The 52,870-nt window shown below is 66.9% G+C and carries 70 protein-coding genes (1 of these 70 running past the window's edge); 59 read left to right on the forward strand and 11 right to left on the reverse strand.

The window, feature by feature from the left end; translation table 11 throughout:
- On the reverse strand, positions 1-907 hold a 907-nt coding region (locus R2601_RS14730), incomplete at its 3' end, for a BCCT family transporter (protein ID WP_007799715.1).
- A 167-nt stretch (positions 908-1,074) separates the two neighbouring features.
- On the opposite strand from R2601_RS14730, the gene R2601_RS14735 reads away from it, so the two are divergent.
- Positions 1,075-1,752, forward strand: coding sequence for a GntR family transcriptional regulator (locus R2601_RS14735; RefSeq protein WP_007799717.1), 678 nt, complete (start codon positions 1,075-1,077; stop codon positions 1,750-1,752).
- A 92-nt stretch (positions 1,753-1,844) separates the two neighbouring features.
- Positions 1,845-3,536 (forward strand): thiamine pyrophosphate-binding protein, encoded by a 1,692-nt coding sequence (locus tag R2601_RS14740; protein WP_007799719.1) that lies wholly within the window; start codon positions 1,845-1,847, stop codon positions 3,534-3,536.
- A 23-nt stretch (positions 3,537-3,559) separates the two neighbouring features.
- On the opposite strand, the gene R2601_RS14745 is transcribed toward R2601_RS14740, so the two are convergent.
- Entirely contained in the window at positions 3,560-4,312 is a 753-nt protein-coding gene (locus R2601_RS14745; RefSeq protein WP_007799721.1) for an aspartate/glutamate racemase family protein, read from the reverse strand.
- A gap of 512 nt (positions 4,313-4,824) precedes the next feature.
- On the opposite strand from R2601_RS14745, the gene R2601_RS14750 reads away from it, so the two are divergent.
- The 17 genes from R2601_RS14750 to R2601_RS14825 all read left to right on the forward strand — a co-directional run bounded on the left by R2601_RS14750 (position 4,825) and on the right by R2601_RS14825 (position 10,295).
- Entirely contained in the window at positions 4,825-5,118 is a 294-nt protein-coding gene (locus R2601_RS14750) for a hypothetical protein (protein ID WP_007799723.1), read from the forward strand.
- The gene (locus tag R2601_RS14755; RefSeq protein WP_007799725.1) at positions 5,115-5,399 is read left to right on the forward strand and encodes a hypothetical protein; all 285 of its coding nucleotides are present in this window, start codon (positions 5,115-5,117) and stop codon (positions 5,397-5,399) included. The genes R2601_RS14750 and R2601_RS14755 overlap by 4 nt, the downstream gene beginning before the upstream one ends.
- A 2-nt stretch (positions 5,400-5,401) precedes the next feature.
- Entirely contained in the window at positions 5,402-5,635 is a 234-nt protein-coding gene (locus tag R2601_RS14760; RefSeq protein ID WP_007799726.1) for a hypothetical protein, read from the forward strand.
- Positions 5,632-5,856, forward strand: coding sequence for a hypothetical protein (locus R2601_RS14765; RefSeq protein WP_007799728.1), 225 nt, complete (start codon positions 5,632-5,634; stop codon positions 5,854-5,856). The genes R2601_RS14760 and R2601_RS14765 overlap by 4 nt, the downstream gene beginning before the upstream one ends.
- Positions 5,857-5,873: 17 nt before the next feature.
- On the forward strand, positions 5,874-6,002 hold the full coding sequence (locus tag R2601_RS27560; RefSeq protein WP_302621471.1) for a hypothetical protein: 129 nt from the start codon (positions 5,874-5,876) through the stop codon (positions 6,000-6,002).
- 147 nt (positions 6,003-6,149) lie between these two features.
- Positions 6,150-6,326 carry a hypothetical protein gene (locus R2601_RS26800; RefSeq protein ID WP_154657517.1) on the forward strand — a complete coding sequence of 59 codons (177 nt, stop codon included), beginning with the start codon at positions 6,150-6,152 and terminating at the stop codon, positions 6,324-6,326.
- A 13-nt stretch (positions 6,327-6,339) separates the two neighbouring features.
- Entirely contained in the window at positions 6,340-6,588 is a 249-nt protein-coding gene (locus R2601_RS26660) for a hypothetical protein (RefSeq protein WP_144266913.1), read from the forward strand.
- A 38-nt stretch (positions 6,589-6,626) separates the two neighbouring features.
- Positions 6,627-7,028 carry a hypothetical protein gene (locus R2601_RS14775; protein WP_007799734.1) on the forward strand — a complete coding sequence of 134 codons (402 nt, stop codon included), beginning with the start codon at positions 6,627-6,629 and terminating at the stop codon, positions 7,026-7,028.
- A 14-nt stretch (positions 7,029-7,042) separates the two neighbouring features.
- Complete coding sequence (locus R2601_RS14780; RefSeq protein WP_007799736.1) at positions 7,043-7,345, forward strand: BrxR family helix-turn-helix transcriptional regulator; 303 nt, start codon at positions 7,043-7,045, stop codon at positions 7,343-7,345.
- A 23-nt stretch (positions 7,346-7,368) separates the two neighbouring features.
- On the forward strand, positions 7,369-7,713 hold the full coding sequence (locus R2601_RS14785) for a MazG-like family protein (RefSeq protein ID WP_007799738.1): 345 nt from the start codon (positions 7,369-7,371) through the stop codon (positions 7,711-7,713).
- Between the two features lie 13 nt (positions 7,714-7,726).
- Entirely contained in the window at positions 7,727-8,017 is a 291-nt protein-coding gene (locus R2601_RS14790; protein ID WP_007799740.1) for a hypothetical protein, read from the forward strand.
- Positions 8,018-8,033: 16 nt separating this feature from the next.
- Positions 8,034-8,228: a hypothetical protein gene (locus R2601_RS14795; RefSeq protein WP_007799741.1), complete on the forward strand. Its 195-nt coding sequence runs from the start codon at positions 8,034-8,036 to the stop codon at positions 8,226-8,228.
- A 297-nt stretch (positions 8,229-8,525) separates the two neighbouring features.
- Complete coding sequence (locus tag R2601_RS14805; RefSeq protein ID WP_007799744.1) at positions 8,526-8,759, forward strand: hypothetical protein; 234 nt, start codon at positions 8,526-8,528, stop codon at positions 8,757-8,759.
- A 23-nt stretch (positions 8,760-8,782) separates the two neighbouring features.
- Entirely contained in the window at positions 8,783-9,190 is a 408-nt protein-coding gene (locus R2601_RS26665; RefSeq protein ID WP_144266914.1) for a hypothetical protein, read from the forward strand.
- A gap of 13 nt (positions 9,191-9,203) precedes the next feature.
- A complete protein-coding gene (locus R2601_RS14815; RefSeq protein ID WP_007799748.1) occupies positions 9,204-9,506 on the forward strand; it encodes a BrxR family helix-turn-helix transcriptional regulator in 303 nt (100 codons plus the stop codon).
- 14 nt (positions 9,507-9,520) lie between these two features.
- Positions 9,521-9,718: a hypothetical protein gene (locus tag R2601_RS14820; protein ID WP_007799750.1), complete on the forward strand. Its 198-nt coding sequence runs from the start codon at positions 9,521-9,523 to the stop codon at positions 9,716-9,718.
- Positions 9,719-9,965: 247 nt separating this feature from the next.
- Positions 9,966-10,295, forward strand: coding sequence for a hypothetical protein (locus tag R2601_RS14825; RefSeq protein ID WP_007799752.1), 330 nt, complete (start codon positions 9,966-9,968; stop codon positions 10,293-10,295).
- Between the two features lie 102 nt (positions 10,296-10,397).
- Here the strand turns inward: R2601_RS14825 and R2601_RS25535 are convergent, their stop codons facing one another.
- The 5 genes from R2601_RS25535 to R2601_RS14850 form a co-directional block, all read right to left on the reverse strand.
- The gene (locus R2601_RS25535) at positions 10,398-10,829 is read right to left on the reverse strand and encodes a helix-turn-helix domain-containing protein (protein WP_007799753.1); all 432 of its coding nucleotides are present in this window, start codon (positions 10,827-10,829) and stop codon (positions 10,398-10,400) included.
- Positions 10,830-10,884: 55 nt separating this feature from the next.
- Positions 10,885-11,154: a hypothetical protein gene (locus R2601_RS14835; protein ID WP_007799755.1), complete on the reverse strand. Its 270-nt coding sequence runs from the start codon at positions 11,152-11,154 to the stop codon at positions 10,885-10,887.
- A 54-nt stretch (positions 11,155-11,208) separates the two neighbouring features.
- Complete coding sequence (locus R2601_RS14840) at positions 11,209-11,574, reverse strand: hypothetical protein (protein WP_007799757.1); 366 nt, start codon at positions 11,572-11,574, stop codon at positions 11,209-11,211.
- 108 nt (positions 11,575-11,682) lie between these two features.
- Positions 11,683-12,408, reverse strand: coding sequence for a hypothetical protein (locus R2601_RS14845; protein ID WP_007799758.1), 726 nt, complete (start codon positions 12,406-12,408; stop codon positions 11,683-11,685).
- A gap of 48 nt (positions 12,409-12,456) precedes the next feature.
- Positions 12,457-12,699, reverse strand: coding sequence for a hypothetical protein (locus tag R2601_RS14850; protein WP_007799760.1), 243 nt, complete (start codon positions 12,697-12,699; stop codon positions 12,457-12,459).
- Between the two features lie 170 nt (positions 12,700-12,869).
- Here R2601_RS14850 and R2601_RS14855 point away from each other — a divergent pair, with 170 nt between their 5' ends.
- From R2601_RS14855 to R2601_RS14865, 3 genes are all read left to right on the forward strand, one after another.
- Positions 12,870-13,220, forward strand: coding sequence for a hypothetical protein (locus R2601_RS14855; protein ID WP_144266915.1), 351 nt, complete (start codon positions 12,870-12,872; stop codon positions 13,218-13,220).
- Complete coding sequence (locus R2601_RS14860) at positions 13,217-13,417, forward strand: hypothetical protein (protein WP_007799764.1); 201 nt, start codon at positions 13,217-13,219, stop codon at positions 13,415-13,417. The genes R2601_RS14855 and R2601_RS14860 overlap by 4 nt, the downstream gene beginning before the upstream one ends.
- Positions 13,418-13,484: 67 nt before the next feature.
- Complete coding sequence (locus tag R2601_RS14865) at positions 13,485-14,099, forward strand: MT-A70 family methyltransferase (protein WP_040545408.1); 615 nt, start codon at positions 13,485-13,487, stop codon at positions 14,097-14,099.
- Here the strand turns inward: R2601_RS14865 and R2601_RS14870 are convergent.
- The 4 genes from R2601_RS14870 to R2601_RS26000 all read right to left on the reverse strand — a co-directional run bounded on the left by R2601_RS14870 (position 14,092) and on the right by R2601_RS26000 (position 16,431).
- Positions 14,092-15,177, reverse strand: coding sequence for a tyrosine-type recombinase/integrase (locus R2601_RS14870; protein WP_007799767.1), 1,086 nt, complete (start codon positions 15,175-15,177; stop codon positions 14,092-14,094). The two genes, R2601_RS14865 and R2601_RS14870, sit on opposite strands and share 8 nt — an antisense overlap.
- Before the next feature lie 202 nt (positions 15,178-15,379).
- On the reverse strand, positions 15,380-15,655 hold the full coding sequence (locus R2601_RS14875; protein WP_007799769.1) for a hypothetical protein: 276 nt from the start codon (positions 15,653-15,655) through the stop codon (positions 15,380-15,382).
- Entirely contained in the window at positions 15,652-15,780 is a 129-nt protein-coding gene (locus R2601_RS27565; RefSeq protein WP_007799771.1) for a hypothetical protein, read from the reverse strand. Before R2601_RS27565 ends, R2601_RS14875 begins: the two co-directional genes overlap by 4 nt.
- Positions 15,781-16,059: 279 nt before the next feature.
- A complete protein-coding gene (locus R2601_RS26000; RefSeq protein WP_083793937.1) occupies positions 16,060-16,431 on the reverse strand; it encodes a helix-turn-helix domain-containing protein in 372 nt (123 codons plus the stop codon).
- A gap of 194 nt (positions 16,432-16,625) precedes the next feature.
- Between R2601_RS26000 and R2601_RS14885 the strand changes: the two genes are divergently transcribed.
- The 37 genes from R2601_RS14885 to R2601_RS26010 form a co-directional block, all read left to right on the forward strand.
- On the forward strand, positions 16,626-16,919 hold the full coding sequence (locus R2601_RS14885; protein WP_007799773.1) for a hypothetical protein: 294 nt from the start codon (positions 16,626-16,628) through the stop codon (positions 16,917-16,919).
- Positions 16,912-17,124 carry a hypothetical protein gene (locus R2601_RS26670; RefSeq protein ID WP_007799774.1) on the forward strand — a complete coding sequence of 71 codons (213 nt, stop codon included), beginning with the start codon at positions 16,912-16,914 and terminating at the stop codon, positions 17,122-17,124. Before R2601_RS14885 ends, R2601_RS26670 begins: the two co-directional genes overlap by 8 nt.
- Positions 17,125-17,332: 208 nt before the next feature.
- Complete coding sequence (locus R2601_RS27020; RefSeq protein WP_007799775.1) at positions 17,333-17,737, forward strand: helix-turn-helix domain-containing protein; 405 nt, start codon at positions 17,333-17,335, stop codon at positions 17,735-17,737.
- The gene (locus tag R2601_RS14900; RefSeq protein ID WP_007799776.1) at positions 17,730-18,848 is read left to right on the forward strand and encodes a DUF7146 domain-containing protein; all 1,119 of its coding nucleotides are present in this window, start codon (positions 17,730-17,732) and stop codon (positions 18,846-18,848) included. Before R2601_RS27020 ends, R2601_RS14900 begins: the two co-directional genes overlap by 8 nt.
- Complete coding sequence (locus R2601_RS26805) at positions 18,832-19,008, forward strand: hypothetical protein (RefSeq protein ID WP_007799777.1); 177 nt, start codon at positions 18,832-18,834, stop codon at positions 19,006-19,008. The genes R2601_RS14900 and R2601_RS26805 overlap by 17 nt, the downstream gene beginning before the upstream one ends.
- 56 nt (positions 19,009-19,064) lie before the next feature.
- Complete coding sequence (locus tag R2601_RS25540) at positions 19,065-20,882, forward strand: DNA primase family protein (RefSeq protein WP_007799778.1); 1,818 nt, start codon at positions 19,065-19,067, stop codon at positions 20,880-20,882.
- 818 nt (positions 20,883-21,700) lie between these two features.
- The gene (locus R2601_RS14910) at positions 21,701-22,357 is read left to right on the forward strand and encodes a hypothetical protein (RefSeq protein WP_217626371.1); all 657 of its coding nucleotides are present in this window, start codon (positions 21,701-21,703) and stop codon (positions 22,355-22,357) included.
- Positions 22,358-22,654: 297 nt separating this feature from the next.
- The gene (locus R2601_RS14915) at positions 22,655-23,308 is read left to right on the forward strand and encodes a hypothetical protein (protein WP_007799780.1); all 654 of its coding nucleotides are present in this window, start codon (positions 22,655-22,657) and stop codon (positions 23,306-23,308) included.
- A gap of 4 nt (positions 23,309-23,312) precedes the next feature.
- The gene (locus R2601_RS14920) at positions 23,313-25,325 is read left to right on the forward strand and encodes a phage terminase large subunit family protein (protein ID WP_007799781.1); all 2,013 of its coding nucleotides are present in this window, start codon (positions 23,313-23,315) and stop codon (positions 25,323-25,325) included.
- Positions 25,315-25,536, forward strand: a complete 222-nt coding sequence (gpW, locus tag R2601_RS14925) for a gpW family head-tail joining protein (protein ID WP_007799782.1) — start codon at positions 25,315-25,317, stop codon at positions 25,534-25,536. Before R2601_RS14920 ends, gpW begins: the two co-directional genes overlap by 11 nt.
- Positions 25,536-27,137 carry a phage portal protein gene (locus R2601_RS14930; RefSeq protein ID WP_007799783.1) on the forward strand — a complete coding sequence of 534 codons (1,602 nt, stop codon included), beginning with the start codon at positions 25,536-25,538 and terminating at the stop codon, positions 27,135-27,137. Before gpW ends, R2601_RS14930 begins: the two co-directional genes overlap by 1 nt.
- 4 nt (positions 27,138-27,141) lie before the next feature.
- Entirely contained in the window at positions 27,142-28,515 is a 1,374-nt protein-coding gene (locus R2601_RS27570) for a S49 family peptidase (protein ID WP_007799784.1), read from the forward strand.
- 56 nt (positions 28,516-28,571) lie between these two features.
- A complete protein-coding gene (locus tag R2601_RS14940) occupies positions 28,572-28,940 on the forward strand; it encodes a head decoration protein (RefSeq protein WP_040545414.1) in 369 nt (122 codons plus the stop codon).
- A gap of 81 nt (positions 28,941-29,021) precedes the next feature.
- A complete protein-coding gene (locus R2601_RS14945) occupies positions 29,022-30,059 on the forward strand; it encodes a major capsid protein (RefSeq protein ID WP_007799786.1) in 1,038 nt (345 codons plus the stop codon).
- A gap of 65 nt (positions 30,060-30,124) precedes the next feature.
- Positions 30,125-30,448: a hypothetical protein gene (locus R2601_RS14950; RefSeq protein WP_007799787.1), complete on the forward strand. Its 324-nt coding sequence runs from the start codon at positions 30,125-30,127 to the stop codon at positions 30,446-30,448.
- Positions 30,449-30,453: 5 nt separating this feature from the next.
- Entirely contained in the window at positions 30,454-30,756 is a 303-nt protein-coding gene (locus R2601_RS14955) for a head-tail joining protein (RefSeq protein WP_007799788.1), read from the forward strand.
- Positions 30,753-31,418, forward strand: a complete 666-nt coding sequence (locus tag R2601_RS14960) for a DUF6441 family protein (RefSeq protein ID WP_007799792.1) — start codon at positions 30,753-30,755, stop codon at positions 31,416-31,418. Before R2601_RS14955 ends, R2601_RS14960 begins: the two co-directional genes overlap by 4 nt.
- Entirely contained in the window at positions 31,418-31,855 is a 438-nt protein-coding gene (locus R2601_RS14965) for a hypothetical protein (RefSeq protein ID WP_007799793.1), read from the forward strand. Before R2601_RS14960 ends, R2601_RS14965 begins: the two co-directional genes overlap by 1 nt.
- A 3-nt stretch (positions 31,856-31,858) precedes the next feature.
- Positions 31,859-32,830 (forward strand): phage tail tube protein, encoded by a 972-nt coding sequence (locus R2601_RS14970; RefSeq protein WP_007799794.1) that lies wholly within the window; start codon positions 31,859-31,861, stop codon positions 32,828-32,830.
- Positions 32,830-33,291, forward strand: a complete 462-nt coding sequence (locus R2601_RS14975) for a hypothetical protein (RefSeq protein ID WP_007799796.1) — start codon at positions 32,830-32,832, stop codon at positions 33,289-33,291. The genes R2601_RS14970 and R2601_RS14975 overlap by 1 nt, the downstream gene beginning before the upstream one ends.
- Positions 33,292-33,314: 23 nt before the next feature.
- A complete protein-coding gene (locus tag R2601_RS14980) occupies positions 33,315-33,602 on the forward strand; it encodes a DUF7697 family protein (protein ID WP_144266916.1) in 288 nt (95 codons plus the stop codon).
- Positions 33,599-37,501, forward strand: coding sequence for a phage tail tape measure protein (locus tag R2601_RS14985; RefSeq protein ID WP_007799801.1), 3,903 nt, complete (start codon positions 33,599-33,601; stop codon positions 37,499-37,501). The genes R2601_RS14980 and R2601_RS14985 overlap by 4 nt, the downstream gene beginning before the upstream one ends.
- A gap of 1 nt (position 37,502) precedes the next feature.
- Positions 37,503-37,862 carry a hypothetical protein gene (locus R2601_RS14990; RefSeq protein WP_007799803.1) on the forward strand — a complete coding sequence of 120 codons (360 nt, stop codon included), beginning with the start codon at positions 37,503-37,505 and terminating at the stop codon, positions 37,860-37,862.
- On the forward strand, positions 37,859-38,329 hold the full coding sequence (locus tag R2601_RS14995; protein ID WP_007799805.1) for a DUF1833 family protein: 471 nt from the start codon (positions 37,859-37,861) through the stop codon (positions 38,327-38,329). Before R2601_RS14990 ends, R2601_RS14995 begins: the two co-directional genes overlap by 4 nt.
- The gene (locus R2601_RS15000; protein WP_007799806.1) at positions 38,329-38,703 is read left to right on the forward strand and encodes an NlpC/P60 family protein; all 375 of its coding nucleotides are present in this window, start codon (positions 38,329-38,331) and stop codon (positions 38,701-38,703) included. Before R2601_RS14995 ends, R2601_RS15000 begins: the two co-directional genes overlap by 1 nt.
- Complete coding sequence (locus R2601_RS15005; RefSeq protein ID WP_007799808.1) at positions 38,696-47,437, forward strand: host specificity factor TipJ family phage tail protein; 8,742 nt, start codon at positions 38,696-38,698, stop codon at positions 47,435-47,437. Before R2601_RS15000 ends, R2601_RS15005 begins: the two co-directional genes overlap by 8 nt.
- Before the next feature lie 2 nt (positions 47,438-47,439).
- Positions 47,440-47,925: a tail fiber assembly protein gene (locus tag R2601_RS25545; protein WP_007799811.1), complete on the forward strand. Its 486-nt coding sequence runs from the start codon at positions 47,440-47,442 to the stop codon at positions 47,923-47,925.
- Between the two features lie 16 nt (positions 47,926-47,941).
- Complete coding sequence (locus R2601_RS15015; protein WP_040544765.1) at positions 47,942-48,649, forward strand: hypothetical protein; 708 nt, start codon at positions 47,942-47,944, stop codon at positions 48,647-48,649.
- A 65-nt stretch (positions 48,650-48,714) separates the two neighbouring features.
- The gene (locus tag R2601_RS15020) at positions 48,715-49,017 is read left to right on the forward strand and encodes a hypothetical protein (protein WP_007799813.1); all 303 of its coding nucleotides are present in this window, start codon (positions 48,715-48,717) and stop codon (positions 49,015-49,017) included.
- The gene (locus tag R2601_RS15025) at positions 49,014-49,442 is read left to right on the forward strand and encodes a hypothetical protein (RefSeq protein WP_007799814.1); all 429 of its coding nucleotides are present in this window, start codon (positions 49,014-49,016) and stop codon (positions 49,440-49,442) included. Before R2601_RS15020 ends, R2601_RS15025 begins: the two co-directional genes overlap by 4 nt.
- Positions 49,443-49,508: 66 nt before the next feature.
- A complete protein-coding gene (locus R2601_RS15030; RefSeq protein WP_007799815.1) occupies positions 49,509-50,300 on the forward strand; it encodes a glycoside hydrolase family protein in 792 nt (263 codons plus the stop codon).
- The gene (locus R2601_RS15035) at positions 50,297-50,560 is read left to right on the forward strand and encodes a DUF5658 family protein (RefSeq protein ID WP_007799816.1); all 264 of its coding nucleotides are present in this window, start codon (positions 50,297-50,299) and stop codon (positions 50,558-50,560) included. Before R2601_RS15030 ends, R2601_RS15035 begins: the two co-directional genes overlap by 4 nt.
- Positions 50,561-50,562: 2 nt before the next feature.
- The gene (locus R2601_RS26675; protein WP_007799817.1) at positions 50,563-50,751 is read left to right on the forward strand and encodes a hypothetical protein; all 189 of its coding nucleotides are present in this window, start codon (positions 50,563-50,565) and stop codon (positions 50,749-50,751) included.
- Entirely contained in the window at positions 50,708-50,908 is a 201-nt protein-coding gene (locus tag R2601_RS15045) for a hypothetical protein (protein ID WP_050768418.1), read from the forward strand. The genes R2601_RS26675 and R2601_RS15045 overlap by 44 nt, the downstream gene beginning before the upstream one ends.
- A gap of 180 nt (positions 50,909-51,088) precedes the next feature.
- Positions 51,089-51,379 (forward strand): hypothetical protein, encoded by a 291-nt coding sequence (locus R2601_RS15050; RefSeq protein WP_007799820.1) that lies wholly within the window; start codon positions 51,089-51,091, stop codon positions 51,377-51,379.
- Positions 51,380-51,437: 58 nt separating this feature from the next.
- Positions 51,438-52,691, forward strand: coding sequence for a hypothetical protein (locus R2601_RS15055; RefSeq protein ID WP_007799822.1), 1,254 nt, complete (start codon positions 51,438-51,440; stop codon positions 52,689-52,691).
- Positions 52,692-52,741: 50 nt separating this feature from the next.
- A protein-coding gene (locus tag R2601_RS26010; protein ID WP_254656054.1) for a helix-turn-helix domain-containing protein crosses the window boundary here: on the forward strand, positions 52,742-52,870 show its start. It continues 186 nt past the right edge of the window; the window shows 129 of its 315 coding nt (coding positions 1-129); the start codon lies at positions 52,742-52,744; its stop codon lies off the right edge, out of view.

Consider the following 52,870-nt stretch of genomic DNA (forward strand, 5'->3'; position numbering starts at 1 on the left):
GCCGCGGCAGGTTGCCGAAATAGAGCCCGAAGGTCTCGACCACCCCGCGCAGCAGGAACAGCGTCGAGCCGCAGACCAGCACGAAGATCATCAACGCGACCGCCATGCCGATATTCAGATTCGACAAGAGCTTCACGCCCTTGTCCAGGCCCGCGACGATGGAGCCCACGGCCACCGCCGTCAGCACCGCAAGGATGGCAACCTGAACCCAGGCACCGGAGCCGGTGCCGAAGAGCGCGTCGAGCCCGGCGGCGATCTGGCTCGAGCCGAGGCCCAGCGAAACAGCCACGCCGAACAGCGTGCCGAGGATCGAGGCGATGTCGATGGCCTTGCCGACGGGGCCGTGGATGCCCTCGCCCAGCAGCGGGTAGAACACCGAGCTCACCCGCACCGGCAGGTCGTAGCGGTTGATGAAATAGGCGAAGGCGAGGCCCGGCAAGGTGAAGATCGTCCAGGTGTGCAGGCCGAGGTGATAGATCGCGACCGAGATCGCATCCTTGGCCGCATCCTCGGTGAACGGATCGACGCCGGGCAGCGGCGGGTTCGAGAAATGGCTGATCGGCTCGGCCACGCCCCAGAACATCAGCACCGTGCCGATGCCGCCGGCAAACAGCATGGTGAACCACGACAGGTTGGAATAGACCGGGCGCTCGCCCTTGCGGCCCAGCCGGATATGGCCGTGGCGCGACATGGCAGCCCAGATCAGGAAGCCCAGCCAGACATTGACCCCGAGCACGAAGAACCAGCCAAGGTTGGTGACGATCCAACTTCGCCCGACGGCAAAGGCATCTCCGATCGGTTCGGGAAACAGGATCAGGGCGAGGACGAAGACGACCGTGAACCCTGCGGAGACGAAAAATATCGTCGGATCGGTTCTCAGGCCGAGGCGGCGGGCAAGCTGTTCCAAGGATCAAGCCTCTGTGTATTTTGCACTGTCACTTTACTCCAACAGGCGTGCTTTGAATTGGTTCCGCACAATCTTTACGGGAATTTTATCCTCACTGGCGAGCCGTTGACCTGGCCGCGATGCGCTGGATACCTTCCTGCATACAGATAAGCAGTCAGGACCCCCCCATGCATCCGCAACCCGCCCCCGCCAGTTCTTCGCAGCGTGCTTATACCGAGCTTCGCGAGCGGCTGTTGCGCGCCACCTTCCTGCCGGGGGAAAAGCTCAACGAGGTGGCGCTGGCGGCCGAACTCGCGCTCAGCAGAACGCCCCTGCGCGAGGCGCTGAACCGGCTGACCGCCGAAGGGCTTCTGCTCCATCTCGACCGGGGCTTCGCCGCGCCGCCGCTTGATCCCGAGCGGGTCTTCGACCTGTTCGAGGCCCGGCTCGAAATCGAATGCGCCACCATCCGCCTCGCCTGTGCGCGGGTCGACGATGCCGGGGTCGACGAACTGGCCGCCTTCCTTGACGAGAGCAGCGCGGAATCTCCAGACGCCTCGGTCGACCGGCTGATCGAACTCGATATCGGCTTCCACGACCGCATCGCCACGCTGTCCGGCAATGCAGTGCTGCGCCAGATGCTCGCCAATCTCAACGACCGGCTGCACCTGATCCGCTGGATCGCCATGGAGGGCCGCCGCGACCAGACCCAGGCCCAGCACCGCGACATGCTCGCCCACCTGCGCGATCGCGATGCCGAGGCCGCGATGGCCGCCATGCGGGTGCATATTCTCCATCGCAAGGAGGACATCCTCGCCGCGGTCAAGGCCGCCTACGGGCACGTCTATACCAGCGCCCGCAGCTGACCCCACCACGCGTTGCCGGTGGGCAGGCAGACCTGTATACAGAGCGGAATACATAGCGACAACCGCGCCACAGCCCACCAAGGAGACAGATCATGGACAACAGACTGAACGGTGCCGAGGCGATGGTGCGGATGCTCGAGGCGCAGGGCGTGCGGCACATCTTCGGGCTTTGCGGCGACACCACCCTGCCCTTCTACGATGCCATGCATCTGCTCGATCACAAGATCGAGCACGTGCTCACCCGCGACGAGCGCAGCGCCACCTACATGGCCGACGGCTATTCCCGCGTCACCGGTCGGCCCGGTGTCTGCGAAGGCCCCTCGGGCGGCGGCGCCACCTACATTCTGCCGGGCCTGATCGAGGCCTCGGAAAGCTCCTACGCGGTGCTCGGCATCACCACCGATATCTCGGTGGCGAGCTACGGGAAATACCCGCTCACCGAGGTCGACCAGGAGGCGCTGATGCGCCCGCTGACCAAGTGGAACACCGTGATCAAGCGCGCCGATCACATCCCGCGCATGGTCCGCGCCGCCTTCCGCGCCATGACCACCGGGCGCTCGGGTGCCGCCCATCTGGGCCTGCCCTATGACATCCAGTACGATCAGGTCGACCCGACCGAGATCTGGGCCGATCCCGCGCTCGCCACCTACCCCGCCTACCGCACCGGCCCCGACCCGGCGGCGGTCGAGGCGGCGGTCGACGCGATCCTCTCGGCGAAAACCCCGCTCATCGTCTGCGGCGGCGGCGTCGTGGTCTCGGGCGCCATGGCCGCGCTCGACCGCCTCGCCACGCGTCTCGACGTGGCCGTCGCCACCTCGATCTCGGGGCAAGGGTCGCTCGCCGACAGCCACCCCAACGCGCTTGGAGTGGTGGGCTCGAACGGCGGCACCGACCAGACCTGGGAGATGATGGAAGCCGCCGATCTGGTGGTGTTCATGGGCTGCCGCGCCGGCTCCACCACGACCTCGCGCTGGGAGGCCCCGAGCCCCGGCACCCGCATCGTGCATTTCGACGTCGACCCGATGGTGATCGGGGCCAACCTGCCCACCGAGGTCGGCGTGGTGGGCGACCTGCGGCTCGCGCTCGAGATGGTCAATGCCGAGCTCGACCGCCGCGACCACGGAGCCTCCACCTTCGGGGGCGCCGCGGCGGTGGCCGACATCAAGCGCCGCAAGTTCGAGATCTTCGACCACATCGCCGCCGAGACCGACCACCCGATCCGCCCCGAGCGTGTCATCGCCGCGCTGATGAAGGTCCTGCCGCCCGACGCCACCGTGGTGTCCGATCCCGGCACCTCCTGCCCCTACGCCTCGGCCTATTATCGGCAGGCGCTGGCGGGGCGCTATTTCATCACCAACCGCGCCCACGGAGCGCTTGGCTATTCGCTCTCGGCCTCGCTGGGCGCGTGGTATGGGCGGCCCCAGAGCAAAACCGTGGCATTGATGGGCGACGGCTCCTTCGGCTTCACCGTTGGCGAACTGGAGACCGTCTGCCGGGCCCGCGCGCCGATCACCTTCGTGGTGTTCTCGAACGCGAATTTCGGCTGGATCAAGGCCAGCCAGATGGCCGACAAGGGCAGCCGCTACTACAATGTTGACTTCAATCGCGTCGATCAGGCCGCCGTGGCCTCGGCCTATGGGTTGAAATCCTGGCGCGTCGAGGACCCGGCCGAGCTCGACCGGGTGCTGGCCGAGGCGGTCGCGCATGACGGCCCGACGCTGGTCGATGTCGTGACGCAGCCGCTCGAGGAGGCAAACGCGCCGGTGCGCCGCTGGATGGGCTGAGCCCGGATCACAAGCTCACAGGCTCAGAAGCGGCGCGGCTGCAGCCCGGCCTGGAACCAGGTGGTCATCGAGTAGATGTCGTAGACCGGCAACCCGGTGGCGGCGCGCACCGCAGCACTGTAGGGCGCCATGTTGGTGCATTCCAGCACGATCGCGCCAAGCTCCGGGTGCCGTGCGACGAGGGCCTGCGCCGCCGCCACCACATCGGCACAGGCCTTCGCGAGATCGAGCTGCGGCCGCGCGGCGTTGATGATGACCGGGAACAGCTCGTCGCCGCCCTCGCAGCCCGCAATCGGCGTGTCGAGCGGCACATTGATGCCCTCGAGATGCGCCGGCGTGATACCGGCCGCGTTGATCGTGACGATCCCCACCCGCTGGCCCGGCGGCAGCGTTGCCTGCACCCAGGGCACCTGCATCATCGACGAGGTCGCCACCGGCACCTGCACGGCGTCGGCGAGCTGGCGCTGGTAGATCGACAGGAAGCCGCAATTGGTGGTGATGCCCTCGGCGCCAAGATCGACGAGATCCCGCGCGGCCGCGATGAAGGGCTCAAGCAGCCCCTCGGCCCGGTCGCAGACCACCTTGGCCGGGCTGGCCCCGCGCACCACGTGGTAGAGCACCGGGAACGGCCAGGTCGTGGCGTTGCCCATGTCTCCATGCACGCGCGGGAAACGCGCCTCGAGCATCAGGATGCCAAGCGGCGCGCCGTAGATCGCCTTGCCGCCTTGCGCGACATGGCTGCCGGGGGCTCCGAAGGGACGGACGGGATCGAACATCGGGCGGGTCTCCGTGCAAGGGCACCGCTGCGGGCCGAGGGAGGCCGGCGCGGGCGGGCTGTGCTCCGGATATGGCCCGGCGCGCGGCGCCAAACAACGGTGCGGTCTGCTGCAGCCCGTGCTTCTCGCCGACTGCTGCGCAAGCGCCGCACCGCCACACCATGCAGGCCCCCTCGCCCAGATCCGGGCAGCCGCGCCTCCTTGCCCCGAGGCCCCTCCGCCCCGGCAGACGCGCCTTCAGGAAAAGATTTCGTATCCTCCAACATTTCGCCTTGTACTCCCCGCTTTCGCTTGGCTATACGCGTCGACGGAGACGTGGCCGAGTGGTCGAAGGCGCTCCCCTGCTAAGGGACGCGCAAAACTCCCTAAACCCCCTGAAATCATTATATAAATCCGCACCCCGACAAAGGGCCTGCACGGATTTTGCACGGGTCCTCTCGGGCCCGGTTTTTTGTTGACCGGAGACCATGCATTGCACAATAAAACGTGCAGCATGGACAGGAGGTCACCCCATGATGTTGCACACCGACGAAATCACCCTCAGAGCGGCCGAGGATCCCGGCGCCGAGGAAAGCCCCCAGGTCACGCAATCGGGCTGGCATGCCTATGATGTCGAGGGCGATCCGGTGCTGTTCATCCCCGCCCGCATCGCCGAGACCAAGGAACAGGCCCGCCGCCTCCTGGTCTGGCTGGTGCCGATCCTCAACCGCCGCGCCATCCTCGGCGAGCAGGTCGGCGTCGCCGGCGCCCAGGCCAAGCTGCGCGACGCGCTCGGCCTCGAGAAGACGATCGGCGGTGCCGCATGACCTATGTGACCGTCCGACGACTGGGCCGGCCGGCTCGCCAGATCCCCGCGCATGACGCCCTGCCGGGCAACCTGCGAAAAGCCTCCGATGCGCTGCTCAAGGATGCCTGGCAGTCGGCCGTCACCTGGGGCGATGCCGCCGCCTTCGACCGGATCCGCGCCGAGATCTCGCGCCGCGCCGCGGCCGACCCCGAGCCCAGCCTGGACCGGCGCGCGGCGCAAGATTTTCCCACCGCCCGCGCCGCCTTCGGCTTCGGCCCCTCGATCGGGGGTGTCGCATGAGGATGTCGCATCTGCATTTCGCCGGCATGATGGGCAGCCTCGCCGCCCAGGCCGGGCGTGCCGTCGCTCTGCTCGCCGGTGCGCCGGAGCGGGCCGACCAGATCCGGCCGACCCGCAGCGCCGCCCGGCAGCGCCGCGCGGCCCAGATGCCCGCCCAGGATCCCCAGCCCCTCACCCGCCAGCTGCGCCGGCAATATGCCCGCCTCGCGGCCAAAGGCCGGGGGCCCAGATCATGAGCGCGGTGAAGCCGGAGACGCCGGTTCTCGATGCCGCCCGCGCCGCGATCGCCGAGGGTCGGCCGGTGGTGGTCCACGGCCCGCCCTGCTGCGGAAAATCCCACAACCGTGAGGCCGTGCGTGAAGCGATCGGGGCTCACGGGGTTCTCGACGGTTGGGATCCCTATGTGGATGATCTCCAACGCGGGTTCCTACACCTCAGCGGGCCGATCGCGCCCTAGCGGTGCTCGACTCCGGCGTGTTGCCGCAAGAGGTGATCCTGGTCGACGCCGAGACGGTGGCGATCGTGACCGAGATCGAGGGCGCCGACTACGTGCTCACCCTCGGCCGGATCCCGCGGCCGAGGCCACGGCCGGCGCGCAACTGAGCGCTGAGCGCGACCGACCACGGAGGAACTATGGCGCAAGGTGGAATATACCGGCCCTACCGGCCCAGCAACGGCACAGAGGGCGACATCTTCATGGCCCAATGGTGCGACAAGTGTGCACTTGCTGACCACGAGGGCGATGGGTGCATGATCCAACTTCGCGCCCTGGCGCACCGGGTTGATGAGCCGGAGTACCCGGCGGAATGGAGCTTCACCAATGGCGGTGCTCCGCAGTGCACTGCTTTCACGACCGAACCCCAAACCGAACCAAGATGCCGCGATACGATCGACATGTTTGAGTGGATCGCGGATCAGTCCAACTGACCCCGGAGGCCCTATGACCGCTCGACCCCTCGAAAGCTGGCACGAAGATATGGGAAACAAGACGTGGTGGGCGCTTGGCCCAGATGGCGAATGGCTGGGCGAACCCGCATGGATCGGCACACCCAATGACAGCCACTGGCCGGGGTATCACACCCACTTCACCGATCACCCTCCGATGCCAGAAACACCGGATGAATCTGGCCGCCGTATCCATGGCGAGGCGCGGGCCGAAGCCCGTGATCTCGGCCTTCTAAGCTACTGATCCTACAATCTCACGAAGGCCGAAGGAGGGCCGGAGAGATGAGCGAACAAGAGAACTGGAAATGGTGGGTCGGCCACGACGACGAACGATTCCACACCGAATGCGAAACGCGCGAAGAAGCGGTCTACATCGCAACTGAGGAGCAGGAAGGCGGGCACATCGTTGAGGCGATGAAGCCCGCCAACATCGAGATTAGCCGCTTTTTCGATGCCCACTTGTTCGTGGAGAGCGCCGAAGATGACGCCGCAGAATGCCACGGCGATCCCGAAGGCGACATTCTGGTCTTTGATTTGAAGCCAGAGGTGCGCGCCGATCTTGAGAAGATGGTTCGCGCAGCCATGGACGCTTGGCAGGAGAAGCACAGCCTGACCTTCACCGGCTTCCAATTCGCCGCCAGCCGGAACCACGAATACGTTCCGGCAAAAGCAGAGTCCGAATAACCCCCGAGGGCAGCATGACCGACCCCTTCGCCACTGTAGTCCGCCTCATGTGGATTGATGATCTGATCGATGAGGAAGGGCAGATCCAGCGCAGCGACATCGCGCAGGCGTTTCGCATGTCGATCCAGCGGGCCAGCCACGACCTGCGCAGATACATGCAACTGAACCCACGCCGGATCGCCTACGATCCATCGCCGCGCTGTTACATACAGGTCGAAGGCTCGAAGCCTCTGTTTACACGCGGCCACCGATGCGCGGCGGCCGACATAGTTTCGGCCGTGGCGGAACATTACCCCACCGAAGACAAGTCCAACTGACCCCGAGCCCAAGAGGAAACCGCATGAGCACTCTGACCTTTGGCGCGCTGCGCCAGGCGAACAACACCCGCCAGACGGAATGGCCCGGAAACGACAAGGCCGACGTGGCCTTCCGAGCGATCGAGGTCGCCGGAGAATTCGGCGAGGTAGCCGAGGCGGTGAAGAAATACCTGCGGCATGAGCGCGGCATCAAGGGCAGCATCTGCGCACCCGAGGATGTTGCGGATGAGATGGCCGACGCGGTGATCGCCCTCGACTTGCTGGCGGCCAAGATGGGCATCGACCTCAGCGAAGCGGTCGCCCGGAAATTCAACCGGACCTCGGTGAAGTACGGGATGCAGACCCGCCTCCCCGAACAGTCCAACTGACCCCGAGGCCCCAATGAGCACCATTCGCGAGAAAGAGGAAGCGGCGCTGGTCGCCAAGCGCGGCGGCGATAACCGCCCGCTCGAGCACATGAAGGCTGCATGGGACGGGCATAGGAGCGTGCGCGTTTCGGCGGGCGGGCGAGATCGCGGACTGGCCACGACCGCCTACAGCTACGCGCTGACCGATGCCGAGAAGGTCGCAGCGGCGGCGCGGATCAGCGCGCTCTGGAACCTCGCCGCAGCGCGCGGGTGGAGCACCCACCAGATCAACCAGATGGTCGCTGCTGCGACCGAGTCCAACTGACCCCGGAGGCCCGTCGATGACCGTCAGCGCCGAAACCGTCGAAGCCCTACACGCCGTCAAGGCGGCATGGGATCACTGCCAATCGGTGTGCGAGCACCGCAACCCAGATCGCGATGATGAAGGCCAAGGCCGCATCTGTGAGCACGAAGAAAACACCAGCGGCATGGAATGGTGCGACCCCTCGCACTGCCCGCTGCTGGCCCTGTCCTAAAAACCCCGGAGGCACCGATGCGAGTAAACGAAATCATCCCTGAGACGCGGAACGCCGCCGGTCAGCTTTTGGCGGGCACCGCAAAATTCGCGGACGGCAAAGAGTGGCGTTGGATTAGGGTCCACGGTGACGGCTCGTATTGCTTTGTAATCGACAGCGGCATCCCGAGCCAATGGGGCCTCACAAACTACGGACGGACGGTGGCCTACCCGAAGCGAATAGAGGCGCTCAAAACGAAACTAGCGGAACTCGGGGAATTGGTCCCCGAGCCGCAATCCAACTAACCCCGGAGGCACTATGACCGACGAACCCACCATCATAAAGCGGCGTATCGAGGCTTGCGCGATGCAGGCGCAGATGAACGCAAGAAACCACGGCGGCGATAACGCGACCGCAGCCGCAGACCTGATGTGCGCCTTCGTCCTGATGGCCGTGAAGTCAGGTGGAGACCCAGAACGGGCGCGCGCCGCGATGTGGGATCACGCGAAGGCTTGTGTGGCCGACTTCTGGCCTGACGCCAAGATCAACTGAATCCAACAATCCCCGGAGGCACCATGCCAGCACCGAAACAACCGTGCGATCATCAGAAGCAAGGCGACATGATCCTTGGTGTGTGGGTCTGCGGGCACTGCTGGGCAAAGGTCGGCGAACGCCCCCGGCGATACGTCATGGTTCCGTGCCACGAAGCGGGCGAAGGAAGGTCGGGCTACCGGCAAGAGCTGGTCTGGACAGCAGCGGCTGCCAAGGATGGCGACCTGCGAATGAACCGCTTCGTGCGCAGGATGGCCGACCGCTACATAGCGAGATGCCGCGACCTGACGCTGCACGACGCCCACGACTGCGCACTGGATTATCTGCGCAGCCTACAACTGCCGTTCGGCCATGAAGACCTTTCCGACCCCGAAGAACTGGCAGACGAAGACATGGAATACTGGGACGCCGACGAAGCAGCGTCCAACTGACCCCGAGGGCAGCATGACCGACCCCTTCGCCACTGTAGTCCGCCTCATGTGGATTGATGACCTGATCGATGAGGAAGGTCAGATCCAGCGCAGCGACATCGCGCGAGCGTTTCGCATGTCGATCCAGCAGGCCAGCCACGACCTGCGCAGATACATGCAACTGAACCCACGCCGGATCGCCTACGATCCATCGCCGCGCTGTTACATACAGGGCGAAGGCTCGAAGCCTCTGTTCACACGCGGCCACCGCTGCGCCGCGGCCGACATAGTTTCTGCCGTGGCGGAACATTACCCAACCCAAGACAAGTCCAACTGACCCCCGGAGGCACCATGGGCCTTGAAGAGTTTACGCGCCGGTTCACGGCAGAGGCCAAACGCCTGGCAGGTTTCGACACCTTCGATGACGGACAGTCCGTCGAGGATTACTGCAAGGGAGTCGCGGCAAGCTATCACGCAGACCCACTCTACCGCGAAGAAGGCCCCGAGGCGTGCGCCGAGAGCGACGTCTCATATTGGGGCGAGGAATAGTCCAACTGACCCCCCGGAGGCCATATGATCCCCAGAAGCGTGAGAAAGAAGCTGCCAAAGGCAAAGCTGATCTCGATTGAGATGGGCGGTTACAACCGGCAGCCATATTGGGCCAAATTCCGAGGCGCCAACTTCATACGTTGGCAACTTTGGAATGTATGCGTAACGCACCGCGCCCCATGGGTCGAACGATCAGCGCGCCAGATCCACCCCCACCTTTTCAAGTCCAACTGAACCGGAGGCCCAGATGCAACTACGCGAGACGATGAGAGCGCGCCACGCGCCCGACGTTTACTCCGGCCCGAACTGCGACCAGCACGAACCGCGCTGGATCGGTTCGGACGAGGGAGACATGGACGGTGAGGGCCCCGTCGGCACCGAAGGGACATTGATGCTGGCGGCGCGGACCTTCCCGCCTGGGACGGTGGTCACCGTCTTGCTTCCCGAATGCCCACACTGCCATGAGACGCCGCACGATATGGGCGACCTACCAGACGGCAAAGGCGGCTGGTTCACAAAGTGGTCTTGCGGGTGCGACTTCAACTGGCACGACTGGGCGACCAACGAATTCTCCTAAGTCCAACAATCCCGGCGGATCCCCGGAAACCAGAAAGCCGCGCCTGACTATCGCCAGGCGCGGCTTTGTCATGTCTGGCGATCGCCGCCGGGCGACGGCCGCTCACTTGACATGATAGATGATCCGCTCGGCCACTGGCGCGCCGGTCACCGGGTGGCGGCCGATCGTGTGGATCTCGCGGGTCGGGCCGTTCGAGAGATCCTCGAAATCCTGCCAGACGCTCGGCAACGCGCGCTCGCTGGTTTCGACATATCCCGGCAAGGTGCCCGCCTCCTGGGTGAAGTTGCGCTCGATCACGTCGAGCGGGTCCTCGGGATCCCCGGGCCAGTCGGCCGGGTGGTAGCCCTGCAGGTAGGCCTCGATCAGCCGCACCATGCGCGGCGCGGGCTTGCGGAACGTGCTGGCGCCGGGGTCCATTTCCATCCGGCGCACGGTCTGCCCGTCCGTTTCTAGCAGCCTCCCAAGCTCGGCCTGGGTGAGCCCGAGCAGCTCGCGCGCCTCGCGGATCTCGGCGGGGGTCATCGTCTTGGACATGGGTCAATTCCTTCTGTGTGGGGGTGATGCCCGGCCCTCGAGCCGGGCGCACTGGTCAGGCGGCCGGCGCCGCCGCGTGATCGATGGGGATCCTGGTCAGGCGGTGGCCGAGGAAGGCGCGGGCCATGTCGCCCAAGGTGCGCGACGTGGCAAAGGTCCCGGCCTCTGCAGCGGCGTTCCATTCGTTCGCGAGCCCTGCAGGCCAGGCTGCGAAATCAGATCCGAGGCTGCCGCCGATGGCGAGTTCGATCGCAATCGCCTGTTGAATGTTGGTTGCGTCGCCGGCGCTGCGGGTGAGGTCGAGTTGATAGGTGGTCGCGGTCATGGTCTGAGATCCTGTGTTTGAGGGGTGACGCCCGGCCTAGGCCGGGCGCGCTGGTCAGGCGACGCGGCGGGCGCGGTAGGCGGCGAAGTCGATCACGTTGCTGGCCTCGGGCGCCTGGGCCGTCGCGGTGGCGTCCTGGACCTCCTGGCGGGCCGCCTGGGCGGCGTTTGCCTCGGCCCAGGTGTCGCGCGGGGCTTCCTCCTCGAGGAAGCGATCGGCGCCGATGATCGCGCACATGCTGTAACGGCCGTGCGGGGCGACCTGCTCTACGCCCTGGTAGAGGCTGATCCGCAGGCGCTTGCCCTCGGTGGTGACGATGGTCTTGGCGGTGCGGCGCTCGACGGTGATCTGAAAGATCGTGTCATGGTCGCAGATGCTGCGGGTCCAGTAGGTCTTGCCGGCTTCGAATGCGGTGGTCATCGTGCTGTCTCCTGATGTTGAGCGGGGCGCCGTGCCCCTGCACAAATAGATATAGGGGCTATCGCCCCCACTGTAAAGGGGCGCAGCACATTTTTTTGTGCATCTTGGTCAAGCCGCGCGGTGCGCATAGGCCGCGGCCGCGTGGTCGCCCCATTGCTGCGCCATGGCCTCCGCGATGCCGGGGAAAAACTTCGATCGAATTTTCCACCGGTCTTTTCCCGGCGATGCGAGGTGGATCTCGGCGCGCGCGGTGCTGCCGTCGAGTGTGCCGGTGCGGGTCAGCGCCGGCAGGCCGCGCTTCCAGAAACAGATCCGCTTGCGCACGTTGTCGGGCCCGGCCTCCTCGGTGCCGAATTGCCAGGGCTGATAGCTCGAGCGGCGCTTGGCCTCGTCCTCGAAGTTCGAGATCAGCGCCTTCGCGTGCCGATGCATCACCGGGTTTTCGATCGCGATATTCGGGATGTCGGCATTCCAGCACGCATCGAACAGTGCCGCGCCGTCCTCGAGCTTGCGCCATGTGAGGGCGAGCTTTTCCTTTTCGGACATATGGGGCCAGTCTGCCGCCTCCTGCGGGGTGAGATCCGCAATCGGGTTCTTGGCCGGCTTGTCGAGCCAGCGCACGCCGGAATTGCAAAGGCGGGTGCAGGGCGGGTGCATCACCGCCATGAGGTCCCAATTGTCCATCTTCATGACGCTGCGCACGTCATCCTGAATATGCCGGTTCGACCCGTCATCGCTCGGCAGGATGTCGCAGGACCAGGTGTCGTGCCCTGCAGCGAGGAAGGCGTTGCGGACAACGCCGGAGGTTTCGCATCCGATCAAGATCTTTGCCATGGTGTTCGGGTCCTGTGTTTGGGGCCCGGCTTGCGCCGGGCCGATTGGTCAGATTGCGAGGGCTTGGGCGAGGTGATCGAGGAAAGGCTCGATCGGTGCGGCGGCGAAATCGAGCCGCACGATCGTCGCGCGGAGCTGGCGCTGTTCGCTCGCGGGTGCGGATTTCATCGCCTCGATCACGATCTCGGCCGGCATGAAGTTGGTGCCAGAGGGGCCCTCGACTTCGATCAGGCGCTCGAGGTCGAGGCCTTTTTCTGCGGCAAACGTGTCGATCCAGGTCGAAAAGGTCATCGTGGTCTCTCCTGATGTTGAGCGGGGCGCCGTGCCCCTGTGCAAATAGATATAGGGGCAGTCGCCCCCACTGTAAACACCTAATGCACGTTTTTCTGTGCTTTGCCGTTTACGGCTCGCGTTCGGCTCGCCTACTGTCTGTCTCGCGCAGATCCTCAGGAGGCCGAGACATGAACAGATCCCCGAAACGACCGACCCCGAGCCCTGCCGCGATCGCGGCCCGGGCGGAGGCTCACTGGCTCTTGCCGCCGCTCGTCGACACGGTGAAAAAGCCCGATCTCGAGGCCATGCTCGCGCGGATCCCGGCGAAGTATTCCGACCCGGCTGCCGCGCCGGCCACCAAGGCCCAGCTGCGCGCCGAGATCCTCGCCGCCCGTGAGCGCTACTGGCAGGACAAGGCTGACGCAAAGCCCGTGCGCCCTGCTCGCCAGGGGCGCCGGGCGCCGGTCGAGAGCCTTTGCGAGATCCCGGCGCACGAGGTCAACGCCTGGCTGCGCGAGAGCCTCGGAGGCAAGCTGTGATCGCGCGGCGCGACGGGGGCGAGATCCTCCTCGAGGGCGAGGCCTATCGCAGCCGCTTCCCGATCGGCGACCTGGGCGCCTGGATTGATTTCTATCGCGAGATGTCGGGCCGGATGCGCGGCCGGTATGCGCATCACTATGCGCCAACCCTCGAGGCGCTCGAAGCGGTCGAGGCCGAGATCTCCGCCGATGGCTGACCTGTTCGACGGTATGGCCGCCCCGAGCCCTCTCCCGATCGCGCAGGATTTCTCGGATCTGCGGGCGATGCGTCCTGCCGGCGGGTTCGGTTTGATCATGGTAGACCCGCCCTGGCGTTTCATCACCCGCTCGAGCGCCGGCGAGGCAAAGGCGCCCCAGGCGCATTACTCCTGCATGGATCTCGACGCGATCGCGCGCATGCCGGTGGGCGAGATCGCCGCGCGCGATTGCCTGCTCTGGCTCTGGGCGATCAACCCCATGCTTCCCCAGGCGCTCGAGGTGCTGGGCGCCTGGGGCTTCACCTTCAAGACCGCCGGGACCTGGGTCAAACGCACCAAACACGGGCGCGACGCTTTCGGCACCGGCTATCTGCTGCGCAGCTCGAACGAGCCGTTCCTGCTCGGCACTCGAGGGGCGCCAAAGGTCACGCGGTCGACGCGGTCAACGGTCGCCAGCTATGCCGGCGCGGCTCAGACGGTCGAGGAGGTGGGGAAAACCGCGATCACGATCGAGGCGGAGCTGCGAGAGCACTCAAGGAAGCCGGAGGAGGCCTATTCGGCGGCCGAGGCCCTGATGCCCCAGGCGCGGCGGATCGAGGTTTTCTCGCGCAGCTCGCGGCCGGGCTGGTCAACCTGGGGCGACGAGGCGGGAAAGTTTGACGCGGGCGGTGCCGTCACTTGACGACGCGCAGCGTCGGACGGCCCCCGCTCGCCTGTCGGATCGGTGCGGCCTTGGGCTGCTCCTCACGGATCGTCGCGCCAAAGCCCCAGCCATGCGCCTGCAGGCGATCGGGGAGATCGGCCGGGGCGATCTTGCGATAGCGTTGCGCCATGTCCGATTTTTTCCACCCGCCAATATCGAGCAGACCGCCGAAATCATGGGTCTGGGCGTAGTACCAGGTCGCCCAGGTATGGCGCAGCACATGCGGGGTGACCTCGTTTCGATCGAGCCCGGCGCGGGTCACGGCATTGGCGAAGGCGGTGGAGATCTGGCCGCCACCATTTTCGCGCTGCACATAGGCGCGGCCCTTGGGGGAGCGACAGATCGCGCCGGCATCGGGCAAGGGGCGCGAGCGGATCAGGTCAAGGGCGCGCGATGGCAGGCGCACCATGCGCGGCTCGCCGTTCTTCGTCTTGGGGATCCAGGCCTCGCCGGTGGCGGGATAGAAATGCGCCATGTCGACGCCGAGGGCCTCGCTCGAGCGAAGCCCGGCCCCGAGCATCAGCCCGATCGCCGGCAAGATATGCGGCGCGCCCTCGGCGGCCGCCTCGATCAGCTGCTCAGCCTCCTCCGGGGTGAGCCAGCGCGTGCGGACCCGGTCGCCCTTGCGGCGCTTGAATCGGCGCGGCTCGGTCAGGCCTTCGTCGGCGGCCATGGTGACCACCGCCGAGATCGGCACGATGAGCTGGCGATTGACCGTCGAGGCGGCGGCCTCCGGGTAGAGCGCCGCCTCGGCCTCGACGATTGCGGCGTTGTCGATGTCGCTAAGAAGCGTATCGGGTCCAAAGTGCTCGAGGATCTTCGCCAGGAACCGGGTCTCGCCGCCGGCCTTCATGTAGGCAAGCGCGGCCTCGGCGAAGGTCAGCGTCGCCGCTTTGCCATAGGCGTGACGGTCGAGGAGTTCCGCCTCGCGGCGGATGCGGATGGCGTCTGCCCGCGCCGCGTCGCGTGTTCCAGTGCTTTCGTAAATGCTGCATCCCGCGACGGTGCCGCGGATGTAGTAGACGCCCGAACCCCGGCGGAATTTCTTGAGCGGCATCGGCTTCCCTCCTCGGTGACAGCGGCCATGAGATCGGCCGGGCGATACAGGATCCGCACGCGCCCGCGCGCCTGGATCCAGGGCAGCGCCTCCTCGGCGCGCAGCTGGTCGAGCAGACGGCGCGAAATCTGCACCCCGCGCTCGGCGAGATAGTCGACCGCCTCCTGCGTCGAGAGCAGCCGATCGGGCTCGGCCGGGGCGCTCATGGCCGCAGGCTGGCCGCGGCCTTGCGCCGCCAGTCCCTTGCTGCGCCGAGAAGGCCCGGCCCCTCGCCTTCGATGCCGGCAAACGCGATCCGGGCGATCTGGATCCGGGCGGCCTGGTCGATCGACGGCGTGATGCGGCCGCCCCGGTCCCGGATCAGCGCCAGGATCGTGCCGGCCTCGGCGTTGCCGGCGCGTTCGCAGATGTCGTGCCGCGCCATGCGGTCGCTGAACCCGCGTGCGTGGTCGAGGATCTCGATCGGAGGCCGTCTCATAGCAGCACCTTGACCACGAGGGAGACGACAAACACGGCGCCGCTGACAACACTGACAGTGCGGCAGAGCAGGTCAATCTGGCACGCGATGCGCTCGACGGTCGGATCGTCTGAAAATTTGGGCATGCGATTCCCTTTCGCTTTTCACACGAAAGGCATTGCACACTAAAATGTGCTGCGTCAACTACAGCGAACACTTGCACGGAACAAAGAGAAAAGGTTAACGATTATTGATCTGCAACCGGCGCGATTCCGCGCCACGCTGCTCTGCACTTCTGGGGGATCTGCTATGCATCGAACCGACATCGAAAAAATCCATCTTGAAACGCGCGATTGGCCGGAGGCGGATCTCGACCGCCTCGCGGCCAGGATCGAAGCGATCGCGGCGCGCGAGGCGAAAGCGCCTCAGTCGTCGGGATCGCTCTCGCGTCGTCTCGGGCGCGCCTCTGCCACGGCGGCAAAGGCCTCAGAGGCCAAGTGCTCGGGCAGGCTCGTCAAGGCTTTGTGAAGGCGGATCCTTGCCTCGGTGATGCTATCGGCCTGGTGCATGAGGCCGATCGGCACACCCAGCACGTCGCAAACGCGCAGCATGTTCTGATAGGACAGCGATGTGCGTCCTGCGACAAATTGAGAAACTGCGTTGCGGCTTAATCCGGCCGCGCGCGCGATCTCTGCAAAGTTCATGTTTCTGAGGGCGGCTGCCATTCGTATATTATTTCGGGCAATGTCGAGCCGCTGGTCTAGGGGTGACGTTGTTGTCATGGGCGCATCAAGCATCCTGTGAGTCTCCGAAAATCATTGCCTTAAAATGCCCCCTGCACATTAAAATGTGAACTGTTGTTAAAAAATGCAACGGCACCCGCTTGCATCACGGCGTTTTTTCTTTTGCCTTGCACGTTATTGTGTGCGAAGCCTTGCCAGAGAGTCACCGCACGAGTGGCAAACCGATGAAAAGAGGCAGGCAAGGCGGCATGACGCGGAAAACGCACCCCGACACCCTCCCAGAACCGGCTGAATTTCGGGCATGGCTCGCGGATGCGCTGCTCGCGCTCAAGCTGCGACCGACCGGATACGGACCTGCCCTCGGGCTTGGAAAGAACACCCTGTCGCATTTCCTGAGCAAGCCGGGCCGAGATCTCAACCTCGGCACCGCCTCACTTCTGGCGCGCGACCTGGTCGCGCGCGCCGCGGTCGAGGGCGTCGTCCTCGACCCGCTCCCGCGGCAGCTGTTGCCAGCCGAGCCGATCGGGGGTGCCGATGCCTGATCACTCCGATCCCCTCGCTGCGCTTGAGCCGGGGATCCGGCGCGACGTGCAGTCGATCGCGATCTCCGAGGGGGTGCCGGCCGAGACGCTGATCCCCGAGATCGTCGCCGCCTATGTCCGTCTGCTGCGCGAGGCGCCCGGCGCCCTGCCCCGCAACCCGCTGGCCCCCTTGGCCGCCGGCGCCCGGCGGAGGGCGGACAAATGAGCATCAGCGTGGTTCAGCGTCGCGACTCGTCCGTCAATCCAGAGTACCCGCATTGTCCCTGGCATCTGCGCCGAGCCTGCGGAACCTGCGCGCATTTCGCGGGAAAGCTGCGGTCTGCCGAGCCCGCGAAATGCGCGATCGACGGGCTATTGCGCCGTGCCAACACCTCGGCCGCCAGCTGCGATCGCTGGTCTCGAAAGGTTGCGCAATGAGCGCCGCGCGGCTCGAGGCCGAGGTGATGGCCCAGCCTGAGGGCGAGCGCCTGAGCTATGCCCTGGGCCTGCTCGCCTTCTATCTCGACCCAAAGCCTGTGTTCTATGACGGGCTCGTTTCGCTCGGCCTACGTGTCACAGGACAAGAGGCGCGGATCCTGCACGCCCTCGATCGACGCCGCGGGCAGCTGGTTTCGCTGCAGGCTCTGCACGCCGCCGCAATGGGCGATCGCCCGCTCGAGGAGTGGTCGGACCCGCGCACGGTCTACGCCCGGCTCGGATCCATCCGCGCCGAGCTGGCCCGGCTGTCGCTTCCGGCACGGATCCACGCCTGGCCGGGCATGGGCTATCGGCTCACAGCCCCGGAGGGGTTTTCCTTCACGGGGGCGGCCGATGCGTAGCGACGACCGTCTGCATGAGGCCCAGGCGATCCCGATCGACGAGGTCGCGACCCGGCTCGGCCTGACCCTGAGGCGGATCTCGGCCGTCGAGAAATGCGGGCCCTGCCCGGCCTGCGGCGGCACCGATCGGTTTTCGATCAACACGCAAAAGCAGGTCTACAACTGCCGCAGTTGCGGCGGGGGCGATGGCATCAAGCTGGTGACGGTGGCGCTTGGCTGCGATTTCCCGCAGGCGCTCGACTTCCTGGTCGGCGCCGCAGATGTCGAGATCGACCCCGCCGAAAAGGAGCGCCGGCGCAAGAAGCGCGAAGCCGACGAGCAGCGACAGGCCGAGTATGCGGCCAAGGCGCGCGCCAAGGCGATCGAGGATGCGCGCGCGATCTGGGCTTCGGCCGAGGGCTGCGACCTCGAGCCGGTGCGGGCCTATCTCGACGGCCGCGGGATCCGCTTCGCGAGCTGGCCGCCGACCCTGCGTTGCCTGCCGGCGCACCGCTATGTGCGCAAGCTCGGCGGGCAGTATCAGGAATATCACCGCGGGCCAGCGATGATCGCGGCGGTGCAGGCGCCAAATCGCAGCATTTGCGCCGTGCATCAGACGTGGATCGACCCGGCCCGGCCCGGGTCGAAAGCCGAGATCCTGGACGGCGATGGCGCGGCTCTGCCGGCCAAGCTGGTGCGGGGGTCGAAGAAGGGCGGCGCGATCCGCCTTGGGCCTCAACCGCCTGCCGGTGGCTGCCTGGTCGTCGGCGAAGGGATCGAGACCACCGCCTCGGCGATGGTCGTCGCGCCGATCGAGGGCGCCTCCTATTGGGCCGGCGTCGATCTCGGCAACATGGCCGGCCGCCAGATCAAGCGGCCCGGCAAGCGCTATTCCGGCGAGCCGGATCTCGAGGATCTCGAGGCCTTCCTGCCGCCGCCGGATCTCGGCCGGCTGATCTTCCTGCAAGACGGCGACAGCGACCCCAAGGCAACGCGGGCGAAGCTCGAGGCCGGTCTGCGCCGCGCCATGGCTCACAACCCCCAGCTGCGCGCCGAGATCGTCGCCGCGCCCGAGGGGAAGGATTTCAACGATGTTCTCAAGGGGGATCACGACGATGACACCGAGCAATGACAACCGCCCGCTGTTGCCGCCGGATTTCGCGCGGCCGGATCCGGTCTCGCGCGCAGCCGATCTGCAGGGCGCCAGCCCGTGGCCCGGCCCGGTCTGGCTTGTCGGCGCCGCGCTTGTGGCGGGCCTGGTCGCGATCGGCCTGGCGCAGGGCCTGAGTTGAGGCGGGCGGCGCCGGAGGGGCCGGCGCCGCGCATGGGGTAGAAGGAACGAAAAAAGATGGATGGGGCAGACGATATTCGCGGCGCTTTCGAGCGTTCGGAACAAGTGACGCCGGCCGAACAAGGCCCAGAGGATCCCGGATCACCGGGGCCCGATTGGGATCGGGATCAGGGCGCCGATCGCGGCGGCGATGGCGGCGGGCCGATCTATCTCGATCGGCCGCTCGAGGCCGAGGCGGCGCATTTTCCGCTTCATGACCACGGCAACGGGCAGCGCCTGCTGCACTATTACGGCGAGGATGTTCTCTTTGTCCCGCGGCTCGGTTGGTATCGCTGGCAGGGCAATCGCTGGCTCGCCGACGAGGACGAGCTGACGGTGCGCCGGGATGCCCAGAAGATCTCGGCGCGGATCCTTGCCGAGATCGAGTATCTCACCCTCGAGCCTTGGGAGGAGGAGCGGGTGCAGCTGGCGCGAGATACCGCCGGGCAGCTGCGTGAGCTGGAGCGCAGGAAGCCGGCGGATCTCAGCCAGGAGGACCGCGATCGCAGGCGCGCGCTGCTGCAATATTCGAACCAGGCGAGCGAGATCCTGGACCGCCAGGCTGCCCGAAAGAAGGCTCACAAGGCACATGCGCGCGCTTCGGGCAACTCGTCGAAGATCACCAACATGCTGCTCGAGGCCAAGCCCGAGGTCGCCTGCCTGATCGGGGATCTCAACGCAGATCCTCTGGCGGTCAACGTCAAGAACGGCACTTTGAAATTCCGCCTGGATCTCGACCCGCACGATGCGGAGTGGGGAGACGTGGGGCCAAGCTGGAAGGTCACCCTGGAGAAGCATCGGCGCGAGGACCGGATCTCGAAGCTGATTCCGGTCGAGTATGACCCAGACGCGAAGTGCCCGCATTGGCAGGCCTTCCTCGACCGGGTGCAGCCAAGCCGCGACATGCAGGTCTTTTTGCAGCGTTATGTCGGCTATTGCCTGACCGGCAAGACGACCGAGCAAAAGCTCGTGTTCAACTATGGCGGCGGTCGCAACGGCAAATCGACATTCGTCGACACGCTGGCGAAGATCTTCGCCGACTACGGCACCACGGTGCCGATCGAGACCCTGACAGGCGCAGAGCAACGCAAAGGGTCGGATGCAACGCCTGACCTCGTGCGTCTGCCTGGCGCGCGCTTCGTGCGGGCCTCCGAGCCCGAACAGGGCACGCGCATGAAAGAGGCAATGATCAAGGCGCTGACCGGCGGCGAGGCGATCATGATCCGGCGCATGATGCAGGAGTTTGTCGAGGTCACCCCCGAGTTCAAGCTGATGATCAGCGGGAACCACAAGCCCGAGATCAGGGGCAGCGACGATGGGATCTGGCGGCGCGTCCTCCTGGTGCCCTGGCTCGAGCAGATCCCAGAGGAGGAGGTCGACCCGACCCTGCCCGACAAGCTCTGGGCCGAGGCGCCCGGCATTCTCGCCTGGGCGGTGCAGGGCTATCTAGCCTGGGCCGAGGGCGGTCTCTCGATCCCCGACGCCGTGCGCCAGGCGACCGACGAGTATCGCCAGGAGTCGGACAAGCTGCGCATGTTCCTGCAATCTGAGTGCGAGATCACCGGCCTGCCCGATCATTTCGAGAAATCGAGCGAGCTGCGCGACGCTTTCAACGGATGGCTGCTCGACCTGGGCGACGCGGCATGGGGTAGCCGCACGATCGCGCGGGCTCTGAAGGACCGCGCCGGCGTGGTGAAGGGGCCGAACGGGGAGCAATTCCGGCCGGTCAAGAGATCCGATACCGGCTATTCCGGGATCAGGATCAAGGAGACTACCCGGAACCTGATCGCGAAATACGGCGACCAGATCCGCCAGGCCGCGGCGCGCAAGGGCTGATCATGCCCGCGCCGCCGCCTCCTCCTCCCCCGCGCTGCTGCGATCTCTGCGGCGCCGAGCGCGCCCCATACGGCTATCAGCGCCCAGGCGGCCGCGCTGCGCAACGGCCGGGCGAGCGGCCGTTGTGGGCGTGCCTCTCCTGCCGCCAGGCGGCCGAGGCGCGTCGCGATCGAGGACTCGGCCTGAGCCCGCGCGAGGCCCGCACAACCGCCCAGGCGCCGGCCGCGCAACCCTCCCTTTTCGACAGGTAAAGCCGCGACAGCGGCGCATGACAAAGGGCCGCCCGGCACGGGCGGCGCCGCATTGTGCCGCCTTTCCAACAGGCGCGGCGCTCGAGGTCTGCGCTGTCTGGCCGCCTCGCACCCTCCCCCTCTCCCCTCCCATACCCTCCCATAAATCGCGGGTCGGTCCCGTCGATCCCGCTGCGCGGGACTGACGAAAGGCAAGGCGGCGGCAAAAAAGTCGCGGCAAACCAACCGCTTGCCATCTCTCGCGGGACGGACGGGATCGACGGGACCGAGTTTGAGGGCTTCCTATATTACACATGAGGGGTGCGGGGGTGAGGAGATCGCCCTCATGTAGCGCGCGGCGATTTCGATCCCGTCGATCCCGCAATCTGGCGTTTATTCCACGATTTCAATTCCTTGCGAGATATGTGTCGATCCCGTTTCGGTCCCGTTTCAATCCCATCTAAGAGCGGTCGATCCCGTAGATTTTCTAGATATTGGGTAAGATAGAAAGATGGCCACCGTATATGGAGGAATAGAGAGATGCAGGAGAGACAGGCAACGCGCTGCCCTGACCAGGGCAAGGCCCGGATGGTGGTCGAGGGGCTGACCCGCAAGATCCTGGGGGCGGCGGCTGAGCGGCGGCAAGGCGCGGGCAAGTCATCCGGGGCGCGCTCGCCTGCCGGGCTTGGTCAGGCGCGCCGATCGCTGGGCGTGGTCTGGGACCCGGCGCGCTTGGGGGTGCCGGCCGAGACGCCGGTCGGATACAAGACCGCCCGGGCTGCGCTGCCTCCGGTCCTAGCCGCGCTCGCCCCGCAGGATCCACGGCTTCGGGCCGCGACCATGTTCGCCGCGACGATCGAGCGGATTGATTCGGTCAAGGGCGTGGATCTGCAGGGCGGTGACCATAAGGGCGGGGTCTCCGATGGCGGGGTGACGACAAAAATCAAGCATGCGGCGCGGTTCAACAGGGTGCGCGACGCGGTCAACGGCTGGGCGCCTCACCCGGTCACCGGAGTGGTCGATCGGCGGGTCGAGCGCGTGGTGCTGCCGGTGCGTCGGCGGCGCGGGAAGGCCCAGGATATAAAGGCGTTCGAGTTGCTCTGCGCGGTCTGTGTCGATGGCCGCGACATGCGCGAGATCCTGGTCTCGCATGGCTGGTCGCCGCACTCGAGATTGCGCAAGGCGCTGGCCCTCGAGCTGCTCGAGCTGCTCGACGTGACCCGGGCTGCGATCGGCGTCGCGTGATCGCGGGGCTTGACCGCTAAGGTCAGCGTCGAATACCGAATCAGACATCGGCGAAGGGGTGCGCGACGGCCCCGGCCGAGTTTTCCTCCCTGTCACTGGCGGCCGGCGAAATCGGCGGGTCCCTCCTGCCCCGCCGGCCGTATACGGGGCGGCTTAGCGCATATGTTTTAACTCACTAAACCGAAACCAAAGCCTAAACCTTGCGGGGGGTTTAGCGATTTAGCGGGGGTCAGATTTAGCGAGCGGGTGCAGCGCGGCGATCGGCCGGGGCTGCGCGGGCGCCTCGGAAAGGAACGCATGACACGGCAGCTGACCGCGACGGAATTGGCCGGCGTCCTGGATCTCTCCAAGGGCCGGATCTCCCAGCTGGTGAGCGGCGGGCAGCTCAAGGGTTGCTACAGCGGCGACGGGCGACATCGTCGTTTCGATCTCGCCAAGGTCGCCGCGGCGCTCGGGCGTCGCCTCGATCCCGGCCAGATGCTCGGCAACGGGGCCAAGACCTCGGAGGCCCTGGCGCGGATCCCGGCAGCGGATCCCGCGCCAAGCCCGCCCCAGGACCCCGCCCCGGCGCCACCGCCGACCGGGCTCGGGGCGACCGAGCTGCCGAGCCGGGATCCGAGCCGCTACGAGTTGGCGAAGACCCTCAAGGCCGAGGAGGACGCCCGAACCGCCCGACGCCGCAACAGCGAGGCCGAGGGCACGCTGGTGCTGGCAAGCGTGGTCGCGAATGAGACAATGCGGCAGATGGCGCAGGAGATCGCCCAGATCGAAAGCTCGGTGATCCGCACCGGTGCCAGGCGCATCGCCGACGAGCTGGGCGTCGACTTCCGCGAGGCCCGGGTGATCCTGACCGAGGTCTGGCGCGAGTATCGCACCGGCCGCGCCGCGGTGAAGGCCGAGGAGGCCGAGGCGGCCGAGCTGACCGACGACGAACAGGCCGAGGATTTCTGAGCCCGTGGGATTCCTGATCTCGGCCGAGGAGGTGATCGCCAGGGCGATCGCCCAGGCCATCGACCCGCCGCCGCCGCCCGACATCACCCGGTGGTGCGAGGAAAATATCGTCTTCGACGCCCGCTCGCCAATGCCGGGCCCGTTCGACATCAACCGTTTCGCCTTCCTGCGCGAGATCCACGAGGTGCTGTCACCGGAGCACGCGGCGCGCGAGGTGACGATCCGAGGCTCGGCGCAGTGGGGCAAGACGGTCTCGATCATTCAGCCGACCCTGGCGGAATGGCACGAGTACACCCCGCTCGACTCGCTGATCGTGCATCCGACCTCGAGCGCGGCGACCGAGTGGGTCAACAACAAGTGGATGCCCATGCGCCGCCAGGCGCCCGGCCTGCTGCGGGTGTTCGGCGCGGGCAAGGGTGAGAACCGCGACAACACGTTCAATCAGGAGACCCTCGACCGCAACGGCTCGCTGAAAGTCGCCTCGGCCGGCTCGCCCGCGGATCTCACCGGCACCAGCCGTCGCCTGGTCATCATGGATGACCTGTCGAAATTCGAGCCCTCGGAAAAGGGCGACCCCGAAAAGCTCGCGGAAAGCCGGGCCTCGGGGTTTGAAGATGCGAAGATCGCGCGGGTCAGCACCGCGATGATCAAGGGCACCTGCCGGATCACCGCCGCCTATGATCGCAGCGACCAGCGGCTCTATCACGTTCCCTGCCCGAGCTGCGGGCATGAGCAGCCGCTGACCTGGGAGAACTTCCGGGCGCAGATCGACCCGGAGAACCTGGCGGCGGCGCATTTCCGCTGCGAGAGCTGCGGCGAGCCGATCCGCCACGGCGACAAGGAAAAGATCGTTCGCCTCGGGCGGTGGGTGAAACAGAACCCGGGCGGCAGTCACCCGGGCTTCCACCTCTGGCGCGCCTATGCGCCGCAACGGGATTGGGCCTCGATCGCGGTCGAATACGCCCAGGTCATGGGCTGGACCCGGCTCGAGGCCCAGGGCGGCAAGAAACCCGCGGCGCCGACCGCGGTCAGCGCAGCTGTCGAGCAGGTGTTCTGGAATGACGTGTTGGGCCTGCCCTATGAGCAGGCGACCGACGCGCCGGATTGGGAGGCGCTTCGCGATCGGACGGAGAACGCCGAGCCCGGCGAGATCCTCGAGCGCGGCGTGCTGCCGGCCACCGGGTTTATCTTCGGGGCCGGCGTCGACTGCCAGGACGATCGCCTCGAGGTGCAGCTGGTCGCCTTCGGGCGCAACCGCCGGCGCTGGGTCATCGATTACAAGGTGATCCCGCACCATATCGGCGACGACGAGGGGCGCGCGGCGCTCAACGCGCTGTTGCGCCAGAGCTGGAAAACCGAGCTGGGCCTGCAGGTCTCGATCGACATGCTCGCGATCGACGGCGGCGCTTATACCGATGACGTGTGGAGCTGGGCCCGCTCGCATCCCTGGTCGCGCGTCATCATCGTGAAAGGCGCCTCGACGCAGAACGGCCCGCTGATGTCGCTGCAGCGGTTCGAGCGGCGCAAGGATGGCAAGGCCAAGCGGGCGCAGAAACGCGCCTTCAACCTCAATGTGTCGTCGCTCAAGGCGGGGCTTTACGCGCATCTCGGCAAGGAAGATCCGAGCGATCGCGGGCACACCCGCTTCGCCCGCGCCCTGGGCGATGAGTATTACCGGATGCTCGCCTCGGAGACCCGCGTGGTGAAGCGCAACGCGCAAGGGGTCATGACCTCGAGCTGGAACCTGGTCGAGCCGACCCGGCGCAACGAGGCGCTCGACACGATGAATTACGCCGAGGGCGCCGCGATGCGCCGCGGCTGGCACTCGATGACCGATGACCAGTGGGACGCCCTGACCGCCGAGCGGTCGATCGCCCCGCCGGATCAGCAAGGCGATCTGTTCGACGCCGAGCTGCCGCTCGCGGCCGCCACGGGATCCCGGGCGGGCGCGGCGCAGAAACCCGAAACCGACGCTGCAAAGCGTCTCTTGAACGTGTTGAGGCCCGATGCCGATTGAGACCGCGACCCTCGAGGCCCGTCTGACCGAGGCGGAGAACGCGCTGCACAAGCTGCTGCTCGGCCAGACCGTGACCGTGGTCAGCTATGACGGCCACCGGACGGAGTTCAAGCCGGCCGACGAGGGCAAGCTGCGGCGCTATGTCCAGGAGCTTAAACGCAAGCTCGGCCAAGCCCCCGCAGGCCGCATGTCTCGCCGGGTGGTGTTCTGATGGGGCGTGATCTGACCCGCGTTCCTCTGGTGCCGCGCAAGTCGGGCGCCGCTGCCCGCGATGCCGGCTTTTCCGGGACCACGCCCTACACCGCCGCCGACCCGACGATCGACACCATGTCGGGCTTCCTGCCGTCAAATCGTGCGGTCGACGCGGAGATCCTGCCGAACCGCGATCGGGCGACCGCCCGGGCTCGCGACCTGGTGCGCAATAACGGCTGGGCGGCCGGCGCGGTCTCGAAAGAGGTCGACAGCGTCATCGGCGCGAACTTCCGGCCGCTGCTCAAGCCCGACTGGCGCGCCCTCGGTCTAAGCGCCGAATGGGCCCGCGAGTTCAAGGAGGAGGTCGAGGGGCACTGGCGCAGCTACGCCCAGGATCCCCGCTTTCTCGCCGACACGACCAGGGCGCAGACCGTGCCCCAGATGTTCGGGACCGCCTATCGGACCTATCTGGTCGAGGGTGAAGCGATCGCCCTGGTCAACTGGCGCCGGGCCCGGCCGACCAAGACGACCATGCGCCTGGTCGACCCGGATCTGCTTTGCAACCCGCAGGACATGCCCGATCGGGCCCAGCTGCGCGGCGGGATCGAGATCAGCCGCGACGGCATCGCGAAGGCCTATCATTTCCGCCAGGCGCATGCCGAAACCACTTGGGTCGACATCGCCGATCGCTGGGCCTGGAAGCGCATCGCCCGCGAGACGCCGCACGGCCGGCCGCAGGTGATCCACTTCTTCGACAAGACTCGCGACGGGCAGACCCGCGGGATCTCGCGCCTGGCGCCGATCGTCGAGCGGCTGCGGATGGAGGATCATTACAGCCGGGTCGAGCTGCAGGCGGCGGTGATCAATGCGGTGCTGGCCGCCTTCATCAAGTCGCCCATGGGGCCTGATGTCATCGACGAGCTGTTCGCCGAGGGCGGCGGCGAGGGATTTCTCAAGTACCAGGAGGCGCGGCAGGGCTTCTATGGCAATTCCGGCGGCGTGAAGGTCGGCGGCGCACGGGTGCAGGCGCTCTATCCGAATGACGAGATCGGCATGGTGCAGACGGCTCGGCCGGCGGCGCAGTATGCGGATTTCGAGAGCGCGGTCCTGCGCAACATCGCCTCGGGCCTGGGGATCAGCTACGAGCAGCTCGCCTCGGACTGGTCAAAGACCAACTACTCGAGCGCGCGCGCCGCGATGATCGAGATCTGGCGCGGATGGAGCGCCCGCCGCACCGCCTTTGCCCAGGGCTTCTGTCAACCGTTCTTCATGGCCTGGCTCGAGGAGAAGATCCTCGACGGTCATATCGCGCTGCCCTCCGGCGCACCGGATTTCCACGCCTTCTGGCCGGCCTATGCGCGGGCGAAGTGGATCGGGCCCGGCAAGGGCTTTGTCGATCCGGTCAAGGAAGCCAAGGCGGCGGCGATGCGTGTCGCCCTGGGTCTGTCGACCCTCGAGGAGGAGGCGGCTGAGCTGACCGGCACCGACTACGCCGACAACATGGAACAGATCAAAGGCGAGATCGCCGCCATGCCCGAGGGCACGCTGCACCCGATGCAGGAAAGTTTCGCCAAGCTGCTCGGCCACAATGGCGGGCCGCAGATGACCCCCGAGGACTGACATCATGGATTATCCGCAGATTGCGCAGCGTGTGTTTCACACGCCGCTGATGGCTGCGCCGGCGAAGGCCGCGGCCTTCGTCGCCGGCCTGGGCCCCCGCCTGTTCGGTGGGCCTGTCACGATCGAGGGCGCAGAGGCCACCAAAGAGGCGCGCTCGCGCCCGGTCGCTTCGGTGCTCGACGAGCGCCTCGAGGACGAGATCCGCGCCGGCCGGCGCTCGCCGTTCCGCAGCATCGACGGCGTCGCGGTCATCCCGATCACCGGCTCGCTGATACATCGCGGCAGCTACATCGGCGAATCCTTCTCCGGCAACCAGACCTATGAGGGGATTTCGGCGCAGCTCACCGCCGCGGCCGAGAGCCCGATGGTGCGCGGAGTCGCGCTCGAGATCGACAGCTTCGGCGGCGAGGTCGCGGGCTGTTTCGAGCTGGCCGACGAGATCCGCGCGCTGAGCGCGCAGAAACCGGTCTGGGCCTTCATCTCGGCGCATGCCTTCTCGGCCGCCTACGCGATCGCCTCGCAGGCCGATCGCATCATCATCCCGCGCTCGGGCGGCGCCGGCTCGATCGGCGTCATCTGCATGCATGCCGATCAGAGCGAGCGGCTCGAGGCCAACGGGGTGCGGGTGACCGTGATCTCGGCCGGCGCCCACAAGGGCGACGGCAACCCTTACGAGCCGCTGCCCGAGGCGGTGCGCGAGGATCTGCAGCGCGAATGCGAGGATCTGCGCCAGCTGTTCGCCGAGACGGTTGCCGAGGGGCGCGGCGATCGTCTGACCCTCGAGGCCGCGCTTGCCACAGAGGCCCGGACCTTCATTGGCGCCCAGGCGGTCGAGGCCGGCCTCGCCGATGAGGTCGACAACCCGCGCGCAGCTTTCGAGCGCTTCGTCGCGCAGATCAATGGGCGGCCGGCACCGGCGCCCAGCACAGCCAGCAAGCAAGGAGCTGAGACCATGACCGACAAGACCGCGACCACCCCGGCGCCGGCGGCACCGACCGCCAGCGCACCCGCGCAGCCGGCGCCCGAGGCGAGCACGCCCGAGCAGCCGACCCCGGCGCCGACCGCCACGGCGCCCGAGGCGCCCGCCGCCCCGACCCCCGCAGGCCCGAGCGCATCTGACGAGCGCAGCCGGATCTCGGCGATCCTGAACCACCCCGAAGCGAAGGGTCGCGACGATCTCGCCAAGAGCTTCGCTTTCGAGAGCGACATGAGCGCCGAGGATGCAGCGAAGCACCTTGCCGCCGCCCCGAAACAGGGCGCCGGCCAGAGCCTGAGTGCGGTCATGCAGGCCGAGGACACCGACCTCGACGCGCCGGCCACGGCCGGGCCCGAGACCGCAACCGCTGCCGATCTCGCGCGGGCCCGTCACGCAAACTGAGCGCCGGCCTCCGGGCCGGCATCCCCTGACCGTCCAGCAACATAGGAGTGATGGACATGCCGACACTGACTGAGGGCAAGACGCCCGGTGACTTCCTCCTGTTCGAGGAACAGGACCACTACAGCCGCGAGGAGGTGACGATCGCCGCCGGCGCGGATCTCGAGCCCGGCACCGTTCTGGGCATGGTCACCGCGACCGAGAAATACGTCGCCAGCGACGAGGCCGGTGCGGACGGGTCCGAGGCGGCCGCGGCCGTGCTGCTGACCCCGGCGGCCGCCGCTTCCGCAGACGTGACCGCCGTGGTGCTCAAGCGTCACGCCCGCGTGCGCCGCTTCGGTCTCACCTTCGATCCCTCCTATGACACCGAGGCCAAGCGCGACGCAGCCTGCGCCGAGCTGGAAGCCCTTGGCATCGTGGTGAGCTGACCCGGGTCGCCGGCCTCGCCCGGCGGCCTGTCCTTCCGCGCCTGACCGGCGCACCCGAAACCGAAAAGAGGAGCCGCTTTCATGGCCCATATGGATATTTTCAAGAACGACGCTTTCCGGGCCATGGCGCTTGGCGAAGCGATCCGCATCATCCCGAACCAGTGGGGCCTGATCGGCGGCCTCGGGCTGTTCGGCGCCAAGCCGATCCGCGGCACCAAGTTCTCGATCGAGAAGAAGAACGGCGTGCTGCAGCTGGTGCAGTCCTCCGAGCGGGGCACCTCTCTGCCCGGCCAGGCCCGCAGCAAGCGCGCGATGCTCGATTTCCGCACCGAGCGCTTCGGCCTCAAGTCGCGCATCACCGCCGATGACATCGACGGGATCCGTGCCTTCGGGTCCGAGACCGAGCTCAAGCAGGTGCTCGGCGAGGTGCTCGACCGCCAGGAGGAGCTGCGCGGCTCGATCGACATCACCCGCGAATACCTGCGCGCCGGCGCGCTGCAGGGCCAGGTGCTCGATGCCGATGGCTCGGTGCTCGTCGACCTGCACCAGGCCTTCGGGATCTCCAAGAAATCGGTCGATTTCGTGCTCGGCACCGGAACCACCGACCTTGGCAGCAAGGCGCGCCAGGTGACCCGTCACATCCGCACCAACCTGCTCGGCGACGTGATGACCGGCGTCATGGGCCTGATGCATCCGGAGTTCACCGACAAGCTGATGGCGCATGCCGACTTCAAGGAGCGCTACAAGCACTATCAGAACCAGAACGGCGGCGACCCGCTGCGCGACGATACCTCGGCCGGCTTCGACTTCCAGGGCATCCGCTGGAAGGAATACCAGGGCGAAGGCCCGGTGCCGCAGGAAGATGGCACCGTTGTGACGCGCAGCTTCATCCCCTCGGGCGAAGTGTCCTTCTTCCCGGTCGGCACCCGCCAGACCTTCCGGCAGTTCAACGGCTCGGCCGATTACCTCGGCATGACCAACCTTCCGGGCGAGGAGTTCTACTCGGCGCTGTTCCCCGACCGCCAGGAAGATCGCTTCGCCGATGTCGAGGCGATGATGCAGACGCTGCCCATGTGCCTCCGTCCTGCCGTCCTGGTGCGCGGCCACAGCTCGAACTGAGGCTGAGCCGCTGACCGGCCCGGCGCCTGGGGCGCCGGGCCCCCTGACATGAGGAGACCGCTACCATGGCGACCCGCAAGACCACCGACGAGACCGTGACCGTCAAGATGACCGGCGCGCATACCTACAAGACCGGGGCCTCGACGCGCCGCACCCTTCCCGAGGGCTGGTCGGGCCCGGTGCCGGCCGCGATCGGCGCCGAGATCGAGAAGGCCGGCAAGGGCAAGATCCAGAAGCCCAAGGCCGCCGACAAGACCAAGGCCGCGAAGAAACCGACCAAGGCCGCGACCAGCGCGCCGGCGGCCCCGGCTGGCGCAACCGCCCCGGCGGAGACTGGCGGCCAGGCCCAGGGCGGCGCGGCTGGATCCGGCGACGGCGCCACCGGCTGAGCCCGATGGATCCGTTTCTGCGGTCTGTCGAGACCGCGTTCGAGCAGCACGGGATCGAGGCCACCCTCGATCCCGATGGCGCCGCCCTGGCCGTGCGGCTCTTGCCGATGCGTGGCGACGACATCGCCGATTTTGGCTCGATGCAGATCCAGGAGCCCGGTGGCGTGTTCGAGATCCTTGCCAGCGCTTTCGCCGGCCACGATCGAGGCGCGACGCTCGAGATCGGCGGCGAGCGCCGGCGCGTGAAACACACCCAGGTGCGCGATCCCCGCCGCTTCAAGGTGCAGCTGAACACGGTGCCGCTATGAGGGACCGGCTCGAGGCAGCGCTCGAGGGCAACCTCGTCGACTTCATGGCCGAGGAACTGGATCTCACCGAGCGCGCGGTGACCAGCGGCGTGCATGGCCGCGCCGATCGCCTCAAGGCCGCGCTGCGCCAGGACGTGATTTCCGGTGGGCTCGGCCGGCGCGTCGCGCGCAGCTGGCAGTCGAAGAATTATCCGACGCACGGCGCGTCGCTGGGCGCGGCCGCCTACGTCTATACCAAGGCCGAGACGCTGATCGAAGCCTTCGACGCCGGCGTGACGATCAAGTCGCGCGATGGCTTCTGGCTCGCGATCCCGACGCCCTCAGCGCCAAAGCGCGGCATGGGTCGCAAGCGGATCAACCCATCGAATTTTCCCGAGCATCGCTTCGGGCCGTTGCGCTTCGTCTACCGCCCGCAAGGGGCCTCCCTCCTGGTGGTCGACAACCAGCGCCAGACCAAGGCCGGAAACTACACCCTCTCGCGCAGCAAGCGCGCGCTCAGCAGCGGCAACGGGCTGTCGACGGTGCCGATGTTCTGGCTGATCCCGCAGGCGCGCCTGCGCCGGCGTCTCAACGTGGGTGCGGTCACCCGCACCGTGGCCGCTGGCCTCGCCGGCGACATTGACGCCGCGTTCAAGACAACCCGCCGCCGGAGGCTGCGATAATGCCGAGCAAACATGAGGCCGCGATCGTCGCGCTGCAGGGGCAGCTCGAGGCGCATGAGGCCGCGATCTTCCGCGAGCATGATCTGCCCGAGGACTGCCCGCCCGAGGGGCTGATCAACATCGTCCCGGGCGACCCGCAGGAAATGGGCGTGCGGCTCGGGACCGGCGTGCGCGAATGGCAGCGCGGCGTCGAGCTGGAATGCGTGGTGCAAGGCGCTGATGCCGCCACGCGCGACGCGGCGATCGACGCGGTGCTGACCTCGGCGGCGGCGCTGCTGATGGCCGATCGCACCCTCGGCGGTGCCGTCGATTTCTTGGTGCCTGGCGCGCCGGAGGAGAGCGAGGCCGTTCCCATGCCGGGGGCGGAGAGCCTCAAGGGGTCGGTGCTGTCCGTCGCCCTGTTTTACGAAACCCCCGAAAACCCGATGGAGAATTGACCGATGCCCAACGCACGCGGAGATCAGGCGAAACTGCTGGCACGGCGCCAGTCGACGTTCGGCGCGGCCGAGGCCGCCGCCGATGGCGCGTTCTACACGCTGCCTTACTACAGCTACAGCGTCTCGCCGACCGGTGAGCTGGCGAATGACGAGGCGATCTATGGCGACGCCTTCCCGGGCGAGGTGGTCCAGGGCCTTCGCAATCTCGCCGGCAGCTTCGAGGTCCCGATGGGGCTCGACAGCATCGGCTGGCACCTGGCGCAGATCCTGGGGCTACCGACGACCACGGGCACCGGTCCCTACGTTCATACCTTTGCGGCTGCGGCTCAGCCCTCGATCCTGCTCGCGACGCACGGGATCAGCCACGGCGGCGTGTCGCAGCACTTCACCCAGGACACGCTCGCGACGACCGGCATGGAAATCAGCGCGCAGAAGAACGGCACCCGCCAGCGCGTGACCTTCAACGCGACCGGCCGCGAGGAAGTGAAGGCCGGCGCGACGCTCGACGCGACCCCGGTCGAATATGCGGCCGATCCGGTTCCGGTGAGCTTCCAGGGCTCGCTGAGCATCGACGGCAGCGAGGTGGCCGGCGTGACCTCGGTCGGGCTGACCCTCAACACCGGCCGCGAAGCGGATCAGGAAACCATGAACGGCGCCGCCACGGCGGCCGAGATCTCCGATGGGGTCTGGGATCTGGGCGGCACGCTCGGTGCCCGGTTCCGCGACGCCCAGCTCTATGACCTGGCCGACGCCGGCACGGCCTTCGCGCTGACGATGGCCTGGCAGATCAGCGCCAATTACAGCCTGTCGATCAACGTGCCCTCGCTGCTGCTCGAGCGCACCGGTGTGCCGATCACCGGCCGCGGCTTGATCGCCCAGGACTACAACTGGCGCGCCAACCGGCCGGCGACCGGCGCCGAGCTGATCGAGGTCACGCTCACCAACGCGACCGAAAACTACGCAAACGCCAGCTGATGGTCTTGCGCCTGGTGCGCGGCCTCACCGAGGGCCGCACAATCGAGTTGGGGTATGGCGTCACGGTCACGCATCGGGCCTTCACCTATGCCGACCTGCGCGAGGCGGAATCCACCGCCTTGCGCCTTGCTCGCGAAACCCTGCCGGCAACGCGGGCCTTCGACGCGGCCTCGATCGACGACGAGGATCTGCCGCCCGAGCACGAGGAGGCGCTGCGCGGTCAGGCCGCGCGGCACTTGGTCAAGCTGCTGCTCTTGCGCTTCGGCACCGGATGGGGCGGCCTCGAGACCGATCGCGGCGAGCCGGCGCCGCTTGAGGCCGAAAGCATCGACCTGTTCCTTGATCTGTTCCCCGGCGTCGCCTCTGCCCTTCACGGGCAGCTGCTGTCGCCCTGGCATGAATTGGAACGGGAGGGAAACGGCTACGCGCCCTCGCCCTCTACCGCTACAGCGGGGGGCTGAGCCATTGCCAGGACTGCCGGGCGATGCCCGGGTATTCCTGCGCACGGTTCGGCGGTGAGGGCGCGTGCCCGGAAGACTTGCACATGCCGCAATCGGTCGAGGGGCGCGCGATCGCGGCCCTTGGCAGCCAGATCCTGCACCAGCGCCGGATCGGCGCCCGAGGCTATGTCGGCCTCGACTTCGCGGCTTGCCTTGCGCTGCTCGAGGCGCAGGGCATCCCCGAAAAAATCGCATCGCTTTTGCTACCGCATTGGGAGGCGGGCCTGATCGAGGCCGGCGCCCGCATGCGTGACCAGGACGGGACCGAATGAGCAACACCGCGCGGAATTACACGATCCGCCTGTCGGCTGCGGGGCACCGCCAGCTCGAGCAGGATCTCAAGTCGCTGGGGGCCTCCGGCGAGCGCAGCCTGCGCCGGATCCAGGGCGCCGCTCGACCGGCCTCGACCGGCATGCGCGAGACCGACCGCGCGGCGCGCGAGCTGCGCGGCTCGCTCGGGGCGATCTCGGCCGAGCTGCCGGCGCTGCAGCGCGTTGCCCGGTTCATGGGCACCACCGCCCTTGCCGGCGGTCTGGTGGCCTTCGGCCGCAGTGCGCTCAATGCCGGGCGCGAGTTCCAGGCGATGATGCAGCGCGTCGAGGCGGCCACCAAGGCGAGCGAGGCGGAGATCGCGCAGCTGTCCGCCGCCGCGAAGGATCTCGGCGCAACGACCGCGTTCACCGCAACGCAGTCGGCCCAGGCGATCGAGGTGCTTGCCAAGAACGGCCTCGACGTGACAACGATCCTGGGCGGGGCGCTCGACTCCTCGATCTCGCTCGCCGGGGCGCTCGGGTCCGAGGTGGCGCCGGCGGCCGACCTGGTCACCGACCTGATGCAGCAATTCGGCCTCGAGGCCGACAAGCTGCCCGAGATCGTCGATCGTGTCACCGGTGCCGCCTTCACCTCGAAATTTGGCTTCGATGATCTGCGCCTGGCGATCGCCCAGGCCGGCGGCGTCGCCGGCACCACCGGCGTCGAGATCGAGGAGTTTCTCACCGTCCTGTCGGCGACCGCCTCGAGCTTCGCCAGCGGCTCGGATGCGGGTACGAGCTTCAAGACCTTCCTGCAGCGGCTGACGCCGGAATCGGCGAAGGCGGCCGGGGTCATGAAAGATCTCGACCTTCAGTTCTTCGATGCGCAGGGCAACATGCGCACGATGGCCGAGATTGCCCAGGAGCTGCAGGACGGCCTCGCGGGCCTGTCCGAGGAGGCCCGCAACGAGGCGCTGAAAACCGTGTTCGGCACCGACGCGATCCGCACCGCGGCTGCGCTGGCAAAGCAGGGCGCCGAGGGGATCCGAGATCTCTCGAGCGCGATCGGCGAGATCTCCGCCCAGGAACAGGCCGAGGTGCGGCTGCGCGGCCTCGACGGGGCGTTGAAGGAGCTGGCGGCCGCCTGGGAGGCGCTGAACCTCGAGGCGGCCGAGAATGGCGGCCTTGACCTCGCCGAGGAGGCGGTGCGGCGGGTGACCGACGCGCTGCGCTACCTGACCGAAAATTTCGAGCTGGTCGAGGAGGTGGTCGAGCGCGTGGCGAACGCCTTGACCGTCTACCTGGTCGGCCGGGGCATGACGCTGGTGATCGCGAAAGCGGTCGCTGTTCGCGCCGCGCTGATCGAGATCGCCGGGGCCGCGAGCGGTGTCGGCACCGCCGCGGGCCGTGCGGCCGCGCCCATGATGCGCTTCGGGGTCGCGGCGCGGGCGCTGACCGGGATCTTGGGTGGCCCGCTGTCGCTGGCGATCACCGCCGGCTCGCTGATCGCCTTCGGTCTAGATACCGATGTCGCGGCGGATGCGGTCGAGCGGGCCGAGACCGCCGCGACGCGCGCCGCAAGCGCGCTCGATGCCTACCAGGAGGCCAGCCGGCGCGCGGCAGAGGAACAGAAGGGCCTTGGGGGGCAGGTTTCCGAGACGACCCAAAACATGCTGAACCAGAGCCGCGCGGCGCTCGAGCAGGCGCGCGCGGATCTCGAGCGGACCTATGCAGAGGCCCGCGGCGCCCTGAGCGGCAGTTTCTGGGATGGTGACGGCATCGACGATTTCCGTGGTCGCATCGCGGGGCTGGCCCAGCTCGAGGGGTCCGATCGGAGCGATCTCGAGCGCGTCCTCTGGCCCGAGGATGCGAAGAACGATTTTCTTGCGCGGATGGCCGAGGCATCCTCGGCGGTCGAGTCGGGAAAGATGGCGGTTGCGGATTTTGTCGCCGAGTTCGACGCGATCCGCGCGGTCGGCGCCAGCCTCGAGCCGGTGCGCGATCGGCTGATCGAGATTCTCGACAGCGGCGATCGGCTGGTCGGCAATGACATGGTTTCCGAGCTGGCCGGCGCGGCGCGCGAGGCGGGGCTTTTTGCCGATGAGATCGCCGCGCTCGAGGCCGCCTCGAGTGAGGCCGAAATGGCGAGCGCGGTCGACGACCTGGCGCGCGCGCTGACCGAGGCACTCGAGGCCGGCAAGGTGCTGCGCGACGAGGGGCTGTCGGGCTTTCGCGAAAACATCACCGAGCTGGCGGGCGTCGAGGAACAGCTGGGGCTGATCCATGACCAGCTGAGCGCCAACCATGAGATGGCCGAGGATCTGAAAGCTGATCGACCGTTCGACGAGACCGGCGACAGCGCCCGAGCGGCGGCCGAGGAGATCGAGCGCCTGAGCCGGGTTTACGGGGAGTATCAGGCCGGCCGGGCTGCAGCGCCAAAGCCGGTCGATATGCGGCCCTGGGAACAGCCGCGCTCGCAGTTCGATCCGACCAACATGGACCCGGCGACGGTGCGCGCCCTCGCCGTGCTCGAGCAGGCCTCGGGAAAGACCTTCAAGATTTCTTCCGACTACCGATCGCCAGACGAGAATGACGCCGCCGGCGGGGCCAAGAAGTCGCAGCACATGCAGGGGCGCGCCTTCGACATCGACGTGTCGGATATGTCGATCGACGAGCGGCTCGAGCTGATCAAGCTGGCGCGCAGCGTGGCCGGTTTCGGCGGCGTCGGGGTCTACAGCAACTCTCTGCACTTCGACACCGGGGCCGAGCGCGCCTGGGGGCCCGATTACACCTCGGGCTCGGTTCCGGCATGGGCGGCAGAAGCGGTGGGCATGTACGGCCGGGGATCCAGCGCTGGCACCACCACGACCGACGATCTCGACGCGCAGGCCGAGGCGCTCGAGCGCGTGGTCGCGATCGGTCGCGATCAGCTCGAGCAGCTGCGCCTCGAGGCCGAGCTCGCCGGTCGGACGGTCGAGGAACAGGCGCGGCTGACCTTCCAATATGAGGCGGTGAAGCGCGCGAAAGAGGCCGGGATCGACCCCGAGACTGCGCTCGCGGACAATGGCCGCCGGCTGATCGAGGTGATCGACGAACAGGCTGCTGCCTATGGCCGGCTCATGGCCGCGCGAGAGCAGGAGGAAGCCACGGCCGAGGGCATCGCGCGCTCGACGGAACAGGCGGCCGCCGATGTCGAGGCCTGGAAGGGCCAGATCTCGGGCGCCTTCGACAATCTCAAGCCCGGCGGCGCAGGCGTGGAGGCGTTCTGGGATGATCTGACCTCGATGATCCTCGACAAGCTCTGGTCGCTCGCCCTCGATCCGATCTGGGATCAGCTGGCGCAGCTCATGGATCAGGCCTTCTCGGGCTTCGGTGGCGGGATCTCGTTTGGCGCGGCCGCCGGTGGCGCTGCGACAGGAGGCTACAGCGCCTCGGCCGGGGCGATGACCTCGGGCGGGCTCTATCGCAACGGCGGCCTGATGCTGCCAAAGCGCGCCGAGGGCGGCGGGTTCCGCGACGTGCCCCGGGCCCAGGGCAAGCTCGAGGGTCTCGGAGGAAAGCGCCAGGATAACCTGCTTTTCTGGGGCTCGCGCGGCGAGTTCATGCAGCCCGCAGACGCGGTCGATCACTACGGCGTCGAGTTCATGGAGGCCGTTCGCACCATGCGCCTGCCCAAGCGGGCTGATGGCGGCGGCTTTGCGGATGCGCCCAGCTCGGCGGGCGGCGGGCGCTCGTCGCCCGCGAGCGCACCAGAGATCACAATCAACAACTACGGCGCCAAGGTCTCGACCCGTCGCACCAGCGGCGGCGGTCTCGACATCGATGTTGAGCAGGCGATCGACGATTACTTTGACAGCGGTCGCGGAAACCGCGCGATGAAGCGCAACTATAGCCTGCGCGCAACCCCGAAAGGCAAATGACATGCCCGCATGGCCCTCTGAGCTGCCGTTCTTTTCGAGCCGGTCGGGATACAATCTCGACGGCCCCGATGGGCATATCCTGCGATCCGAGATGGAGGTGGGGCCGGCAAAGCGGCGGCGTCGCACGAGTACCGCGCCGCAGGCCTTCTCGGGCAAGATCGAGCGCCTGACGCTGTCGCAGCTGGAAACGTTCATAGAGTTCTACCGCACCACCCTGGGCGACGGGGCGCTGTCCTTCGATGCGACCGATCCGCTGACCGGCGAGACGCACAGCTATGCCTTTAACGGCCCGTACTCGGTCGGAGTGCATCGAAACAAGGTCGACGCCACGCTGTCGGCAACGCTCGAGATCCTGCCATGAGAAACCTCTCCGACCGCCTGCTCGCCGCGACCTACGCCCAAGAGAGCGCCGAGGTCTTCGTGCCGATCGTCAAGCTCACGCACTCCGATTGGACGGAGTCGGTGCGCTGGGTGCGCGACACGGTTGCGCTTGTGCATGGCGGCGAGACCTATTCGCCGTTTCCGTTTGATCTCGCGCTGCCCGAGGACAAGGACGAGGGGTTCCCGGTCCTGCGGTTCTCGGCCCAGAACGTCACCCGCGAGATCATCGGCCAGCTGCGAAAGGTCCGAAACGAGGTGCTCGGCGAGGTCAGCTGGGTGCTGGCCGCCACGCCAGATGTCGTCGAGATGGGCCCGTTCGAGGTCCAGATCACCGGCATCGAATACGATGCGCTGACGATCAACGGCGTGATGACGATCGAGCCGATCCTCGAGGAACAGTTCGGGTTTCTCGAGATGACCCCGAGCGTCTGCCCCGGCCTGTTCTGATGTGGTCCGATGATTGGGTGGGCCTGCCTTACGCCGAGCTGGCGCGGGGTCCGGAGGCCTACGACTGCCTCGGGCTGTTCCTGGCCCTTCACCGCGTGCGCTTCGGGCGGGATCTGCCTGACCCAGAATTGAGCATTCGCGATGCTGTTCGGCAGGGCGCCGTCGACACCTACCGCCCGCGCTATGAGCGGGTGAGCACCGCGCAGGAGGGGGATGCCCTCCTGTTTCGCATGGCCGGGCGCCCCCTGCACCTCGGATATGCGATCGACAACACCGACATGCTGCACATCGACGCCGTGGCCGACAGCCGGGTCGAGTGCTGGCGCCGTGCCTCGTGGCTCGGCAAGCTCGAAGGAATTTACCGCATTGCCTAAAGACCTGGCTCATATCGAAGCGGTCGGACAGCGCCACCCGCTCAAGCACGAGATGATCAACATCCAGATGCCCGAGGGCTGCACGATCACCGAGATCGTGCAGAAGCTCGACCTCGAGACGGAGCGCTATGGCATCCCGATGGTGACGATGGTCCGCGGCGGTGAAATGTCCGTGGTTCCGCTCAATATGTGGGGCAAGACGCGCCCGAAACTCGGGACGGATATTCAGGTGACGTTCCCGAAGCGCGACCCCGGCTCGATCGCGCTGATCGCGTCTCTGGCGATTCCGCAGGCGGCAACGGCGATTGCTGGCTCGGCGGCGCTTGGACTGACGGTGGGATCTCTGGCTTATTCGCTGGTCGTCGCCGCGGTGACCATCGTCGGCACTCTGCTGGTCCAAGCCCTGATCCCGCCGGCGAAGACCGAGGGCGCCTCGGGGGTCCAGAACTACGCGATCACCGGCACGGCGAACGCGGCCAACCCTTATGGCGTGTTTCCGACCGTGCTTGGCCGTCACCGGATCTATCCGCCGCTGACCGCGACCGGCTTTTCTGAAAACGCCGGTCAGGATGTCTACTATTACGGGCGGATGACCTTCGGCTATGGGCCGCTCGCGTTGGAAGATCTGCGCATCGGCACCACCCCGATCACCGAATTTGCCGCGGCTGAGGTGGAGCTCGAGTTCCGCAACGTGGATCGGGATCTGACCCTTGCGGCCATGCCGGGACTTGCCCCCTTCGTGGTCGACCGAACCGGCGAGGAGAACAAGCCGCGCTTCAAGCTGACCGAGGTCGGCAAGACCTGGACCTACGCGCCGCGCGCGGTGGCCGATCAGGTGACGATCGAGTTCAACGTGTCGGCGCAGGACAAGATCTCGGGCTACACCTTCATCGTGGAGGAGGCGGTCGCAGGCTCTGGCACATGGGCGCAGGTCGCCAGCTTCACGCTCCAGGACCCGGTGACCAATCACGACCCGCTCAGCGGCCTGCAGGAAACCCGCACCTTCACCTCGGCCAGCTACTCGGACGGGGTGGAGCGCGAATACCGCGTGACGCTCACCGGCTCGACCCCGCGCACAGGTGAATACACTGACAACTGGCTCACGTTCTTCAGTGGCAAGGGTGTCGATGCCGTCACGATCACCAAGGCGACGGCGACATATCACGAGGTGCAGCCCGGCTGGCGCTATGGCACCGACTCGATGTTCCTCTATCCCGAGGACATCACGCAGGACGACGAGAACGCTCTGCCCGAGCCGGGCGCGCCGGTGGTGCGCTACACCCGTGAAGCGTCGAGCGCGGCCTCCGTCGACATCTCGTTCTCGCGCGGCCTCTACGATGGCACGGATGACGGTCTCGAGTCTCACGACGCCAGCTTCGCGATCTATTACCAGCCTGTCGCCGGCGGCATCGTCGAGGAAGACTGGGTGCTCGTCGCCAGCCCCACCTACGAGGCGAAATCGACCACGGCGCTGCGCTACACGGTGCCGATGTCGTTCCCGGAGCCGGCGCAGTATGCGATCAAAATCGAGCGGACATCGGGGATCGACTACAGCACGCGCGACCAGAACCGCGCTTGGGTCACCGCGATCCGCAGCATGACCGGCGAGCCCCTGCCCAGCCCGGAAGGCATTGCCGAGGTCGCATTCAAGATCAAAGCCAGCGACCAGCTCAACGGGCGGCTCGACAGCCTCAACGGCATCGTGCAGCAGCTGGCCCCGGTCTGGGACGGCAGCGCATGGACCGACCCGCAGCCGGTGCGCCATCCTGCATGGCTTTACGCGCAGGCGCTGCGCGGGCCGCAACAACGCCGCCCGGTGGCCGACAGCCGTCTCGACCTCGATGCGATCAAGGCATGGGCCGACCAGGAGCCGCACTGGACCTGCGACTACGTGATCGACACGCCCACGCAGACCGCCGAGGTGCTCGACGTGATCTGCGCCGCCGGCCGTGCCCGCCGCACCCTGTCCGATTTCCGCTGGTCGGTGATCCGGGACGGCGCCGCCGGGCCGGTGCGCCAGACCTTCACGCCGCGCAACTCGTGGGGCTACAAGGCTCAGCTGGCGTTCCCGCGCGAGATCCACGGCTTCCGCGTCAAGGCGCGCTCCGAGCGGCTCGAGTGGGAGGAGGACGAGATCCTTGTCCTGAAGGACGGTTTCACCCGCGAGACCGCGACCGAGCTTGAGACGCTGCAGCTGGCCGGAACGGTGGTGACGGCCGACGACGAGGACGAGGGCAACGCCTACCGCCTCGGGCGCTATCACCTCGCCGTCGCCGAGAACCGCCCGGAGACGCACACCTTCTTCGCCGATTGGGAGCACATTCGCGTGCAGCGCGGCGACAAGATCAGGCTGGTGCATGACGTGCCGCTGATCGGGGTCGGTGCAGCGCGGATCAAGGCGATCACCGAGGATGGGTCGGGCAACGTCGCGACCATCACGCTCGACGAGCTGTTCGATTTCGAGCGCGACAGCTTCCGGCTTGCGGTGCGCAACGTGCAGGCCGAGGTGGTCTTCCAGGCCCTCTCGCCAGAGGATCCGCGCACCCGCGTCTGGACGCCCGAGGTGCAGGTCTTGGCTGCCGACATTGCGGTGGGTGATCTGGTGGCGATCGAGGAGACCGAGCAGGTCAGCGCCGAGATGCTCGTGACCGGGATCTACCCGCGAAAGGACGAGAGCGCGAAGATCACCTGTGTCGATGCGGTGCCGGCGATCCTTCAGGCCGATACCGGGACGATCCCGACCTACTCGCCGATTGTCACGAACCCCCGCGAGCGGGCGGATTATGGCCTGCCGCCCGCGCCGGTGGTGATCTCGGCATATTCCGACAGGACAACGCAGAGCATAGAGCAAAACGGCGCGGTCACGCCTCGGATCTCGGTGCAATTCGCTCCGGTGCTCGCCCGGCAAAACCTGTCTGGCGCCGGCGTGCAAATGCGGTGGCGCGAGAGCGTGGCCGGTGCAGCGTGGGCCTACGGTGAGCGCGTGGATCTCGGGGCCCAAACGATCCTCACGGGTGGGCTTATCGAGGGCGCCGAGTACGAGGTGCAGGTTGTCGCGACCTCGGCAACGGGTCGCGGGCGCGGCTGGGTCTCGGCCGGGCTGGTGATCGCGGCATCAGACGCGCCTAATCCGCCGAAGATCGATGCGACGTTTTCGGCAACGGCCATCTCAGACGAGAGCGGAGCCGCGCGCCGGCCGGCCATCTCCCTGACATGGCTTCCCGTGTCTCAAGGTGTGCGCGCGGTGGCGTGGCAGGTGCGCGTACCTGGTCGCGAAGCCATTGCAGGCAAGGCGCTCGACGTGGCCGAGGGGGCCGCGTCTATCAGCGCGGGGATCTTGCCGCTCGCGACCTATGAGTGCCGCGCGAGCTTCCTTACAGGTGCCGGCGCCTACGAGTGGGGCGATTGGCAGACAATCACCACAAGTGATGTGCGGCTTGGTGCGGCAGATATCGCCAACGGTGCGATCGATGAGGCCCGCCTCTCGGCGGCTCTGAGCGCCAGGCTTGATGAGGCTGAGGCAGATGCCAATCAGGCGCTGCTCGATGCCGCGGCGGCGGCGCAGGATGCTGCGGTGGTGCAGGGCAATCTCGATCAAGCGGTGCTCGATCTCACTGGCGATTACACAGCGGCTGAGCAGGCGGCGGATGACGCTGAGGCCGCGCGCGATGCGGCGCAGCTCGCCCGCGACAGCGCGGCGGCGCATCTTGCGAACGCGGAAGCGGCGCAAGGGCTGGCCGAGGATGCGCAGCAGGCGGCCGAGCTTGCAGGCGACAGTGCGGCGGTTGACGCTGCAGATGCCGAGACTGCGCGACAGTTGGCCGACAGTGCCCGGATCGCGGCCGAGAGCGCTGAGGGCGATGCGCAGGCGGCGGCGACCCTAAGCGCTGAGCAGTACAACCTCACGGTGTCGGTTGCTCGGGGGCTGCTCCCTTCGACCTTCAAGGATGGCGGCGTCTACTGGAAGCACAGCCTGAGCGGTGACCCGAGTGCGGGCGGCTTTGGCAACTCCTGGAGCTTCAAGCAGGCCGCCGATGGCGTGTTCGTGGCCTGGACCTCGGCGACGGGGGCCAACCGCCACCTTGGGCCCTATGACTATGTGCCGCTCACCGAGGGGCGGCGCTATCGCATGACCATTACGGCGCGGCTCACCGGGTTTGGCGGTGCCGATTTGCTCCGCATGCAATGGCGTGGGGTCAACGCCGATTTCTCTGGGGGGAGCCCGATCACGGCGAGCAATCTGACCTTTCCAGTGGCTGGCGAGTGGTCGCAAGGCGTGGTCGAGTTCACCTATACCGGTTCGACGGTTTACGAATATGCGCATCCCTTTGTCTATGTGGCATCGGGTGACGTGGCGGCCGGGGCCGAGCTGCAGGTGCGGCGGTTCCTGGTCGAAGATGTTACCGAGGAATACAACGCCGGCCAATCTGCCTCGGCAGCGGCCACCAGCGAGGCCGAGGCCAGCGCCTATGCCGATGACGCGGGCGAAAGCGCGAGCGCGGCGCAAAGCGCCTCGGTGAGTGCCTCCACCTCCGCCGGAAACGCATCCACCAGCGCCACGGACGCGGCCGCGAGCGAAAGCAGCGCTGCAGGATCTGCATCAACGGCCGTGACGGCCGCCGATACAGCCACTTCGGCCGCGAATGACGCGGGCGACAGTGCCGACGCAGCAGCGAGCAGTGCCTCGGCGGCGTCTAGCAGCGCAACCGGCGCGAGCCAGAGCGCGAGCGCGGCGAACACCAGTGCGACCAATGCGGCCACCAGCGCTGGCCAGGCCAGCACCAGTGCGCAACAGGCATCGGCATCTGAAACCAACGCGGCGGGTTCAGCCTCGGCCGCTAGCAGCAGTGCCGGGGTCGCGGCAAACAGCGCCAGTGATGCGGGCGATAGCGCTGACGCGGCCAGCACCAGCGCGAGCGCGGCCAGCACCAGCGCCAGCGATGCGAGCCAGAGCGCGAGCGCGGCGAACACCAGCGCGACGAACGCGGCCACCAGCGCCGGCGAGGCCAGCACCAGTGCAGGCCAGGCTAGCACCAGCGCCAGCAACGCGGCGGGCTCGGCCAACAGCGCGAGCAACTTCGCCACGGCCGCGGCCAACAGCGCCAGCGATGCGGGGGATAGCGCAGACGCGGCCAGCAGCAGCGCGAGCGCGGCCAGCACCAGCGCCAGCGGGGCGAGCCAGAGCGCGAGCGCGGCAAGCTCGAGCGCCAACACAGCCAGCACCAAGGCTGGGGAAGCCAGCACCAGCGCGAGCAACGCCGCGGCCTCGGAGAGCAGCGCAGCAGGATCGGCAACGGCGGCGCAGATCTCCGAGACCGTTGCGGCGCGCACCGTGGCGGAAAACGCTCACCCGGTCGGCTTCGATGAGGATGGCAAGTTTTTCTCTCACGCGATCACCGGAGATCCGGCGCTCAAGGGCGATCTCATGGTGGGATTTCGTGATACCGATGAGGGCCGGGCCGCCTATGTCGCGGTGTCTGAAACCGGCAACAGGCATTGCGTGCCGAAATACTACCTCCGCACCTCGCCGGGTCGGCGCTTCCGCTTGACGATAATTGCGCGACATACGGGTGCATTCGGGGATCAGGATGCGAATGCCCCGCTTCACTTGCAGTTCCGCCGCATCTCCTCGGACTACACTTCAAACGGGGATAGCTGGACCACCGCATGCCGTTTCTCGGCGCTCAACGTGTTTGAGACATTCACCGCCGAGTTTACCGATGGCGATGCCCTCTCGCCGTATATGTGCGGCTTTGCCTTCTGGGCGGGCGGCTATGACGGCACCAGCGGAAACGTCGATATCGCCTATCTCGCTTTCGAGGATATCACCTCGGAGCACGAGGCGGCGCAATCCGCGGCGGCCGCGAGCACGAGCCAGAGCAGCGCGGCAGCGAGCGAGAGTGCCGCGAGCCAATCGGCCTCGGCGGCGCAAACCTCGGCGAGCAACGCGAGCACCAGCGCCGGCAACGCCTCCTCCTCGGCGACGGCCGCGGCGAATAGTGCCTCGAGTGCCGCCAGCGCCGCCAACAGTGCGTCGGCCTCGGAGCGGATTGCGGCGATCACGCAGAAAAGCTCGGGCACGCGCAACCTGGTTCTGCAGCCCGATGGGAATGATGGCGTAGACCTCTGGACCTGCGGCGCTGGCGGGCCCAACACGAATGCGAGCGTTCCGAGCGCTGCGGCGGCCGGGGATCTCTCTATCAGGTTGAACGATGGCGCGCGGGTCGATCCGCACTATCGCGGCAACTTCAACGGCCGCAAGTGGAAGATGAGCGCGTGGGTGCGGACCACCGGAACGGCTGCGATCTCGCGTTTCGCCCTTCGGGGGAGCACCACCGGGGGAAACGCCGTCAACTCGGTGGGGGCCGTGGAATTCCCGGCAAATGCCGGGTGGGCCTTTTACGAGGAGATCATCGAGGTAAGCCATGACACGCAAGAGCTGGCACCTGGTTTCGATCTGACCGATGGCGGCAGCATTGTCGTCTATGATGTGCAATGCCGGGATGTGACCGAGGAGGAAAGCGCCGCCGATAGCGCAGAGGCCGCCAGCGTGAGCGCCTCGAGCGCGCAAAGCTATCGCGACAGCGCGAGCAGCTCCGCCTCGAGCGCCTCAAGTTCGGCCAACACGGCGACCACGCGAGCCGGTGATGCGCTCACCTATCGCAATGAGGCTGCGGCCAGCCGGGACGCGGCTGGTGGCAGCGCGGATGCGGCCAGCCGGGACGCGGCTGGTGGCAGCGCGGATGCGGCGGCCGATAGTGCCGTTGCCGCGGCTGTAAGCGAGCAGACGGCCGCACGGATCACCGCGCAGGGCATGGGCTGCATCGAAGATCCTCTATTCGCCCTGTTCGGTGAGGCCGGTAGCACCTGGGGCGCATTCGTGAATGGTCCGACGAGCGAGAGCGCCAACGAGATTTTCCCGAGCGGCAAAACCCTCACGTTCAATCGCACCGACTACACGCTCAACGAGGGGCTTGTGCTCACAAACGGCAACGGCTGGTCGGGGCCGGTCAACGAGCCGGCCTATGTCGTGGAGGTGGTCTTTACCTTTGTCGGCGGCACGGGCCTCGGTGGTGCTGGCGTTCTGATCGACTGGAACCACGACAGCGGCGAGAGCCGCACGCAATTTTCGCTCGAGAGCATGATCAACGGGACGCTGCGCGCGGGCCAGGTGTGCTATGCCTCCAAGGTATTCAAGCGGCCGGCGGGTTTCCCTGGCAACTTCACCAATCACGATGTTTGGTTCATGTCGAGCTACTCGAGCCTCGGGGCCCGGGAGCGCAAGCACCTCAAGGTTCATCGTTTTCAGATCCGCCCCGCGCGGGCGGATGAGACTGAGTTCCTCGAGGTGGCGGCCACCGTCGATGAGGATACGCAGACGCTTGCCACGCTTGACGGCAAGGCGCAGGCCGCCAAAGGCATCGCGGTCACCGCCACCTCTGGCGGCAACAGCTATGTCTCGGAGATCCGACAGACGAGTTTCGCTGATCCCGATGGCAGCGGCGGCTCGCTGATCCAGCTTCGCGCCGATAGCGTCCTGGTCGACGGCACGCTCACCACCGGAAAGCTCGCGGTTGGATATGGGGGCAATCTGCTCACCAATACCGGATTTTGGGCCGGGCTGCGCGACTGGTCGATGGGGGCAGTCGGCGCGGCGGGTGCTGAGACGGTGTATGCCGTGCGCCCCAAGGGTGCGAGCTTCGCGGGCGACGTTTACCCGACGCTTTTCATGCGCCAGCAGGGAAGTGAGGCGAGCGGTTACTCTGATCTTGTGCATTCGCCGGTCAATGATGAGAGCGGCGCCGGGGCGTCGGGTGTCCCAATTACGCCGGGGCAGACCTATGAGGCTTCGATCTTTGCCTCGATGCACCGATGCTCGGGTGAGTTGCGCATCAAGTGGATAGACGGCGACGGGAATACGATCAGCTACACCGGGCATGAGGATATTCCCGTTGGTAGCGGGAGCAGCAACAACCCCAACACCTGGCAGCGCATCGTCAAACGCGGGGTCGCGCCTAGCAACGCCGCCCGCGCGCAGCTCCACATTCGCAAGCTGCCAACGAATGCGGGGCAATCCGATAGCTATCTGTTCCTGCACAAGCCGATGCTTTGCGAGACGGTGCCCAACGCCACCGAAATCACGCCATACAGCCCCGGCGGGGCAACCTTCATCGACGGCGGGCAATTGATTTCCGACACCGTGGACACTCGCCACATGCGGGCCGGTAGCATCACCGCGGCCTCGGGCATCCTCGGCGAAGCGGCGGTGCAGAAAGCCAATATCGGCGATGCGCAGGTTGATACCCTGCAGATCGCCGGCAATGCCGTGGTGGTGCCAGTGCATGCGCAGTTCGGGAGTGTGACGCAGATCTCGAGCTTCAGCACATGGGTGTCGGGGGTTGCCTATGTCAATATCGAGCGGGTCGCGGGCCTACCAACACAGGTTTCCTTTGGCGGCCAGCTCGCGGGCATTCCGCCCTTTGTTCGGTTCGGCGATGGGGCTGTTGCCGGTTTCCGGGTGATCCGCAATGGCGTGGTGATCGCGCAGAACCTCGCGCATTGCTCGGGCTTCAAGGGTTCCCGAAGCACGTTCTCATTCACCGTTCAGGATAACGACAGAAGCGGCGGCGTCGTGCGCTATGCGATCCAGGCGATCAGGATCTCGAGCACCCGCAATGACAAGACCCCGCAAATCATCATGCCCTGGATGCGGGCCACGCAATACAAGAGGTAATCATGGCGAGCGATGCCTATATCGTTTTCGAGACAAGCGGCTACCGGGTGATTGTCGGGTGGGGCTACACCCCCACAGGCACAACGCCGGCGGCTGGCGTCGGCGAGGATGTTGCGTTCCCGACCGAAGCGGATTTCGATGCATTCCTGAGTGAGCTGGAAACCAGCGGTTACCCCTACCGCTACCCCGAGACGGATGGCGGGGCGTATTTCGAGGCCTATTGGCTGAGCAATGACCGGATCGGCTTTGGCCACCTCAGTGGAGGTGTCCCGCCCGCCGGCGAGGGATCGCCTGCCGAGGAGGTTCGCGCGGACCGTAACGCTCGCCTCGATGAGTGCGATTGGACGCAGCTCGACGATGTGGACCTCACCGCCGCCTGCAAGAGCGACTTTGCCACCTACCGCCAGAGCCTGCGCGACGTGCCGCAGCAGGGCGGTTTCCCCAGCTCGGTGACTTGGCCGACACGGCCGGCCGAGGTCAAAACCTGATCCCGAAAGGACCAAGATGCAACGCCTTCGCCCCCTATCAATCCTCGAGCAAGCGCTCGAGAACCACTATGCCGAGCTGTCCGAGCCTAGCGTAAAATGGCCTCTTGTGCCGCTCAAGATGGCGCTTGCCGTCGCCGGTGTGAACAAGGGCGAGGAGGATCGCGCTGTTGCCATCGCGATCAACGCGCTCAAAACGCTGAGCGGTACAGAGCGCGAGGCGGTCCTGGCGGAGTATGAGGTGCCGGCCGTGGTTGCGCTCAACCTCGAGGCCGATCTCCCCTGGCCGGAACCTATGCCGCTGGTGGATCACCTGCCCGCGAGTGAGGTGGATCTCGAGGCCTATCGCGCCTGGGCGCTCGAGCGGGTGAATGCCATCACCGCGAAGGCGCGGGCGCCGCTGCTCACCGACATTCCGGGGCAGGAAATGCTCTATCTGCGCAAGGCCGAGGAGGCAAAGCGGTTCGTCGGGCTCACTGAGGTGCCGACCGATCTGAAGGCGGCTGGGTTCAAGTTCCTCGCCGATGAGGTCGGGGTTTCGGCGGCGACCGCCGAAGACCTTGCCGCGTTGTGGCTCGAGATGGACGATCAGTGGAGTGATCTGGCTGCCGCGATGGAGCGCCCGCGACTGACCGCAGCGGCGGCGATCAGAGGCGCCGAGGCCGCACCTGAGATCGCCGCGGCGCTCGAGGCATTCGAGGACGGGATCTCGGGCGATCAGGCCTGAGGAGGCGCCGTGAGCCTCTGGCGCTACCGCTAGAACCACACGACCCGCCGCCGGCGGGCTTTTTTATGACCGGAGGCAACGTGCTCGGCAAACCATTGGAATTCTGGGTCGCGCTTGCCGCCGGGGCCTTAATCGTCATCGAAAGAAACAGGGCGCGACCGTTCGTCGGGCGCGTCTTCATCGCCGCGATCAGCGCGGGCATCGGCTACAGCCAGACGCCCGAGGTCGCGCTTTGGACCGGTCGCAGCGAGACGCTCGTCGTCATGGTGCTGACCGCGTTCGGATACATGCTCCTCGACATCGTCGCAGCGGTTCTGGCCGATCGGGAGTTCGTCAAATCCATCATTCGGGAGCGGCTGGGAAAATGACCCATACACGCGCAGCACTGCTGCAGTATCGCGGGCTGGTCGGAGTCTTTCTGTTGCTCGGGCTGGCCTACCTTGTCGCGCCTCTGGCGGAGACCCGGTTCTGGCCGGTGACGACGCCGTTCGAGCGGACGGCCGTTCGCTCTGTTCAAGACGGCGCGGCAGTCGAGCTGCAGGGAAGCGCGGTCAAGCTGCGCGGCGGCTGCAAGTATCGAGGGATCGAGGTCTTTCTCGGCGCTCGGGGCAATGGGGTGAGGATCCCCGGAGCGCATTTCAAGGACCGGCCTCAAGAGCGCGGCGAGGGCGTGCAGTCCTGGGAGCGCCTCTACATCCCGGTTCCCGAGTTCATGATCGAGCAGACCTTCGCGGATGTGCTCTCGGCCTGTTACCGCGGCGAGCGATACCTGACCCGCACCCATTTTTGGTGATCCCCGACACCACCGACACCTGCATCGCCCGGCCATCGCGCCGGGCTTTTTCTTGGAGGAATGACTATGCGACTGATCGAAAATGCCGGCGCCGTCGCGCGCCGATCGCACAGCATGTGGGGCTTCTACCTCACCGGCGTGTTCCTGATCCTGCCCGACCTGATCTGGGTCGTGGCCGGGATCGACACCAACCCGAGGATCTGGTGGGTCGCCGCCTTCGCCGCGTGGATCTACGGGATGATTGGGCGGCTGAAGGACCAAGGCATCGACCGGACCACGGTGCGCAGCGCGCCGCTGATCGGCGTCCTGGCGCTGGTGCTGGTCGCAGGCGGGGCGTTGGCGACCGGGCAGCGAGCCCATGATCCTGCGCCTGTCGCGCCGGCCGTTTCGCAAGCCCAAGCGGCAGAGGCGGCATTTCTCGACGTGGCGATCCCGCTGGTGTCGAAATGGGAGGGGCTCGAGACCGAGGCCTACCGCGACCCTGTCGGGATCTGGACCGTCTGCTATGGCGAAACGCAGGGCGTGCAGCCGGGTGACCAGTACACCGCCGAGCAGTGCGCCGAGATGCTCGGCCGCCGGATCCTCGAATACCGCGCCGGGCTGCACCGGCATTTCACAGCCGACACCCGGGCGCGGCGCCTGCCGCCGACCAGGGACGCCGCCTATTCGAGCCTCGCCTATAACGTCGGCGTCTCGGCCGCGGGCAAGAGCACCGCCACGCGCCGCCTCAACGCCGGGGATGTGCCCGGAGGGTGCGAGGCGCTGACGTGGTGGAACAAGGCCGGCGGGCGCGTGTTGCGCGGCTTGGTCAACCGCCGCACCGATGAGCGGCGCTTGTGCATGGTAGGTGTGGCATGACCCTTGCGCTGATCATCCTCGCTCTGCTGCAGGTCTGCGACGTGCTGAGCACCATCCGCGTGCTCGAGGCAGGTGGCTACGAGCGGAACCCTTTCGTCGCGAAGCTCATGGACCGCTTCGGGCGGTTCTGGTGGGTGCCCAAGATCCTCCTGGCCGCCGGCGCTGCAGCGCTGATCTGGTGGGCCGGCGCTGTGCTGCTGATCTGGGTGCTGAATGCGGTCTATGCGGCTGTCGTCGTCAACAACCTGCGGCAGGTGTGACAATGCTGAGCAAACTTCTGATCGCGCTCTGCGCGGCCCTCATGGCCCTCTGCGCCGTGCTCTGGTTCCAGCTGAGCCGAGCGCAGGACGCCGCTGCCCGGCTCGACACCTGCCGGGATGTCCTCAACCTCAACCGGGAGATCTCCGATGAAACGGACGATGATCTGCTGCGCGGCATTTCTGAGCCTTAGCGCCTGCGCCGTGCCGGGCGACTTCTGCGATGTCGTGCCGTTCGAGAAGCGTTTCGAGGCGACCGAGACCGCGCCCCAGATGCTCAAGACCGACCGGGAGGATGTGAAGCAGATCCGAGTCGAGAACGAATACGGCCGGCGGCACTGCAGCTGGTGACGAGATCCGCCGGCGCGGTGCCGGCGGTGGGCGGGCCGGGTCGCCACATTCCACTTTTCCCGGATACCAGATCCGAACCGGATCGCAGAGACAGCCGTCAACTGCGGCTCGTCTGTCCCCTGCCCGCGCGCTTTGGTCGGCGTGCGGGCGACCCTTCCTGTTTTGAAACGAGGTGCCGAGATGCCTTCTGATGACCGTTTTACCGCCCTTCCTGGGCAGCCGAACTTGATCACGGCTGCAGATGCGGCGGCGATCTTTGTGCAAAATCGCTCGAGCGCGGCCGTCGAGGTCATCGGCACGGCAGACGCCACGCCGCCGGTCGACACCTCGGGCGGCATTCTGCTCGAGGGCAAGGGCGTCATCCTCAATGAGGCGCTGTCCGATCTATTTCCTGGCGTGCCTGGCGTCGTGCGCGTCTGGATCTGGCCGACAGGCGATCACGCGGTCGAATTGAAGGTCAGCTATGCGTGAGTCCCTTCGCAGCTTTAGCGCCGCCCGGTTTGGCCGGCCGCGCAGGGGCGCTGCCCCCGTGCCTCCGCCTGCCGTCGATCCTCTGGGATCCCCGCCGAACCTGTTCACCTCGGCGCAGAGCGCCTTCACCGACACGGCTCATATCGACTTCCGGGGCAATTGGGAGGTGCAGAGCGGGCGCCTCGTCTGCACTGGCGGTAATGCCGGGCAGGCTGCGCGCCTGTCGCTGGCCGAGGCCATGACGCCAGGTCACGCTCTATTCATCCATGCAGACCACGAGCCGACCGCCGGCGCGCTGCGGATGCGCTTTGCCTCGCCCGGCCTGTCGCCGAGCCGGCAGCTCACCGACACGCACATGGATTTCGAGTATATCACGTCCGGTGAATCGGCCTATGCGGCCACGCGGATCGACCTGCAGCCGACAACGGACTATGCCGGCTCGGTCGATGACATCCAGGCCTACGATCTCTCGACCGTCGACCCGAACGATGTGCCATGTTACGTGCTGCTCGTCGGGGGCGACAGCAACAGTGCCAACGCCACCTCGCAGCGCTTCGGCGACGAGATCCCCATGTCGGCGCGCGAAACGCCCTTCGACCCTGCGATCTGGTATCTGCCGCTCCTGCTCGCAACCGGAAATTACCCGACCACAGACAGCGTCCGCCATGTCCCGCAGCCCTGCATCGAGCCGGTCGCCGCGGTCGAGGCTCGGCGCATGTCGCCGGTTCATGCCGTGGCCGGAGAGCTGGTCGAGTGGTGCAAGGCGCGTGGCCGGCCTCTCTTGGTCATGGCCCTGGGTGATCCCGGCTCTGGTCTGCAGGGGTCGAAAGGTGTGTGGGGCAAGGATGTGGTCCCGGACCCGGGTCAGCCGCAGATGTTCGACGAGATGCTGGCGATGAAAGCGGCGGTCGAGGCGCTCGGCCCGGCTCACGAGATCATCGGGGCCGTGTGGAGCATGGGCGCCAACGATCTGACCGGCGCCGGCTACACCGCCCCGGGCCAGTGGGTCGATCAGATGGTGGATTTCGTCGCGGATGTTCGTGCAGACCTCGCGGATGTGCCGATGGTGCTCTGGTCGGTCGGCGAGCACTACGAGCCTTCCCCCTACGATGGCCGCGGCGCGGCGATGCTTGCGGCGCAGCTCCTCCTCGATAAGGACAGCGGCGACGCTCGAGCAATCGAGCGATTCCGCGTGGTCACACCCGAAACCGGCAACGAGCTGAGCAATGCGGATGATCCGCATTACGACGCGCACGGCATGCAGCAAAACGGGCGCGATGCCGGTCAGGCCCTTCTCTCTCTGCTCGGATGAATGAGGACCTGGTGCGCCTGAGGCAGTGCCTGGGCTTCAGGACCCGGCGAATGGCCCTCGTCGTGCTGGTGCTGTTTCTGCGGCGCAATGGCTGGGTGTATTCGCCTGATCATGTCGCGGATCGTCTCGCGCAAGTGATCGGATATGACCCGACCGAGGAGGCCGTGCGCGGCGCGGTC

It is taken from the genome of Salipiger bermudensis HTCC2601 (genome assembly GCF_000153725.1).
GTDB classification, from domain to species: Bacteria; Pseudomonadota; Alphaproteobacteria; order Rhodobacterales; family Rhodobacteraceae; genus Salipiger; species Salipiger bermudensis.

What these genes read in the sequence shown, in the direction of transcription:
- R2601_RS14910 (WP_217626371.1), top strand. Translation starts at nt 21,701, where the DNA reads ATGGTGGTCGAGGGGCTGACCCGCAAGATCCTGGGGGCGGCGGCTGAG.
- R2601_RS14785 (WP_007799738.1), top strand. Translation starts at nt 7,369, where the DNA reads ATGAGCACTCTGACCTTTGGCGCGCTGCGCCAGGCGAACAACACCCGC.
- R2601_RS14870 (WP_007799767.1), bottom strand. Translation starts at nt 15,177, where the DNA reads ATGCCGCTCAAGAAATTCCGCCGGGGTTCGGGCGTCTACTACATCCGC.
- R2601_RS14950 (WP_007799787.1), top strand. Translation starts at nt 30,125, where the DNA reads ATGGCGACCCGCAAGACCACCGACGAGACCGTGACCGTCAAGATGACC.
- R2601_RS26660 (WP_144266913.1), top strand. Translation starts at nt 6,340, where the DNA reads ATGACCGCTCGACCCCTCGAAAGCTGGCACGAAGATATGGGAAACAAG.
- R2601_RS14975 (WP_007799796.1), top strand. Translation starts at nt 32,830, where the DNA reads ATGGTCTTGCGCCTGGTGCGCGGCCTCACCGAGGGCCGCACAATCGAG.
- R2601_RS14740 (WP_007799719.1), top strand. Translation starts at nt 1,845, where the DNA reads ATGGACAACAGACTGAACGGTGCCGAGGCGATGGTGCGGATGCTCGAG.
- R2601_RS14970 (WP_007799794.1), top strand. Translation starts at nt 31,859, where the DNA reads ATGCCCAACGCACGCGGAGATCAGGCGAAACTGCTGGCACGGCGCCAG.
- R2601_RS26665 (WP_144266914.1), top strand. Translation starts at nt 8,783, where the DNA reads ATGCCAGCACCGAAACAACCGTGCGATCATCAGAAGCAAGGCGACATG.
- R2601_RS14745 (WP_007799721.1), bottom strand. Translation starts at nt 4,312, where the DNA reads ATGTTCGATCCCGTCCGTCCCTTCGGAGCCCCCGGCAGCCATGTCGCG.
- R2601_RS25535 (WP_007799753.1), bottom strand. Translation starts at nt 10,829, where the DNA reads ATGTCCAAGACGATGACCCCCGCCGAGATCCGCGAGGCGCGCGAGCTG.
- R2601_RS15020 (WP_007799813.1), top strand. Translation starts at nt 48,715, where the DNA reads ATGACCGGAGGCAACGTGCTCGGCAAACCATTGGAATTCTGGGTCGCG.
- R2601_RS14930 (WP_007799783.1), top strand. Translation starts at nt 25,536, where the DNA reads ATGGGGCGTGATCTGACCCGCGTTCCTCTGGTGCCGCGCAAGTCGGGC.
- R2601_RS14875 (WP_007799769.1), bottom strand. Translation starts at nt 15,655, where the DNA reads ATGAGACGGCCTCCGATCGAGATCCTCGACCACGCACGCGGGTTCAGC.
- R2601_RS14940 (WP_040545414.1), top strand. Translation starts at nt 28,572, where the DNA reads ATGCCGACACTGACTGAGGGCAAGACGCCCGGTGACTTCCTCCTGTTC.
- R2601_RS14820 (WP_007799750.1), top strand. Translation starts at nt 9,521, where the DNA reads ATGGGCCTTGAAGAGTTTACGCGCCGGTTCACGGCAGAGGCCAAACGC.
- R2601_RS14755 (WP_007799725.1), top strand. Translation starts at nt 5,115, where the DNA reads ATGACCTATGTGACCGTCCGACGACTGGGCCGGCCGGCTCGCCAGATC.
- R2601_RS14850 (WP_007799760.1), bottom strand. Translation starts at nt 12,699, where the DNA reads ATGACCTTTTCGACCTGGATCGACACGTTTGCCGCAGAAAAAGGCCTC.
- R2601_RS26670 (WP_007799774.1), top strand. Translation starts at nt 16,912, where the DNA reads ATGCCTGATCACTCCGATCCCCTCGCTGCGCTTGAGCCGGGGATCCGG.
- R2601_RS14900 (WP_007799776.1), top strand. Translation starts at nt 17,730, where the DNA reads ATGCGTAGCGACGACCGTCTGCATGAGGCCCAGGCGATCCCGATCGAC.
- R2601_RS15035 (WP_007799816.1), top strand. Translation starts at nt 50,297, where the DNA reads ATGACCCTTGCGCTGATCATCCTCGCTCTGCTGCAGGTCTGCGACGTG.
- R2601_RS15045 (WP_050768418.1), top strand. Translation starts at nt 50,708, where the DNA reads ATGAAACGGACGATGATCTGCTGCGCGGCATTTCTGAGCCTTAGCGCC.
- R2601_RS14815 (WP_007799748.1), top strand. Translation starts at nt 9,204, where the DNA reads ATGACCGACCCCTTCGCCACTGTAGTCCGCCTCATGTGGATTGATGAC.
- R2601_RS27020 (WP_007799775.1), top strand. Translation starts at nt 17,333, where the DNA reads ATGAGCGCCGCGCGGCTCGAGGCCGAGGTGATGGCCCAGCCTGAGGGC.
- R2601_RS15000 (WP_007799806.1), top strand. Translation starts at nt 38,329, where the DNA reads ATGTGGTCCGATGATTGGGTGGGCCTGCCTTACGCCGAGCTGGCGCGG.
- R2601_RS26800 (WP_154657517.1), top strand. Translation starts at nt 6,150, where the DNA reads ATGATCCAACTTCGCGCCCTGGCGCACCGGGTTGATGAGCCGGAGTAC.
- gpW (WP_007799782.1), top strand. Translation starts at nt 25,315, where the DNA reads ATGCCGATTGAGACCGCGACCCTCGAGGCCCGTCTGACCGAGGCGGAG.
- R2601_RS25540 (WP_007799778.1), top strand. Translation starts at nt 19,065, where the DNA reads ATGGATGGGGCAGACGATATTCGCGGCGCTTTCGAGCGTTCGGAACAA.
- R2601_RS14825 (WP_007799752.1), top strand. Translation starts at nt 9,966, where the DNA reads ATGCAACTACGCGAGACGATGAGAGCGCGCCACGCGCCCGACGTTTAC.
- R2601_RS14885 (WP_007799773.1), top strand. Translation starts at nt 16,626, where the DNA reads ATGACGCGGAAAACGCACCCCGACACCCTCCCAGAACCGGCTGAATTT.
- R2601_RS14855 (WP_144266915.1), top strand. Translation starts at nt 12,870, where the DNA reads ATGAACAGATCCCCGAAACGACCGACCCCGAGCCCTGCCGCGATCGCG.
- R2601_RS27570 (WP_007799784.1), top strand. Translation starts at nt 27,142, where the DNA reads ATGGATTATCCGCAGATTGCGCAGCGTGTGTTTCACACGCCGCTGATG.
- R2601_RS14790 (WP_007799740.1), top strand. Translation starts at nt 7,727, where the DNA reads ATGAGCACCATTCGCGAGAAAGAGGAAGCGGCGCTGGTCGCCAAGCGC.
- R2601_RS25545 (WP_007799811.1), top strand. Translation starts at nt 47,440, where the DNA reads ATGGCGAGCGATGCCTATATCGTTTTCGAGACAAGCGGCTACCGGGTG.
- R2601_RS14775 (WP_007799734.1), top strand. Translation starts at nt 6,627, where the DNA reads ATGAGCGAACAAGAGAACTGGAAATGGTGGGTCGGCCACGACGACGAA.
- R2601_RS14955 (WP_007799788.1), top strand. Translation starts at nt 30,454, where the DNA reads ATGGATCCGTTTCTGCGGTCTGTCGAGACCGCGTTCGAGCAGCACGGG.
- R2601_RS15050 (WP_007799820.1), top strand. Translation starts at nt 51,089, where the DNA reads ATGCCTTCTGATGACCGTTTTACCGCCCTTCCTGGGCAGCCGAACTTG.
- R2601_RS15025 (WP_007799814.1), top strand. Translation starts at nt 49,014, where the DNA reads ATGACCCATACACGCGCAGCACTGCTGCAGTATCGCGGGCTGGTCGGA.
- R2601_RS14795 (WP_007799741.1), top strand. Translation starts at nt 8,034, where the DNA reads ATGACCGTCAGCGCCGAAACCGTCGAAGCCCTACACGCCGTCAAGGCG.
- R2601_RS14865 (WP_040545408.1), top strand. Translation starts at nt 13,485, where the DNA reads ATGCGTCCTGCCGGCGGGTTCGGTTTGATCATGGTAGACCCGCCCTGG.
- R2601_RS15030 (WP_007799815.1), top strand. Translation starts at nt 49,509, where the DNA reads ATGCGACTGATCGAAAATGCCGGCGCCGTCGCGCGCCGATCGCACAGC.
- R2601_RS14960 (WP_007799792.1), top strand. Translation starts at nt 30,753, where the DNA reads ATGAGGGACCGGCTCGAGGCAGCGCTCGAGGGCAACCTCGTCGACTTC.
- R2601_RS14735 (WP_007799717.1), top strand. Translation starts at nt 1,075, where the DNA reads ATGCATCCGCAACCCGCCCCCGCCAGTTCTTCGCAGCGTGCTTATACC.
- R2601_RS14995 (WP_007799805.1), top strand. Translation starts at nt 37,859, where the DNA reads ATGAGAAACCTCTCCGACCGCCTGCTCGCCGCGACCTACGCCCAAGAG.
- R2601_RS14980 (WP_144266916.1), top strand. Translation starts at nt 33,315, where the DNA reads ATGCCCGGGTATTCCTGCGCACGGTTCGGCGGTGAGGGCGCGTGCCCG.
- R2601_RS14985 (WP_007799801.1), top strand. Translation starts at nt 33,599, where the DNA reads ATGAGCAACACCGCGCGGAATTACACGATCCGCCTGTCGGCTGCGGGG.
- R2601_RS14750 (WP_007799723.1), top strand. Translation starts at nt 4,825, where the DNA reads ATGATGTTGCACACCGACGAAATCACCCTCAGAGCGGCCGAGGATCCC.
- R2601_RS27565 (WP_007799771.1), bottom strand. Translation starts at nt 15,780, where the DNA reads ATGCCCAAATTTTCAGACGATCCGACCGTCGAGCGCATCGCGTGCCAG.
- R2601_RS14835 (WP_007799755.1), bottom strand. Translation starts at nt 11,154, where the DNA reads ATGACCGCGACCACCTATCAACTCGACCTCACCCGCAGCGCCGGCGAC.
- R2601_RS15015 (WP_040544765.1), top strand. Translation starts at nt 47,942, where the DNA reads ATGCAACGCCTTCGCCCCCTATCAATCCTCGAGCAAGCGCTCGAGAAC.
- R2601_RS14840 (WP_007799757.1), bottom strand. Translation starts at nt 11,574, where the DNA reads ATGACCACCGCATTCGAAGCCGGCAAGACCTACTGGACCCGCAGCATC.
- R2601_RS14805 (WP_007799744.1), top strand. Translation starts at nt 8,526, where the DNA reads ATGACCGACGAACCCACCATCATAAAGCGGCGTATCGAGGCTTGCGCG.
- R2601_RS26000 (WP_083793937.1), bottom strand. Translation starts at nt 16,431, where the DNA reads ATGCTTGATGCGCCCATGACAACAACGTCACCCCTAGACCAGCGGCTC.
- R2601_RS14845 (WP_007799758.1), bottom strand. Translation starts at nt 12,408, where the DNA reads ATGGCAAAGATCTTGATCGGATGCGAAACCTCCGGCGTTGTCCGCAAC.
- R2601_RS14965 (WP_007799793.1), top strand. Translation starts at nt 31,418, where the DNA reads ATGCCGAGCAAACATGAGGCCGCGATCGTCGCGCTGCAGGGGCAGCTC.
- R2601_RS26675 (WP_007799817.1), top strand. Translation starts at nt 50,563, where the DNA reads ATGCTGAGCAAACTTCTGATCGCGCTCTGCGCGGCCCTCATGGCCCTC.
- R2601_RS14915 (WP_007799780.1), top strand. Translation starts at nt 22,655, where the DNA reads ATGACACGGCAGCTGACCGCGACGGAATTGGCCGGCGTCCTGGATCTC.
- R2601_RS14990 (WP_007799803.1), top strand. Translation starts at nt 37,503, where the DNA reads ATGCCCGCATGGCCCTCTGAGCTGCCGTTCTTTTCGAGCCGGTCGGGA.
- R2601_RS14945 (WP_007799786.1), top strand. Translation starts at nt 29,022, where the DNA reads ATGGCCCATATGGATATTTTCAAGAACGACGCTTTCCGGGCCATGGCG.
- R2601_RS26805 (WP_007799777.1), top strand. Translation starts at nt 18,832, where the DNA reads ATGACACCGAGCAATGACAACCGCCCGCTGTTGCCGCCGGATTTCGCG.
- R2601_RS14765 (WP_007799728.1), top strand. Translation starts at nt 5,632, where the DNA reads ATGAGCGCGGTGAAGCCGGAGACGCCGGTTCTCGATGCCGCCCGCGCC.
- R2601_RS14780 (WP_007799736.1), top strand. Translation starts at nt 7,043, where the DNA reads ATGACCGACCCCTTCGCCACTGTAGTCCGCCTCATGTGGATTGATGAT.
- R2601_RS14760 (WP_007799726.1), top strand. Translation starts at nt 5,402, where the DNA reads ATGTCGCATCTGCATTTCGCCGGCATGATGGGCAGCCTCGCCGCCCAG.